This window comes from Alkaliphilus pronyensis, assembly GCF_009017275.1.
Taxonomy (GTDB): Bacteria; Bacillota; Clostridia; order Peptostreptococcales; family Natronincolaceae; genus Alkaliphilus_C; species Alkaliphilus_C pronyensis.
Genome location: NZ_WBZC01000001.1, coordinates 1 through 57,671 on the forward strand (window position 1 = coordinate 1; position 57,671 = coordinate 57,671).

At 34.5% G+C, this 57,671-nt stretch carries 51 protein-coding genes (1 of these 51 running past the window's edge); 6 read left to right on the forward strand and 45 right to left on the reverse strand.

Annotated features, from left to right (window positions below; genetic code table 11):
* Nucleotides 1-221 precede the first annotated feature (221 nt).
* From F8154_RS00005 to F8154_RS00055, 11 genes are all read right to left on the reverse strand, one after another.
* Nucleotides 222-401 (reverse strand): N-acetyltransferase, encoded by a 180-nt coding sequence (locus F8154_RS00005; protein WP_151859528.1) that lies wholly within the window; start codon nt 399-401, stop codon nt 222-224.
* On the reverse strand, nt 398-712 hold the full coding sequence (locus tag F8154_RS00010; RefSeq protein ID WP_151859529.1) for a GNAT family N-acetyltransferase: 315 nt from the start codon (nt 710-712) through the stop codon (nt 398-400). The genes F8154_RS00005 and F8154_RS00010 overlap by 4 nt, the downstream gene beginning before the upstream one ends.
* A gap of 351 nt (nt 713-1,063) precedes the next feature.
* Nucleotides 1,064-2,083, reverse strand: coding sequence for a site-specific tyrosine recombinase/integron integrase (xerA, locus tag F8154_RS00015; RefSeq protein WP_151859530.1), 1,020 nt, complete (start codon nt 2,081-2,083; stop codon nt 1,064-1,066).
* Between the two features lie 240 nt (nt 2,084-2,323).
* Nucleotides 2,324-3,079, reverse strand: coding sequence for a lysine 5,6-aminomutase subunit beta (kamE, locus tag F8154_RS00020; RefSeq protein ID WP_151859531.1), 756 nt, complete (start codon nt 3,077-3,079; stop codon nt 2,324-2,326).
* Nucleotides 3,070-4,635, reverse strand: a complete 1,566-nt coding sequence (gene kamD, locus F8154_RS00025; protein ID WP_151859532.1) for a lysine 5,6-aminomutase subunit alpha — start codon at nt 4,633-4,635, stop codon at nt 3,070-3,072. The genes kamE and kamD overlap by 10 nt, the downstream gene beginning before the upstream one ends.
* Before the next feature lie 158 nt (nt 4,636-4,793).
* The gene (kamC, locus tag F8154_RS00030; protein WP_151859533.1) at nt 4,794-6,434 is read right to left on the reverse strand and encodes a lysine 5,6-aminomutase reactivase ATPase KamC; all 1,641 of its coding nucleotides are present in this window, start codon (nt 6,432-6,434) and stop codon (nt 4,794-4,796) included.
* A complete protein-coding gene (gene kamB / locus F8154_RS00035) occupies nt 6,424-7,467 on the reverse strand; it encodes a lysine 5,6-aminomutase reactivase subunit KamB (RefSeq protein WP_243141107.1) in 1,044 nt (347 codons plus the stop codon). Before kamB ends, kamC begins: the two co-directional genes overlap by 11 nt.
* A gap of 61 nt (nt 7,468-7,528) precedes the next feature.
* Nucleotides 7,529-8,785 (reverse strand): lysine 2,3-aminomutase, encoded by a 1,257-nt coding sequence (gene kamA / locus F8154_RS00040; RefSeq protein ID WP_151859534.1) that lies wholly within the window; start codon nt 8,783-8,785, stop codon nt 7,529-7,531.
* A gap of 20 nt (nt 8,786-8,805) precedes the next feature.
* A complete protein-coding gene (gene kdd, locus F8154_RS00045; RefSeq protein WP_151859535.1) occupies nt 8,806-9,843 on the reverse strand; it encodes an L-erythro-3,5-diaminohexanoate dehydrogenase in 1,038 nt (345 codons plus the stop codon).
* 242 nt (nt 9,844-10,085) lie between these two features.
* A complete protein-coding gene (locus F8154_RS00050) occupies nt 10,086-11,483 on the reverse strand; it encodes a sigma-54 interaction domain-containing protein (protein ID WP_151859536.1) in 1,398 nt (465 codons plus the stop codon).
* A 106-nt stretch (nt 11,484-11,589) separates the two neighbouring features.
* Nucleotides 11,590-12,723 (reverse strand): THUMP domain-containing class I SAM-dependent RNA methyltransferase, encoded by a 1,134-nt coding sequence (locus tag F8154_RS00055; RefSeq protein ID WP_151859537.1) that lies wholly within the window; start codon nt 12,721-12,723, stop codon nt 11,590-11,592.
* Between the two features lie 605 nt (nt 12,724-13,328).
* On the opposite strand from F8154_RS00055, the gene F8154_RS00060 reads away from it, so the two are divergent.
* Nucleotides 13,329-14,129 (forward strand): DUF4097 family beta strand repeat-containing protein, encoded by an 801-nt coding sequence (locus tag F8154_RS00060; RefSeq protein ID WP_151859538.1) that lies wholly within the window; start codon nt 13,329-13,331, stop codon nt 14,127-14,129.
* Nucleotides 14,130-14,258: 129 nt separating this feature from the next.
* On the opposite strand, the gene F8154_RS00065 is transcribed toward F8154_RS00060, so the two are convergent.
* From F8154_RS00065 to F8154_RS00080, 4 genes are all read right to left on the reverse strand, one after another.
* Nucleotides 14,259-15,047 (reverse strand): XdhC family protein, encoded by a 789-nt coding sequence (locus F8154_RS00065; protein ID WP_151859539.1) that lies wholly within the window; start codon nt 15,045-15,047, stop codon nt 14,259-14,261.
* 83 nt (nt 15,048-15,130) lie between these two features.
* Complete coding sequence (locus tag F8154_RS00070) at nt 15,131-16,372, reverse strand: MFS transporter (RefSeq protein WP_151859540.1); 1,242 nt, start codon at nt 16,370-16,372, stop codon at nt 15,131-15,133.
* 205 nt (nt 16,373-16,577) lie between these two features.
* Complete coding sequence (locus F8154_RS00075) at nt 16,578-17,006, reverse strand: DUF1934 domain-containing protein (protein ID WP_151859541.1); 429 nt, start codon at nt 17,004-17,006, stop codon at nt 16,578-16,580.
* Nucleotides 17,007-17,026: 20 nt separating this feature from the next.
* Nucleotides 17,027-18,118 carry a D-alanine--D-alanine ligase gene (locus F8154_RS00080; protein ID WP_151859542.1) on the reverse strand — a complete coding sequence of 364 codons (1,092 nt, stop codon included), beginning with the start codon at nt 18,116-18,118 and terminating at the stop codon, nt 17,027-17,029.
* Nucleotides 18,119-18,285: 167 nt separating this feature from the next.
* On the opposite strand from F8154_RS00080, the gene F8154_RS00085 reads away from it, so the two are divergent.
* The gene (locus tag F8154_RS00085; protein WP_151859543.1) at nt 18,286-19,590 is read left to right on the forward strand and encodes a helix-turn-helix domain-containing protein; all 1,305 of its coding nucleotides are present in this window, start codon (nt 18,286-18,288) and stop codon (nt 19,588-19,590) included.
* A gap of 28 nt (nt 19,591-19,618) precedes the next feature.
* Here the strand turns inward: F8154_RS00085 and spoIIR are convergent, their stop codons facing one another.
* From spoIIR to F8154_RS00165, 16 genes are all read right to left on the reverse strand, one after another.
* Nucleotides 19,619-20,278, reverse strand: coding sequence for a stage II sporulation protein R (gene spoIIR, locus F8154_RS00090; protein ID WP_151859544.1), 660 nt, complete (start codon nt 20,276-20,278; stop codon nt 19,619-19,621).
* A 91-nt stretch (nt 20,279-20,369) separates the two neighbouring features.
* Nucleotides 20,370-21,536 carry a Ger(x)C family spore germination protein gene (locus F8154_RS00095; protein WP_151859545.1) on the reverse strand — a complete coding sequence of 389 codons (1,167 nt, stop codon included), beginning with the start codon at nt 21,534-21,536 and terminating at the stop codon, nt 20,370-20,372.
* Nucleotides 21,529-22,641, reverse strand: a complete 1,113-nt coding sequence (locus F8154_RS00100; RefSeq protein ID WP_151859546.1) for a GerAB/ArcD/ProY family transporter — start codon at nt 22,639-22,641, stop codon at nt 21,529-21,531. The genes F8154_RS00095 and F8154_RS00100 overlap by 8 nt, the downstream gene beginning before the upstream one ends.
* A complete protein-coding gene (locus tag F8154_RS00105; protein ID WP_151859547.1) occupies nt 22,641-24,221 on the reverse strand; it encodes a spore germination protein in 1,581 nt (526 codons plus the stop codon). Before F8154_RS00105 ends, F8154_RS00100 begins: the two co-directional genes overlap by 1 nt.
* 18 nt (nt 24,222-24,239) lie before the next feature.
* Entirely contained in the window at nt 24,240-24,458 is a 219-nt protein-coding gene (locus tag F8154_RS00110) for a CLC_0170 family protein (RefSeq protein ID WP_151859548.1), read from the reverse strand.
* 244 nt (nt 24,459-24,702) lie between these two features.
* Nucleotides 24,703-25,434: a nucleotidyltransferase family protein gene (locus F8154_RS00115; protein ID WP_151859549.1), complete on the reverse strand. Its 732-nt coding sequence runs from the start codon at nt 25,432-25,434 to the stop codon at nt 24,703-24,705.
* Between the two features lie 22 nt (nt 25,435-25,456).
* Nucleotides 25,457-26,146, reverse strand: a complete 690-nt coding sequence (locus tag F8154_RS00120; RefSeq protein ID WP_151859550.1) for a GntR family transcriptional regulator — start codon at nt 26,144-26,146, stop codon at nt 25,457-25,459.
* Nucleotides 26,139-27,017: a 4-(cytidine 5'-diphospho)-2-C-methyl-D-erythritol kinase gene (ispE, locus tag F8154_RS00125; protein WP_151859551.1), complete on the reverse strand. Its 879-nt coding sequence runs from the start codon at nt 27,015-27,017 to the stop codon at nt 26,139-26,141. Before ispE ends, F8154_RS00120 begins: the two co-directional genes overlap by 8 nt.
* A 172-nt stretch (nt 27,018-27,189) precedes the next feature.
* Nucleotides 27,190-28,764 carry a DUF3794 and LysM peptidoglycan-binding domain-containing protein gene (locus tag F8154_RS00130; protein WP_151859552.1) on the reverse strand — a complete coding sequence of 525 codons (1,575 nt, stop codon included), beginning with the start codon at nt 28,762-28,764 and terminating at the stop codon, nt 27,190-27,192.
* Between the two features lie 177 nt (nt 28,765-28,941).
* Nucleotides 28,942-31,248, reverse strand: coding sequence for a YcdB/YcdC domain-containing protein (locus F8154_RS00135; protein ID WP_151859553.1), 2,307 nt, complete (start codon nt 31,246-31,248; stop codon nt 28,942-28,944).
* Between the two features lie 249 nt (nt 31,249-31,497).
* Nucleotides 31,498-32,457, reverse strand: coding sequence for a carbamate kinase (gene arcC, locus F8154_RS00140; protein WP_151859554.1), 960 nt, complete (start codon nt 32,455-32,457; stop codon nt 31,498-31,500).
* A gap of 137 nt (nt 32,458-32,594) precedes the next feature.
* Nucleotides 32,595-33,587, reverse strand: a complete 993-nt coding sequence (gene argF, locus F8154_RS00145; protein ID WP_151859555.1) for an ornithine carbamoyltransferase — start codon at nt 33,585-33,587, stop codon at nt 32,595-32,597.
* 53 nt (nt 33,588-33,640) lie between these two features.
* The gene (arcA, locus tag F8154_RS00150; RefSeq protein WP_151859556.1) at nt 33,641-34,861 is read right to left on the reverse strand and encodes an arginine deiminase; all 1,221 of its coding nucleotides are present in this window, start codon (nt 34,859-34,861) and stop codon (nt 33,641-33,643) included.
* Between the two features lie 312 nt (nt 34,862-35,173).
* The gene (locus tag F8154_RS00155; protein ID WP_151859557.1) at nt 35,174-35,440 is read right to left on the reverse strand and encodes a Veg family protein; all 267 of its coding nucleotides are present in this window, start codon (nt 35,438-35,440) and stop codon (nt 35,174-35,176) included.
* 141 nt (nt 35,441-35,581) lie between these two features.
* Nucleotides 35,582-37,012 carry an N-acetylmuramoyl-L-alanine amidase gene (locus F8154_RS00160; RefSeq protein WP_243141108.1) on the reverse strand — a complete coding sequence of 477 codons (1,431 nt, stop codon included), beginning with the start codon at nt 37,010-37,012 and terminating at the stop codon, nt 35,582-35,584.
* Nucleotides 37,013-37,177: 165 nt separating this feature from the next.
* Entirely contained in the window at nt 37,178-37,621 is a 444-nt protein-coding gene (locus tag F8154_RS00165) for a MarR family winged helix-turn-helix transcriptional regulator (protein WP_151859558.1), read from the reverse strand.
* Nucleotides 37,622-37,850: 229 nt separating this feature from the next.
* On the opposite strand from F8154_RS00165, the gene F8154_RS14940 reads away from it, so the two are divergent.
* Entirely contained in the window at nt 37,851-38,018 is a 168-nt protein-coding gene (locus tag F8154_RS14940; RefSeq protein WP_192930088.1) for a hypothetical protein, read from the forward strand.
* A gap of 124 nt (nt 38,019-38,142) precedes the next feature.
* Here F8154_RS14940 and F8154_RS00170 read toward each other — a convergent pair whose 3' ends face one another.
* Entirely contained in the window at nt 38,143-38,994 is an 852-nt protein-coding gene (locus tag F8154_RS00170; RefSeq protein WP_151859559.1) for a universal stress protein, read from the reverse strand.
* A gap of 201 nt (nt 38,995-39,195) precedes the next feature.
* Nucleotides 39,196-39,375, reverse strand: coding sequence for a hypothetical protein (locus F8154_RS00175; protein WP_151859560.1), 180 nt, complete (start codon nt 39,373-39,375; stop codon nt 39,196-39,198).
* A gap of 606 nt (nt 39,376-39,981) precedes the next feature.
* On the opposite strand from F8154_RS00175, the gene nhaC reads away from it, so the two are divergent.
* Both nhaC and F8154_RS00185 read left to right on the forward strand, forming a co-directional pair.
* The gene (gene nhaC, locus F8154_RS00180) at nt 39,982-41,388 is read left to right on the forward strand and encodes a Na+/H+ antiporter NhaC (protein ID WP_330577812.1); all 1,407 of its coding nucleotides are present in this window, start codon (nt 39,982-39,984) and stop codon (nt 41,386-41,388) included.
* Between the two features lie 171 nt (nt 41,389-41,559).
* Nucleotides 41,560-42,726: an FMN-binding protein gene (locus F8154_RS00185; RefSeq protein ID WP_151859561.1), complete on the forward strand. Its 1,167-nt coding sequence runs from the start codon at nt 41,560-41,562 to the stop codon at nt 42,724-42,726.
* A gap of 52 nt (nt 42,727-42,778) precedes the next feature.
* Here F8154_RS00185 and phoU read toward each other — a convergent pair whose 3' ends face one another.
* The 8 genes from phoU to splB all read right to left on the reverse strand — a co-directional run bounded on the left by phoU (nt 42,779) and on the right by splB (nt 51,649).
* On the reverse strand, nt 42,779-43,429 hold the full coding sequence (gene phoU / locus F8154_RS00190; RefSeq protein ID WP_151859562.1) for a phosphate signaling complex protein PhoU: 651 nt from the start codon (nt 43,427-43,429) through the stop codon (nt 42,779-42,781).
* Nucleotides 43,430-43,441: 12 nt separating this feature from the next.
* Nucleotides 43,442-44,221 (reverse strand): phosphate ABC transporter ATP-binding protein PstB, encoded by a 780-nt coding sequence (gene pstB, locus F8154_RS00195; RefSeq protein WP_151859563.1) that lies wholly within the window; start codon nt 44,219-44,221, stop codon nt 43,442-43,444.
* Nucleotides 44,222-44,238: 17 nt separating this feature from the next.
* The gene (pstA, locus tag F8154_RS00200) at nt 44,239-45,156 is read right to left on the reverse strand and encodes a phosphate ABC transporter permease PstA (RefSeq protein WP_151859564.1); all 918 of its coding nucleotides are present in this window, start codon (nt 45,154-45,156) and stop codon (nt 44,239-44,241) included.
* Between the two features lie 3 nt (nt 45,157-45,159).
* A complete protein-coding gene (pstC, locus tag F8154_RS00205; protein WP_151859565.1) occupies nt 45,160-46,086 on the reverse strand; it encodes a phosphate ABC transporter permease subunit PstC in 927 nt (308 codons plus the stop codon).
* A 140-nt stretch (nt 46,087-46,226) separates the two neighbouring features.
* A complete protein-coding gene (locus F8154_RS00210; RefSeq protein ID WP_151859566.1) occupies nt 46,227-47,252 on the reverse strand; it encodes a PstS family phosphate ABC transporter substrate-binding protein in 1,026 nt (341 codons plus the stop codon).
* A gap of 123 nt (nt 47,253-47,375) precedes the next feature.
* On the reverse strand, nt 47,376-49,670 hold the full coding sequence (locus F8154_RS00215; RefSeq protein WP_243141109.1) for a methyl-accepting chemotaxis protein: 2,295 nt from the start codon (nt 49,668-49,670) through the stop codon (nt 47,376-47,378).
* Nucleotides 49,671-49,872: 202 nt separating this feature from the next.
* Nucleotides 49,873-50,439 (reverse strand): HD domain-containing protein, encoded by a 567-nt coding sequence (locus F8154_RS00220; protein WP_151859567.1) that lies wholly within the window; start codon nt 50,437-50,439, stop codon nt 49,873-49,875.
* Between the two features lie 184 nt (nt 50,440-50,623).
* Nucleotides 50,624-51,649, reverse strand: coding sequence for a spore photoproduct lyase (gene splB, locus F8154_RS00225; RefSeq protein WP_151859568.1), 1,026 nt, complete (start codon nt 51,647-51,649; stop codon nt 50,624-50,626).
* A gap of 169 nt (nt 51,650-51,818) precedes the next feature.
* Here splB and F8154_RS00230 point away from each other — a divergent pair, with 169 nt between their 5' ends.
* Nucleotides 51,819-52,673 carry a DMT family transporter gene (locus F8154_RS00230; RefSeq protein ID WP_151859569.1) on the forward strand — a complete coding sequence of 285 codons (855 nt, stop codon included), beginning with the start codon at nt 51,819-51,821 and terminating at the stop codon, nt 52,671-52,673.
* Nucleotides 52,674-52,691: 18 nt separating this feature from the next.
* On the opposite strand, the gene F8154_RS00235 is transcribed toward F8154_RS00230, so the two are convergent.
* From F8154_RS00235 to F8154_RS00250, 4 genes are all read right to left on the reverse strand, one after another.
* On the reverse strand, nt 52,692-53,885 hold the full coding sequence (locus tag F8154_RS00235; RefSeq protein ID WP_151859570.1) for an AI-2E family transporter: 1,194 nt from the start codon (nt 53,883-53,885) through the stop codon (nt 52,692-52,694).
* A gap of 200 nt (nt 53,886-54,085) precedes the next feature.
* Complete coding sequence (locus F8154_RS00240; RefSeq protein WP_151859571.1) at nt 54,086-55,408, reverse strand: glutathionylspermidine synthase family protein; 1,323 nt, start codon at nt 55,406-55,408, stop codon at nt 54,086-54,088.
* Entirely contained in the window at nt 55,386-56,711 is a 1,326-nt protein-coding gene (locus tag F8154_RS00245) for a glutamate--cysteine ligase (protein WP_151859572.1), read from the reverse strand. Before F8154_RS00245 ends, F8154_RS00240 begins: the two co-directional genes overlap by 23 nt.
* A gap of 201 nt (nt 56,712-56,912) precedes the next feature.
* Nucleotides 56,913-57,671, reverse strand: partial view of a hypothetical protein gene (locus F8154_RS00250; protein ID WP_151859573.1) — the 3' portion only. The gene runs 546 nt beyond the window's last position; the window shows 759 of its 1,305 coding nt (coding positions 547-1,305); its start codon lies off the right edge, out of view — the gene reads right to left on this strand; the stop codon is at nt 56,913-56,915.

The following is a 57,671-nucleotide window of genomic DNA, read 5'->3' on the forward strand; positions in this document are numbered from 1 at the left end:
TTTGCACAAAATTTCATATAACGTTCCAGTGTTTACGACGTACCTGAGCCGGACCCTCTTGACACTCCCCCCTGGCGGAGCTTCGCTCCCGGTGAAGGGATGTGGTGCGCTGACCTTTCCCTAGAAACGTGCACTCCAGCACCTCCCGTAAACACATTGTTATAGGAAGTAGCGACATCTTATAAGAATAAGACTACCAAAACATTCCTACATATACTCTTCTAATTAAAGCTTTTTTCAAACTGTGCTATTCTTATACCGTCTGGCATAGTCTTTACTTCTACTAAGTTAAATCCACAACCTGTATATAGTTGGATCAAATACTCTCTATCTTCATAGCAATCTAGCCTTAATTTTTCTTTCCCAACTGTTCTAGCATATTCTTCTATCCAATTTATCATTTTTCCGCATTACCTTGTCCTGTGTATTCCTTCTTGACAACAATTTTATTAATATAATAAGCTCCTAAGTGACTATTAGGTCCCCAAAAAAAATCATTACTTTTTACTAAAATAAATCCACCTATCGGAATGTTATTTATATATCCAATAAAACAATCTGGATCATTATATTTTTTAATAAATTCCTTCTTTTCAAGAAACTTCGTGTTCCACATAGGCTGCCCAATTTTAATTAACCATTCAGCTTTTTCCCTATACATACTTAAAAGAATTTCCAATTTGTCATAACCAATCTTCTCAATTTGAAACATTGTGGTCTTATCCTCCTATTGATATCATTACATTGTAAAATATTACTACCTTGCATATGAATACTTAATTAAAGTTAAAAAAGCTTGCACAATTATATTTTGTAGTTTCTCTAAGTCTTGGAAATGCTAATTTTTTTTAGTAAATAATTTGAATCTATTAGTTCTTACAAAATTTAAAATCCAAACATATACTTTGGTTGTTATTACCTATTTTTCAATAAACCCTAATAAGCATCTCTGATATAGCTATTTCCTATAACTACTTCATCTGCGACTGTCGTATATACCTCCCTATAGTAGTTATATCTGACGTAGTGTCGTATATATAGCCTATATAGGTAAGCTTAAATTTTATAGTCTATCTATTGGGCTAATTATTTTCTTCAGCGATTTTTTAGTAACGTGGGTATATATTTCTGTTGTCTTTGAGCTATTGTGACCCAGTAGCTCTTGGATGTATCTTAGATCTGTACCTCTTTCCAGTAGATGAGTTGCAAATGAATGTCTTAGTGAATGGATGCCCACCTCTCGTTTTATACCAGCCTTCTCTAAAGCATTCTTAAAAATTCTTTGGGCACTTCTTTCAGTTAGGTTAGTGCTATCAGTGCCCTCGAATATATATTGCTGGGGCCTGTATTTTTTATAGTACTCTCTTAACTCCTGTAAAACAACCTCTGATAGTATTGTATATCGATCTTTTCTACCTTTACCTTGATGAACTTTTAGAAGCATTCTGTTGCTATCAATGTCACTTAACTTTAGATTAACAGCTTCACTAACCCTTAGTCCAGCAGAATAGGTTAATCTCAACAAAAGCCTATGCTTGTGATTAGTTACTGCATCAAATATTTTCTTTACTTCTGTTTCACTGAGAACTTGGGGTAATTTTTTTTGTTTTTTAGGCCTTATAATTCTTTCAACAGTTTCTATATCATTAGCTACATATTCCACATAGAATTTGATTGAGTTTATAGCCTGATTAATATAAGAGTGGGAAAGGGATTCTTTGTCCAAAAGATATAACAAGTATTGTTTTATTGACTGACTATTTATATTACAGGTGTCATACTCAATATACTCTAGGAATCTTACAAAGTGACCCTTATAGGCCTTTATTGTATTTTGGCTATAGCCCTTAAGCTTTAAAGAATTAAGGAACTCCGATACAACAACTTGTACTCTTTGATTATTATACATTCTTTTTATTTCTTCTAGTTTGCTATAAACCTCATCTGAATACTGAAATTCCCAACGTTTTTCTGTGGAATTCCATCTTCCGCCTCCAATCTGTCGGAGCTTTTCAACATATTTTTTTGAATAGGGGAATGTCACATATATTTCATTTAATAACACATTTATTTTAAAATCCATGACTTCCACCATCCCCTATTATTAATATTTTCTATGTTATGTTTTCAACAAAAGCTACTACTTTCCTGTGTAAATTTTTCTAAATTTGTAATAATATATCGTCAAAAATCGACAAATTAGTGTTTTAGTATACTTGTTCACTATATCTTTTGGGGGTTGAGAATCTTGAGCATAAGCTATATCTCTAATTAATCTTTTCAACAAAAAAAGCATAGCTATATAAACCATGCTTCTACTAACCTATTTTAAGTTTCTTTTCACCATTTCATTTACTACGAAGGAAGCAACATCCTCTGCATAGCTACCACTTCCAAAGCCTGCATCATAGCCCAGCTCCTTTGCTAGCTCATGACTAAGTCTTGGTCCTCCGCAGGCCAATACTATCTTGTCACGTATACCTTCAGCCTCTAGTAGTTCTACTAATTGGGTTAGGTTAGGTATATGAACATCTTTTTGAGTCACAACTTGAGAAATTAATATTGCATCTGCCTTCAGCTCTATGGCCTTAGCAACAAGCTCTTCATTTGGCACCTGACTCCCCAGATTATATGCTTCAATGCCCTTGTATCTCTCTAATCCATAGTGGCCATCAAAGCCCTTCATATTCATAATAGCATCTATTCCTACCGTATGGGCATCTGTTCCTGTACAGGCTCCTATAACCACTATATCTCTGGTGAAGTTCTTTCCAATAAACTCTTCTACCTCCTCCATAGAAAGGGTATCTACCTCCATTTTTACCACTTCAATAGAGGAGTAATCAACAGTATGCTGACATTTCCCATACATTATATAATAACTAAAGCCACCACCCATATCCTTTGAATAAACAACATTAGGCTCATCTAATCCCATACTATGGGCTAAGCGACGGGCAGCCTCCTTCCCCTCCTCTCCATAGGGCACTGGTAGAGTAAAGCTTAATTGAACCATTCCATCATTTAATGTATCACCATAGGGTTTCACTCTTCTAAAATCAATGTTTTCTATTGACATCTTCTCTCCTCCCTTAGCATTAAATCGATAAATGGGTTGAAGTAACCTTCTTCAATAGGTATTACTCCCTTTAGTCCTTTGCCGCCAGTTCTTGAACGTTTTACTCCACCAAATTTTCCTTCCTCTATAGTTTTAAATAGACCATCCTCTTTAATTTGATTTAGAAGCTCACTGGCTTCAACTAAAACCTCCTGGGCCCTTTTCTGTATAATACCATTTTCCTTAAATACTATTTCCTCACCTAAATCCTTACAGTTATTAAAGATGTACTGTGCATTTTCAATTGCTAAGTACCTATCCTGCATATGGGGTGTATGAATAGCTTCCGTTAACATTCCCAACAGCTGTATTCCTTGCCCTGTCCATATTGATATTAGGTTAAATAGTGCATCTTGAACATGTCCCTTGAATATATTACCCGTCATAAATTTAGTCGGGGGCATATACTTTAGTGGTGCTTTGGGAAATATTTCTCTAGCCATTTGGGCCTGTGCCAGTTCTAGCAAAAATCCATTTTGTAAATCTGGATTCATTTCAAAGGCGTGCCCTAACCCCATTTGTTCTTCTGGAATACCTGCTTGTAGGGCAAATTGTTCATTAATGAATTGTGATGCCAGTACTGTATGGGCTTCTTCAACAGCATCTGCCGTTGTAAGATAATTATCTTCTCCTGTATTTATTATAATGCCTGCATAGCCATTAATAACCCTAGAGAAATATTGATCTACGAATGTTCTTTGCATGTTGATATCTCTAAATAGTATTCCATATAGGGCATCATTAAGCATAACATCTAGCCCTTCCATAGCCCCCATAGCTGCAATCTCTGGCATACATAGACCTGAGCAGTAGTTGCATAATCTAATATATCTTCCAACCTCTTCACCTACTTCATCTAATGCTTTACGCATTATTCTAAAGTTTTCTTGAGTGGCAAAGGTACCTCCAAACCCCTCCGTTGTAGCTCCGTATGGTACGTAATCCAATAGACTTTGAGCAGTTGAACGGATAACAGCTATAATATCAGCCCCTTGTCTGGCTGCAGCCTGTGCTTGAAGTGCATCCTCATATATATTTCCAGTTGCAACAATAACGTAAAGATATGGTTTGTTGCCTTCACCAATGGTGTTTATACGCTCTTGTCGTTTTTGTCTATTACTCCATATTTTACTTGCTGCCTTCTGGGCAATTTCATGTATTGCATTTTTAACCCTCGTTATATCCTGTGGTGGAATCTTCGTTAATTCTAACTGATTACTGGCCACAGCCTCTGCTATTTCCTGCGGATTATTACCTGTATAAACCATTGTATTTCCTAACCAATATGCAACACCTAGTCCAAGTCCTCCTCCCTTAATGATGTGATCTACTATTGTATTTGGTAGAGGATATTCTCCGTCAACCACACCATCAATTCCCAGCAAACGAGCAATAGTTCTCTCAACTGCAACTGTTGTATGCTGGTCTATAAAATTTTGAACATCTTCAGCTATACTTCCTGCAGCATTTCTAGCCATTTCAATAGCTTTTGCATCAAGCTTTAACTTGCTAATCATCCCTTTTCCTCCTACCAATAAATTATTGTAGCTTAACTTCTAATCAATTTATCTCAGCGGCGTGACTAACCCTCACGCTTCTTAAGCGGGTGATAAGTGCCGCCAAGCTTCGAAATAAGTACAACTAGAGTTCAGGTGGAGTAAAAACTTCATCTGAACTAAGTTTTCTTTATAGCCTTTTCAGCCTCTAAAATTATATCTTCATTTAGTCCCATTAGCTTAGCGATGAATATTGCATCCTTAGGTACTGTTTGATTTCCTTCAACTTCTATTAAACTGTAATCCATGTGGTTTTCTAGTAATCCTTCATCATATTTACCATCCCTAAGCTTTACCATTTCTAAATCTATTTCTTCTCTTTTCAAGCCCTTTACCTGTAAGTGTTTAACCTCTTTTATTTCTGACAGGCCATCGAAATGGCTAGTTATAACTGATATAGTGGTTTTAGCCTTTAGATATTGAATTATTCCCTTGGAGATGGCATAGCCTTCCTTTGGGTTTGTTCCTCTGGCTAGCTCATCCATTAATATTAGACCTGTTTCATTGACCCTTTCAATAGCTTGTTGCAAGCTTTTTATTTCTGCTCCAAAGGTAGATAAGCCAGCTTCTATCGATTGCTGATCACCTATTGATAGGTGAATAAAGTCTACTGCCCCTAATTCCACCTCTTTGGCTGGTACATATAAGCCTAATTGTGCCATAACCATTATTAAGGCTATTAGCTTTAGTGTAACTGTTTTCCCACCCATATTTGCCCCTGTTATTAGGGTGACCCCAGTATTTAATTGAAGGTCTATAGGTGTATATTTTTTTCCCTTATCAATTAATAGCTTTTCAACAAGGATATGTCTTCCTTCCTTTATTTTTATGACGGGCTTATTTACTAAGTGGGGCTTTACTCCATTTATCTTTATATTAAGCACATATTTACCTATTAATAGATCTAAATCGCCAATTATTGTTGTATTATATATAGCATCCTCCAGCCATTCCTTTATTTTGCGGGACAGTTCCACTCTAACTTGAAGTTCAAGCTCTTCCTCCTTTAGCCTTGTATCCTCAATCTCTAGTGTTAAATCATTTAGGGCTTTAGGGCTTTTAACCTTATAGCTAAAGCTATTTAGTCCCTCAAAGGCTAAATAGACCTTTGGGCTATTGGCCAAGGCATGAAGGGTTTTGCTGTCATTTTTAAATACTGTAATTTCACCATTTGGTCTAATTCTAACTCCAAACTCCTTTGTTATATCTTCTCTTGCTTTTTTACTTTCCTTAAGGATTGTTGACTCTAACATTTTTATGGTCTGTCTTATATTCCTTAACTCTGTATTGTAGCTATCATAAATATAAAAGCTTTTAATTCCTTTATTATCTGGGTCTAGTAGTTTAAAAAGCTTTGACATAGGCTTTAGACTAATTATTTTAAGCTTTTTAAGCTGACAATTATTTAAAATCTCCTCCAGCTTTATTAAGCTATAGGCAAGTGCCTTAATCTCATATATCTCAACTTCATCTAAGACCTCACCAGCCTTTAATCTTTCAAAGGTTCCCTGTAAATCTTTATATTGCTGTAAATTATCCTTAAGCTGTGGCAAAAGTCCTTTTTCAGCTTCTAGTGTATTTTTAAAAAACTCAAAGTTATTTAGTATTTCCTTTAGCTCACCTATGTCCTTAGCAAAATATGGAGCTAAGGCCTCCTTTGCCCTTTTACCATAGGGTGTGATTATAGATAACATATTTAATACCTTGTCTAAGCCTATAGCCTTTAATGTCTCTGGAACCATATAACTATTACTTATCATAAATATCCTCCATCATTACATCCATAACTGGCAAGGGAAGGAGTGCCTGCTTCATTTTATTTAAAAAATCCTCTGGTGGAAACCCATATCCGTAGGGAGATAGTGGGTTTACTGTTACTGCAATAACATTTATTTTATTAACCACGTTAATTTTTACTCCTCTTTTTGCCAGTAGGTACCAATCCCTTTGTGATATAAAAATCTTAGTTGCATCCTCCACCACAAAAACCACCCTTTTATAATTTGGTGTGGCAGAAATTATATCATCTATTGTTTTTGAAACTAATGATCCACTGAGTATAACGTAGTTGGTGTTTTCATTAATATAGCCTGCAATTGTTTTACCATTATTTAAAGAGGTGGATATAGCTATAAATGTAATATTAAAGTTCTTATCGATAGTGGCATATTTTTTGTCATTTATAATTTTAGTGGCGATTTCCATTTTGTCTTGAGGAGCTATTGCCTCTATAGAGTACAAGTGGACTTGATGCTGTGTTTCTGATATAACCTTGTTTATATCTCTACTAACAGCTGCTCCGGTTGCTAATATGGTTGCATCTGTAATTGAAGGTGCAGCTGAGGTTTTTCGGTTTATAGCACCATCTACTATAACCAGCTTAGCACCAAAACTCCTCATTTTTTCAGCTACCTTTTTAATCTGGCTATTTGTATCGGGTCCTGCTATTTCTACTAATCCGTTAGTCAATGCCCTTGCTATAACTACAGTACCCAATGGTGTATTGTAGTCTGTCACCTCAAGAATTTCTAGCTTTGCTTCACTTTTAAGTAGTGTAGCTTTTGCGGTTGCAACAATAGTACCCTCATAAATATATATAGTGGGTTTTTCAGTTAAAGTGACAATATCTATTCTTTCGCCGTCTCTTCCTGTTGAGGTTAGTCCTATAGGAGTATTAAGCTCTGCTGCTTCTTCAATTAATCTATTTAATACAACTGTTTTTCCAGCATTTTTTGCCATACCAACCACTGAAATTGTTTGGTAATCCTTCTTTACATTTCTAAGCAGTAGCAACCTGCACTCCTCCTATTCAAATACAGGAGGACCTTTGCTTTGTCCCCCTGTGTTCTAACCATTATCCTCTATTTTTACTTCTATTATGTCGTTCTAAATTAGCTGGTTCCATTGCTATTGTATGCCCCTGTAAAAGCCCAGCAACCCCTTGTAGCTTATGGGGCTTTTTACCTGTACATACGTCACATTGACAGCTTTCTTTATAATATTCTGGTTCTGTGTAGGTGGTTATTACACCTTCATAGTTTCTTAGAACAACTCTATTGGCCGATTGAGAAATAAGATAGTTTGGCATTACTGGAATTTTTCCACCGCCACCTGGTGCATCAACAACAAAGGTTGGAATTCCATAGCCAGAAGTATGACCTCTTAGTCCTTCAATTATTTCTATTCCCTTTGCTACAGGAGTTCTAAAATGCTCAATACCCATAGACAAATCACATTGATATATATAATAGGGCCTTACTCTGTTTTTAACCAGTAGGTGAATCAAATCCCTCATAATATGCACACAATCATTTATTCCCCTTAGAAGCACCGATTGATTTCCTAAGGGTATACCAGCATCCGCCAATAATTTTAAAGCTCCTATAGCCTCTTCAGTAATTTCCTTTGGATGATTAAAATGAGTATTTAACCAAATAGGATGATACTTCTTTAGCATATTTACGAATTTTTCTGTTATACGTTGAGGCATAACCACTGGAGTTCTTGAGCCCAGTCTAATAATATCCACATGTTGAATAGCCCTTAATTTACTTATGATATATTCTAGCTTTTCATCTGATATTAATAGGCAATCTCCTCCTGAAAGAAGTACATCCCTTACCTGTGGGGTTTTTGCAATATATTCGATGGCTGCATCTATTCTATCCATAGGCAATCCACTATCCTGTTGCCCTGCAAATCTTCTTCTTGTACAATGTCTACAATACATAGAACACATATCAGTAACCAACAGCAGCACTCTGTCGGGATAACGATGTGTTAGTCCAGGGACAGGAGAATCGGCATCTTCGTGTAGAGGGTCCTCCATGTCTGCATCACTTTGATTAATTTCATTTGTAAGGGGAATAGCCTGTTTTCTAACGGGACAGGCTGGGTCCTTTTTATCCATAATAGAGATATAATATGGAGTTATAGCCATTCTCAATGACTTTAAGCATTCATTTATTCCCTCTTCCTCTTCGGAAGTAAGATGAATAACCTTTTTAAGATCCTCAACATTTGTTATACGATTTTTTACCTGCCAATGCCAATCCTTCCATTGTTCCTCTGTTACATCCTTCCATAAGTCTATTTCTTTGTAGCTTACCATTAAATCTCTCCCTCCTATTTTTATGCATATAGCTCTTCATATGCCTTCCTTAATTCTGCACTTTCCCTCATAATTTGAAGTGCTATTTCAGCATGACCCTTCGTATACCCATTTCCAATAATCATAGTATTATCTCTTCCTACTCCCTCTGCACCTAATGCAGCCTTCGTAAAGCTTGTAGCCATACTAAAGAAGTAAATTAACCCATCATTTTTAGCCGCCAATATACTGGCCATTTCTGTGTTTTCAACATTTACACAATTTATAACAACATCTGCCATTTCACCATTTGTAGCTTCCTTTACCTTTTCCATTACCTCTACAGCATTAGTAGCGTCTGCTACTATATAAGTATCTGCTAGATCGAGTTTTATTGGCAGTTCAATGGATTTTTCCTTTGGCCCAATACAAATCACTTGTCCCGTAATACCTGCTCTCTTTTTTGCTTCATAAAGACAGAGCATTCCTGATTTACCACCTCCACCTATAACAACCACCCTGTGTCCAGGTGCAACTAGCTTGGCAGTTTGAGCTGGGGCACCTGCCACATCAAGTACAGACAGGGCTAAGTTTTCAGGTAAATCCTGTGGTATAACACTATAGATTCCGCTTTCAAATAAAATTGCTTTTCCCTTTATATCCACTTGATCAATGTCTTTTCTCATCCTTAAAATTTCATATATCTTAAGGGGTGTTAATGATAAGGATACAAGAGTAGCTATTTTATCTCCTACCTTTAGTTTGGTTTTCCCTTCAAGGGACGGCCCAATTTTTTCTACCCTTCCAATAAGCATTCCACCTGATCCAGTAACTGGGTTTTGATGCTTACCCCTTGTTTCAACTATCTTCAGCATTATTTCTTTAATCTTTTCCTCGTCGCCTTCTGCCTCTTGTTTTATCTGTGTAAAGCTGGCGGAATCAATATTTAATGTGATAACATCAATCAGTATTTCATTGTCATATATTTCCATGTCATTGTCAATTTTTAATGCTGGCTGTGGTAATACTCCCTTTGGCTCAATAACTCTATGTGTTCCGTATGGACATCCTTTTTTCACCTTACTTCCCCCTATTCTTTTTATACTTTATTATTGTTTGTTCTAAACTTAATTTCATGAATGAAATTTTGCAATAACTGTGCCACTTTTAAGCTTCCCCACATCTTATAATAATTAAGCTATATTGAAGCCAGTAGTAGGTATTACAAAGCATAAAAACCCACATAATATCTAAGCTATTATAAGGTAGAGTTCTCTGGATATAAAAAAATTGCCGAGTTTTAGGCAATTTATTAATATCTCTACTGATTTAGCTTATATTTTTTAATTTTATATTGCAGAGTTTGTCTAGGTATTTGAAGTATTTTAGCTGCACTAGTTACATTACCCCTAACCTCTGAAAGGGTATTTTTTATGGAGTTACGTTCTGCTATTTCAAGACTTTTCCTTAGTGAAGGTTGATCCTCTTTTTTGTTTAAGCCAATTAATTGACTTCTTTGTAAATGGTAGGGTAAATCCACTTCTTCTATAATATCTCCTTCTAATACATTCATTGCTCCTTCTATCACATGCTTTAGCTCCCTAACATTTCCAGGCCAGCAGTATGAATAAAAGACATCCAAAACCCTACTATTAATACCCTTTACTTTTTTTTCTAACCTTTCATTAAATAGCTTTATGAAAAAGTCAACTAATAAAGGTATATCTCCCTTTCTTTCTTTTAAATCTGGTACACGTAGGGAAACGACATTTAATCTGTAAAAAAGGTCACTCCTTATATAATTCTTATCTAATGCTTCTAGGGGATTTATGTTCATTGCAGCAACAATTCTAACATCTACTTGACGGGTTTTAATATCTCCTACTCTTCTTATATGGCCCTCTTCTAGTACCCTTAATAGCTTTGCCTGTAGATCTATTGGCATTGAGTTTATTTCATCTAAAAACAAGCTTCCTCCATCTGCCAATTCAAATAAACCCGGTCTGTTATCTGCACCAGTAAAGGTTCCCTTAACAGTACCAAACAATATGCTTTCCAATAGGGTAGCTGGTATGGCGGCACAATTTTGAGCAATAAAAGGCTTATTTCGTCTGCTGCTGGCATTATGAATTGACTGAACTACTAATTCTTTTCCTGTACCAGTATTTCCATAAATCATAATGGATGACAAGCTGTCGGCAGCCTTAAGGGCCTTAGCTTTTAGTTTTTGTATCTCTTGACTCTGACCGATTATGTCCATAAAGTTGTATTTTGCATTACCCTTAGACATTAGTTTTTTTGAGTCTTCATCCTTATAAAGCTGCTTTTGTAAATCTAAAACCCTCTCTGATAATTCTCTAACAGCAGTAATGTCCTTTGATATTTCTATTGCACCCAATATTTTGCTTCCTTCAATTATTGGAATAGAGGAATTAACTGTTGTAATTTTAAAGCCATTGTAATTTACAAAGGTTTGTTGAAGGTCTAAAATCGGTTTGCCAGTTTTAATAACTTGAAGTAAGGTGCTTGTTTCTTCTGTTAAGGAGGGATATACCTCTAATATATGCCTTCCTGTAGCTATGTTTTTGCTTACATTATCTAATCTTGCTGCTGCAGGATTGCAATATATAATGCTGCCTTTTCTGTCTATTATTTGTATACCCTCTCCTATGTGGTCCAGCAGCGTTTCTAAATGGTTTTGGGTAAAAATTTTATTCATTGACCATCGCCCACTTTCCAGCTTAAAATAGCCGATTTTTCGGCATCATTAATTATATTTTACCTTATTTATCTAAATTAATCAAATAAGCTGTTGGTCTTCTTTACTATTTTGGAGGTCTAGGTCCATAATACTGGTAGTAGGTACATTGTATCCTTCCATTGTATAGCTTTCTTTTTCTATCGGCTTTTTTGCCATATAAGCCTTCAAAGCTTGGGTGTGAGGTGATTATGTAATGGGACCAAGTATCCATTGAGGTGAAAACCTTACCCATGTTTATGTAAAGATTATCTACCTCCTTAGAATCTCCTATTCGTTCACCATAGGGAGGATTGCAAATAGTACACCCATACTGGAATCTTGATGCTAAGTCCTCTACACCTAGCCTTTGTACATGGATATCGTCTTCTAATCCTGCCTCACCTATATGATATCTTGCAAGCTTTAAGACTTCACCGTCAATATCCGAGCCATATATCCTTAAGGGTCTATCATATTGGGCAAGATCGTGGGCCTCTTTTCTTGCCTCCCACCATAAACTTTTAGGTATAACATTCCATTCCTCTGATACAAAGTTTCTATTTATTCCTGGGGCTATATTCTTGCCTATTAAGCCAGCTTCTATAGGGATGGTTCCTGACCCACAAAGGGGATCAATTAAAACCCTATCAGGATTCCAATAGCTTAACAGCACAAGCCCTGCAGCTAAGGTTTCTTTAATAGGTGCTTTGTTTGATAGGGTACGGTAGCCTCTTTTATGAAGTCCTGCTCCACTGGTGTCTATTGTCAGTGTAGCTATATCCTTTAATAGGGCTACTTCAATTTTATATTTACCAGCCCCTTCACTAAACCAATCTATTTTATATTTTTCCTTCATGCTTTCTACAACAGCCTTTTTTACTATTGCTTGACAATCTGAAACACTGAAGAGCTTTGAACCAATAGATTTACCCTCTACAGGAAATTGTCCATCCTCTGGTATCCATTGATGCCAGGGCAATGCTTTTGTATTTTCAAATAATTCTTCAAAGGTTGTAGCTTTAAACTCTCCAACCTTTAAAAGGACTCTATCTGCAGATCTAAGCCAAAGATTACTTCTGCATATTCCTGATAAATCTGTAGTAAATGTAACTTTGCCATTCTCCACAGCAACTTCATCATAGCCTAAAGCCTTTACTTCTCTAGCAACCACTGCTTCTAATCCAAAGGCAGCTGTTGCAATTAGTTGTATTTTTTCCATTTTAAGATTAACCTCTTTTCTTTTTCTAAAGTATTTAAGTATATATACTAATAAAGAAAACTCAGTTAAGATGGAGTTTTAACTCCACCTGAACTCTAGTTGCCCTTATTTCGAAGCTTGGCGGCACTTATCTCCCCCTTAAGAAGCGGCAGTATTAGTAATGCCGCTGAGATAAATTAGCACCTTGTTATGTTGTTTAAGGATGATTACTTAGCTTTCTTAATATTATTAATAATTATTCTACATAGTATTTATTTGAATATAGGTAATTTTTTTAATTGCTAATAACAATATTATTATATTACTGAACTTTATTATATCAGACAATATTAGAATACTAAAATCCCCATTTAATAATAAAGAAAACTTAGTTCAGATGGAGTTTTTACTCCACCTGAACTCTAGCTGCACTTATTTCGAAGCTTGGCGGCACTTATCTCCCGCTTAAGAAGCGGGAGTATTAGTAACGCCGCTGAGATATGCTATTATATTGTAGGTATTTTTTACTATGTTTTTGAAAAAAACTAGGAGGATTTACCTATTTTTATGGTAATATATAAGTAGGTTTATATTTTAATTATAAAAGTATACAGGAGGCTATTAAAATGGCATATGATATTGTTGGTCAACTGAAGGATTCTTCTATTCCATTTCCTTTAAGCTTTAAAGACACAATGCCAAAGCATAAAAATAGAGTTTTAAAGAAATTGCATCATTACATTATTGATGATGTTGAAGAAAGCCCTATGGATAATATTAAAGCAATAACTCTTAATTGCAGGAGAGGAAATATACGTGTGGTTACCTCTGAGGAGGATGTTATCAGATTACATTTACATGGTAGAATTACTACATCAAATCCATTCGTTACACCTAGTTTGCTTGTTAATAGTAATAAATCAGTGTTATCAGGTGAAATTAAGGATTATCATAACTCATATGAGGTTGTTGATTCTAATCTTGCATTAGATATTTCTATACCAGCCAATTATCAAGAAGTCTTATCCATAAAAAGCCATTGTGGTAGCTTAACAATAGAAGCACCAAACAATATTAATGAGATAAATTATGAATCTTTAGGAGGAAGCTTTAAGGCAAAATCTTTATCCTGTAACAAAGCAGTTATAAAAACTATTACGGGAAATATTAGAATAGAGGACTTATCATCAGATGTCTCTTTGGATACTGTAACTGGAAGTATTGATGTTAATAGATTGGATGCAAAAAAAACATTGGTAATAAAATCTGTTGTTGGTGATATTAATATTGGTGATGCTAGTTTGCAAGGTCTGCCAGTGCTTACCACTGTAACTGGTAAGCTTATAGATAAAAGAAGCCAATTGACAGACTTAACATATAATAATATAAAGGTTGAAACAGTTACATCTACCCTTGAAATTGGTTAAAGCAAAGCTTATAGCAGCCTGTATATGTGTAATGCTTGAATTATATGAATTATAGTTAAGTAAATACAACAAACCCCGTCTCTAACAGTAAAACAGAGTCGGGGTTTATTTATATGCTGATCGATTATTTCACTTTAAAAAGCCGCCTTTACCTTTATTTTTTACTGCAATTACCTCTGCTATAATTGAAAGAGCTATTTCTTCAGGGGTATCAGCATTTAAATCTAAGCCAATGGGACAGTGGACTCCTTCAAGAATACTATCTGAGTAGCCCCTACTCTTCATATATTTCATAACCTCTTCTTTTTTTCTTCTGCTTCCCATTAGTCCTACATAGGCAGCTGGCTTATCAATTATCTCCTCTAAAACTACTTGGTCAGTTAAATGCCCCTTGGTTACAATTACTACATAGGTATACTCATCTACCTTTACTTCCTTTAAAGCATCCCTATAGTCCTCTTTTACTATCCTTTTAATATTAGGAAATCTGTCTTCGGTGGCGAAGCTGCTTCTTTCCTCCAGCAATATAGTTTCTAGCTTTAAAATTTCTGCTATTTTTGCAATTTCATATCCCACATGACCACCACCACAAAGTAGTAGCCTTGCTTTAGGAAGAAACACTTCTAAAAAAACCTTCATAGTGCCTCCACATTGCATTCCAATACCCTTATTCCCTGGTGATAAATCATATTCAAGTGTAGTGCTTTTATTGGTCTCTAAGGCATTTTGAGCCTCTTCTATTATCTTAGCCTCCACCAAGCCTCCACCAACAGTGCCATATAATTCTTGGTCCTTTGTATAAATCATTTTAAAGCCTATTTTTCCTGGTGAAGATCCCTTTGCTTCTATTACAGTTGCCAGCACAAAGGGCTTTCTTATCTTTATTAGCTCCAATAGCTTTTCCATAATCATTAACATTGCTCCCTCCCATTAGTGTACATTCTTTATTGTTAATTCCATATAAGGAGCTTAAAATCCTTTATAGCAGTGTAGGTGGTATATTATACTGTTTTAGAGGAGGTTGACATTTCGTTGCTTGCCAATTGGTTACTGGTTAATTCCTTATACGACCTTATGTTAAAGGTTATTAAGGTCTGAATTATTATTATTGTTCCACAGCCAATCATTAATAAATATGCACCTACTCTGTCGGCCAAGAATCCAGTCAGCAGCATAGACGCCAGAAGTATAACATTACCTATTGCAATGTCAATACTGAATACTCTTCCTAGCTTAGAAGCCTCTACATTTTTTTGTAGATATACCCCATAAGCTATATTCACCATAGACATAAATATACCACATATAAACACAAAGATAACCATAAGGAACAGATACTTAAACACAGCAAATAGTATATAGCTTATTCCAAAGCCACCTATTCCAAAAACAATCATATTTATTTCCTTCATTTTGTTATCTAATGAGCCAATTAACAGGGCTCCTGTCAATAGTCCTGCACTGAAAATTGCAGTAACTAACCCATAGGCCTCAGCTGAAAAACCTAAGCTATTTATATGGGCAACATTTAAAACAGGTACTGCTCCAAAGGGTAAAGAGGCGATGGCAAAAAAGACAATTATAAACTTGATAGATTTACTTTTGGATATGTAGCTAAAGCCCTCAATTAAATCTTCTTTAAATGTATTCTCTTTTACACCTTCTACCTTTTCTGCCTTAGGAATTTTTATAAACATTTCAAATATAGCAGAAATTAGAAATGATACTCCATTTATAATAAATACTATATAGGATCCAAACAGCCCAACTAATACCCCACCAATAGCTGGACCTATCAGGGTAGCCAATTGATTTACAGAGGTTGTCATTGAGTTTGCCGTCATAAGCTCTTCTTTATCTACTATTCTAGGTACTATACTTCTTATTGCAGGAGAGAAGAAGGCATCGAATATCCCTTGTGTTAATACAATTAAAAAAATAAAATTTATGTTGCCTGTAAAAACAAGCAGAATAGACAGCACTCCACGTATAATATCAGAAGTTATTATAATAGCTTTTTTATTCCACCTATCTACCCATACCCCTGCCAAAGGTCCAATTATTATTGAAGGCAGCTTTAAAAATACCATAAGCATACTGAGCTTTAATATTTCACCAGTTGCATTTAGCACTAACCAGGTTAATCCAATATAATTTATATAGGAACCTATCTCTGATACTGTTTGTCCCCAAAATAGAAGACTAAAATTTTTGTTCTTTAGCATTTTGATATATTTTTCCATTAATCAAAATTACCCTCCCCCATATTTGTTGTTTGAAAGTTTATGGTAATAATTTCTATATGCATCATAAACATTATATCAAATCTTTTTCTTTTGTATGTCGTTATTTGTCTATAATATAAAATTTTTTTAAAAAATTTTTAATATAATATTTAAAAAATAGCCCACACCAATGCTAGCTTTTGGTATAGACTAATAATTGCTACTATGCTTTAAAGCTAATATTTAAGCTGTTGCTTGTTTCAACTAATCCTAAAATCCTTAAATTATAACTAATATCTATATCTCCATGCCTAAAGTCCTCACATATATTGACTTCCAGATTATTTGTGTAGACCTCCATTTGAAAGTTACCAAATAAAGTATTGTATGGGCTTTTGCATCTCTTGCCCTTTTCGAATACCATAAATGCTTGATTACTACCATATCTTTTTAATGAAACCCTATTGTCACCTTCTATTTTTAAGGTGGTGGTAGTTCCCTCCATGCCTGATATCTCTGACTCCCTATATACTATAAAAATACTGTTACTCTTTTTATATATTACTCCCTCTGTTGTTAGCTGTATTTTGTTTTCTTCACCCTTATCATCTTTTTGTACTCCTGAAACTCTAATCAATAACTCATTCTTCATAATATCAACCTTTTCCTATATTAATTTCTTTCGTTAAATCTTTCTATGGCCAAATCAATTAATCTGTTAATTAGCTCTTCATATTTTATGCCACTTGCCTCCCACATTTTAGGGTACATGCTTATTTTAGTGAAACCAGGCATTGTGTTTATTTCATTTATTAGTATTCTATTTGTGCTCTTCTCTATAAAAAAGTCAACCCTAGCTAATCCACTGCAATCTATTAGCCTATATACCTTAATGGCTAAGCTCCTAATTTTTTCTATTGTTTCCTTTGGTAAATCAGCTGGAATAATAAACTGGGTCTTACCGTCAAAATACTTGTCTTGATAATCATAAAATTCATGGGAGGGAATTATTTCTGCTGGTAATGAAGCTATTGGTTCATCATTTCCTAATACTGAGCATTCTATTTCTCTTGCATTTATGTTTTCTTCTATAACAATTTTTCTGTCATACCTTGACGCCTCTTCAATTGCAGCCATTAGTTGCTGTCTATTTCTAGCTTTGCTTATTCCAACACTAGAACCAAGATTTGCAGGTTTTACAAAGACAGGATACTTTAGCCTTTCTTCTATTGCTTCTAATTCTCTAATTGGGCTTTCTTCATACTTTTTTCTGTAAACTACAGTATAGTCTGCTTGAGGTATATCCTCTGCCTTAAACAAAGCTTTTACAACAGCCTTATCCATAGCAACAGCAGATGCCAATACACCAGCACCCACATAGGGTACATTAATAGTCTCTAGTAAACCTTGTATAGTTCCATCTTCGCCAAAGGGGCCATGTAATACTGGAAAAACCACATCAATATCCTCTACAGTGCCACCAAGAGCTATAGAGCCACTGTTTGATTTTTGGGGAATTAAAGATACTGAAGAAGTTTTCTCATCATTTAGTAGCATATTCTTAATTCCTTCCCATTCCCCCGATTCTATTTCCTTAACAGTAGAGTTATACCTTTGCCAGTTACCCTCCTTAGTTATAACAACGGGAATAATATTGTACTTTTCTTTATTAATTGCCCTTAATATTGAAGCTGCTGACATCAAGGAAACCTCATGTTCATGGGATTTACCTCCAAATAATACCATTACATTTGTTTTTTTCATTCCTTCACCTACTTTCATTACTATTAATATTCTACCCCTGTTTAAACTATTATTCAACTAATAGATAATTTAAGCCTTCTTCAATAATAGTTAACAAAAAGATTGATTTATAGTTAAACTTTTAGTATATTAAGGGTAATAATTAAAATTTTGGGAGTGGATGAGTCTTGGAATTATTAAGTGTAGGTGAAAAGATTAAAAAGCTTCGTAGGGACATAGGACTTAAACAGGATGAATTGACGGGAGACCAGATTACCAGAAGTTTAATTAGTATGATAGAAAGTGGTAAAAGGTCTTTGAGTCCACAAACGGCAACAATAATTGCAAAAAAGCTTAACTATTACTACAAAAACCTAGGAAAAACCATTACACCTGAGTATCTGCTGGAATCTAAAGAGGAGCAGGTTCAAAAAATAATTCAAGAGCAGTTAGATAGCATTAATCTTCTATTAAAAAGCAAAAAGAATTTAGAGCATAATCATATATACGATATTTTTAATAGGATGACAGAATTAGCTAAAATCTGGTTTTTAAAGAAGGATATATCGAAAATATTATTCCATAAGGGGAATTTTCATTATCACATTAAAAAATATAACCTTGCTTTAATGGACTATTTTAGTGCTTTAGAATACATACTTCAGGCAAAGGACTATGAAGATGGGGCTAAAATATATATGGGTATTGGTAAATGCTATTTGAAAAAAATATTCTTAGAGGAGGCTAAGCTATACTTTAATAAGGCCCAAAGAATTGCTATTGAAAATAACACCAGTAATGCTGATGAGATTCAGCTGGAGGCTATAATAAATCTTATAATTTGTTATAAAAGCTCCAAGCAATACGATTTAGCCCTTCAACAGCTATATTCCTTTAAGGAGTTAAAAAATGTTGAGGATGAATATGTAGATGAGGTTTCCTTAATGGAGGCTGATATTTATAGGGATATTGGTAATTTTGAAAAGGCTTTTAAGCTATACGACAGGCTTAATAATAAGATTTATGAGCTGTCTCCAGAAAAGAGAGCATATTTATATAGTAGCATGTCAGCTGCATACCGCTTATTAGAAAAAAAAGACCTAGCCATTGAATATATAAATAAGGCCTATAGTCTTAAGGATGAGATTGAGAATTCACCCCATTTATTCCTATTGGAAATGGCACAGGGCTATAGAAAGCTTAATATAACAGAAAAAGCAATTGATATATTAAAGGAGGCCCATTATATAACTAAGCAGCTGTCAGAGGTAGATACAGAGCTTGAGATTTTTCTATGCTATGCTGATATTTATTATTATCATAAGGAGTATAGGTTAATGGAGGAAAGCTTAGTAAAGGCAGAGGCAATTGTTGATATGGCAGCTGATAAGTCAAGTTATTATAGAATATATTCTAGGCTTGCCGCATTATACTGTAGCTTAGATAATAATGATAAAAGCCTATGGTACCTAAATAAGCTATGTAATATGTAAAAACTCAGGTTCTTTAGCCTGAGTTTCTTTACAGCTTTGCCCACTCAAATATCTGGTTTTTAGAGGCCTTAAGCCAATCCCATATCTTAGATCTTAATTGAAGGGGTAATTGATTTTCACCCACATCAGACATTACCAACTCATATTCTTCCTCTGTTAAAACCTCTTTAAGCTGACTTTTTGTATCTTCATCAATTAATCCACTTTTAACATCTATAAAGCATAGGGGTGGAAACATAACGCACCACCAGTTTTGTCCTTTGCCTTCTCCTATTTCCACCCTTAATGCTTCATAGGTTCCAGCCGCTAAAACTATATCTCCATACCTTCTTGTTGGAAATTGATGTTTATCAAGACTTACCCTAACCTGGTGCTCTACTTTATTTCTTTTTAGTTCCTTAACTGCTGTTTCTCTTATGTTTTCAAGATTTTTTGTTATAATACCTCTACTCTCATGAATTGTAGTTGCCCCTTCTAATTCCTCTGCCATTTCCTTAATAATCTGCTCTTTAACCTTCAGCTTTAATAGTTGATCCTGTGGTGAGTCACTATTGGCAATTACATGGAATCTTATAAGCTTGGTGTTGGCATAATTGGTATTATGGGTTAGGGTATCTTTTGGGGCGACAAAGTAACCAGTAACCCCTAATACACCAATAATAACCAATATTATTAATTTCTTGAGCATTTAAATTCCCCCTGCTTCTCCATTAGTTTGTTATATTTTCATTATGTACAAGCAGGGGAAAAAATATACAGTATATTGTGGCTAAGTTTCTTTATCTTGATAAGCCTACCCTTCTCATAAATATATCAGTTTCAACCACAACCTCAAGCTCTGTAAATATTTCCTCCCAATCCTTTTCAATATCTCTCCAAACATCAGGCTTATACTTTCTAAAATAATCGCCAAATTGAAATATATCTATCTGGTAATCCTTCTGAAAAACCTTAATTGCCTCTATAATTAATTTCTGTATATCTTTGCAAATTCCATCTTGAACCTTTTTTACAAAGCTAGGGTCTAGTACATCCTCCTCTGGATTAAAATATAAGCCGTCTATATCTCCTTCACCTATTACAGATAACACCACCTTAATATTATCCCCCTCTTTCTCAGCCTCTATATTAGTTTTTATTTCTGTTAAGGTATAGGGAATAATAAGGTCATCCATATTATGATTTAAAGCTGTGGTCATTAGATTATTTGTAATAATCATATAGGCTAATGACTCCATTTCTCCTATCCAGCCCTCCATCTTATAATCTTTAATAACTGCTGCTCCACCTATTTTAATCTCTTTATCCGAATAGACTAATCGAGGAATTAATACATTGCCATTTTTATGGAGTGTAGTAAGTATATCTCCTGCATCTGCTACAGGGGCTCTATTGCTACGTTCCTGTCTTATAAACAAGCTACTGATAAATTTTCCAATGTTTTTTTCCAGCTCTGTTTCTATTTCCAGTGCTTCCTTCGCTGTGCCATCTGCAACCGCCATAGAAATTCTACGGCTTATTAAGGGGTCCTTTTCTATTCTATCCATGGTTTCCCTAAAAAGCATGGGATTTTTTACAAGCTCATCTCCTAAGACCACAGCCTTTAGATGTCCTAAAAAAAGCTCATTATCTGATCTTGATATCATTTGTCTTTTGGCAGTGAAGCTACTATGGGAAACACTGCTCATGGTGATGTTTGCAATCTCCACCTCACCACCAGCAGAAATAGGCTTTGATGCCACATAGGTTAGTGAAACAGGTGGTCTAGTGTGTTGTGGCAAATATTTTTTTTCATCCTCAATGTTTTTTTCCTCCTCCGTTGGCTTGTAAACATCTATGCCTAATGCCATTATAAAGGTTCTATCATCTATTTCTATGCTATCCCAGCACCCAGTTATGGCTATAGAAGTAATTAATATACATAATAAAAATAGCTTTTTATTCACTGGTACTGCCCTCCCTTTTCAATTTCTTTTTTACAAGCATAGCAATTAGAATTAAGGTAGGAAATATAAAGGCTACTATGGTTGCAGCATATAATGTAAACATATCCAACAGCATATATGCCTCTGCTAAATTATCTCCAACCAAGGAGACAAAGTAAATTAGTGGTATTAAAGGGAGTGCCAAGTAGTTAAACTCCTTACCTTTAATTAGATCTGTTAATAATACTACCTTAGCTAATAAAACCGGTGCAATAGACATAAATACAATAATTACCCATAATGCCATTACTAGAGCCTCTACATTTTCTATAAATAGCCCAGGAAATTCTATTGTTTTAAATAGGGATAGGGTTGGCCAAATCAAATGTGTAATTTGTACTGTGCCAAAGGTTAATATTGTGGCTAAATTTAATATTATGTATAGGAAAAGGATAACTAACACTGCCCCACCTGTATATTTAGTTAGCTCATTGGTTTTATTTACATAGGTTCCAAATATTAAAACAAACTCGAAGCCTAAGAAGCTAAATAAAACCACAGGTAATGCCTTCACTACATCGGTAAAGGATATTTGAAAAACTGGTAGTAAATTAGTATAATCACTATTTCCGATTGTTAATGCAACTAAAACTAATGATAAAACTAATATTATAGGTAGTAGCAGCTCTGCCAGCCTACCTAAGGCTTCTATCCCTTGACGTACAAGATATACAATCACCAGTAATAAGCTTAGTATAATAACCTCCAGTGGGGTTGCAAGTAAGAGAAACATTTTTACAACCTCTGCTAAAATCCTTACTAAAAAACCATTTAAAATGATAAGAAAAAGCACTAGAAATATAATGTATATATAGGCTACTGGCTTCGAAAGTGTTGCACTTATTATCTCCATATAGCTTTTACCTGGAAAGGATTTTACTATATAGGCCTGGGCAATTGCAATTAAGGTTATACCTAAACCTCCAATGATAAGTACAATCCACCAATCGGTGGCAGCCGCTTCAGTTAAGGTTCTAGGTAATGTTAAAATACCCGTCCCAAGCATCATCAAGACTAAAACGTTAGCAATTTGTGAAGGGGATATTTTGTCGTTGTTGGAAAACATTACTCCTCCTCCTCCTTATATTTTTCTTCTTCCTGTTTATCATCAAGCCGATTTCTTTCATTTTTGTTTGCAATCGACTCTCTATTATTCATACTGGGCATTGGGGCTCTAATAACAGTATCCTTAATGTCTCCTATATCCTCAACAAAGGTTACGAAGGGGTGTAGGTAGGGCATTCCAAAGCTCTTTAAGCCACATAAATGACTTAGTAAAAGTAGCTTAGCTAAAGAAATACCATATAGGCCAAAGGAGCCTGCAGCAAATATAAAGCCGAACCTTAGCAGCCGAAAACCTATTGCTACATTGTAGCTGGGTATTGCAAAGGATGAAATAGCGGTAACGGCAACAACTATCACCATTAGAGGTGAAACTATACCTGCTTCTACAGCCGCCTGACCTATTACCAAGCCTCCAACTATACCTATGGTGGCCCCTATGGGACCAGGTAGTCTTACCCCTGCTTCCCTTAATAGCTCTATTGTAGTTTCCATAATAAGGGCTTCTACAATAGCTGGAAAGGGTACCCCTTGTCGTGTTGTTGCTATGGATAGGGCAAGCTTGGTTGGTATCATTTGTGGATGAAAGGAGGTTATTGCCACATATAATGATGGCAATAATAATGAGATTATTGCTGCTAAGTACCTTAGTAATCTTACTGCAGTAGCTATATTCCAACGCTCATAGTAATCCTCAGCAGACTGTAGCATTGCATTTAGTGTGGTTGGTGCTATTAAGGCAAAGGGACTATTATCTACAAGTATAACTATTCTTCCCTCATATAAGGCTGCAACAGCAACATCTGGTCTTTCGGTATTTTGAATTTGAGGAAAGGGTGAAAGCCAATTGTCTTCAATCAATTGCTCAATATAGCCACTATCTAATATGGCGTCCATATCTATTGTCTTAATTCGCTCTTCTACTTCCTTTAGTATTTTTTTATTGACAATATCCTCTATATATATAATGGCCATATCAGTTTTTGATCTGACTCCAACCTGTTGTGCCTTGAGCTTTAGCTTTGGGTCCCGTACTCTTCTTCTTATTAGTGCGGTATTTACCCTAAAGGTTTCTACAAACCCATCACGAGGTCCACGAATTACTATTTCTGTAACTGGCTCAGAAACACCTCTAGCCTGCCAGCCCTTTGATGCAACTATAATAAGCTTGTCATAATTATCTATAAGTAATACTGTATCTCCACTTAAAATACTGGTTACACCTTCATCGATTGTTTCAACTTCCTTCATTTCACTTACTGCTAGGCTATGATCCTTCAAATGGCTTGCTATCTGCTTTTTAATATCCTCTGGACTAGGTGGTGTCATTCTAACCGTTAGCATTATATTATTGAGTATATAATTGTTTAATAGGTTCCTATCTATCATTCCATCGGTGTATATTATGGCGGCCTTTACATTATTCTCTACTCCCACCTCTACCTCTCGATAAACAATATCGTCACAGTCCTTAAGTATTTCTTTAATGGTTTTTATGTTCATTTCAATGCTCTTATGGGGGGCTTGACCTTCCTCTTGCTTTTTCTCTCCTTTATTGCCTAAGAGTTTTTTCCATAAACCCATTTTGGTCACTCCTTATTATTAAAAAATTGCTAAAACTATATAAACTCCAATACCAACAATAATATAAAAATAACCTAAGACATTTGCTATTTTCGCTTCCTTCATAAGCTTTAGCTTTTTTAGCTGCTTGCCATCAAATAGTATTAAAAACAGACCAATTAACACAACAACCCACATCATATAGGAGTCATAGGTGCTTTTAAATTCTTCATAAATCATCATTAGGCTTCCATTCAATTTCATCACCCTCTTTAATCTAATCCTATATAATTTTCGCAAATTCTAGTAATTATATACAAGCAATGAGAAAGATGTAAAAAATAAAAATTCGAGGTAGCACCCTCGAATCTATATTCTTTACATCTTTAATTTTTAGTTTTTAATTCTTCATTTTTAACTTTTAATTTTCTTTTATGGTTTTAATCTTTTCCATTCAACATTCAACATTTACTTTGTTTTTAACTTTTTATTTTCAATTTGCCTATAGATATTCTTCAAATAAAGCTACCTCTTCATAATGGTCTAGGTCACTGCATATTTCTGGATAGGTGCAGATATAAGCAAGTCCATTTATTCTAAAACGCTTTTTTATTGTTTTTTCTATATCTAAAAGCTTTAGCTGTTTAAATATAAGCTTAATAAGAAAAGCTATGCCTAGTATTCTACACATCTTAAAGGGATTCTTACGATTTTTTATTAATGACTCTGTGGTTTTTTCAATGGACTTCATTACAGAGGGCTTAATCATAATGATATTGCCTCCTGTGAAGGCTCCATCCTTTAAATATACATAGGTTCTTTTCATTTTTGGATAAATTGATTCATATAGACCTTTGTCTACAATGGGATAAAATACATCGATGTTTTTTTCTAAGCCAGCTTCTATAAATTTGTTTATAATATCAACATTTATTAATGGAAGATCGCAGGTTACGACTAAGACCCTTTCCTCCCCTAAGGAGTTCTTCATTCCATTGTTAATATTCTTAATTATGGAATCACTGTGGTGAATTATGTTATCCACATCCTTAGCAATTATTGGCTTTAGCTTATCCACCTCTCCCACAACAAATATCTTATTAATATGCTCAGATTCCTTTAATGCTTCAATTACAAATTTTATCATCGGTATTCCCTTTAGTGGTAAAAGGGCTTTGTCCTTCATTAAATCATCAGCTTCAACATCAGTTCCAGCCAATACTATGGCATGCATTAACCTTCCTCCCTACCATTTGTTAGATGCCTTGATGTCCTTTACCCTTAAGTACAGATTCCATCATATGACCACCTGCATTTTCAATGTGCTTAGCAGCTACTTCATATGCCTTTTCTGCATCTCTTTGTGATATTGTCTCTAGTATTGCCTGATGTTCTTCAACTAATTCCTTTGCTTTATTATATTCTGAAATGTAGGTAACTCTAAAACGGTAAATCTGCTCCCTTAAGCTTTGGGCTATTTGAACTAGCTTTTCATTTCTGGCGGAGTTAAAAATTCTATCATGAAACTCTATATCTTTTTCTATCATACCCTCTATATCATCAAGCTGATAGCTTCTTTTAAATTTATATGATATCATTTCTAGCTGGTCTAACTCTTCGTCTGTCATCCTTTCAGCAGCTAAAGAAGCAGCAAGTCCCTCTAAAACTGCTCTTATCTCAAGTACCTCCATTATATCCTTTATTGAAACATCAGCAACATATGCACCCTTTCTAGGTACCATAATAACTAATCCTTCTAGCTCTAGCTTTCTTATTGCCTCCCTAACGGGGGTTCTACTTACACCTAGCTGTTCTGCCAATTGTATTTCCATCATTCTTTGACCAGGCTCAAGCTTGCCTTCTAGTATTGCTTCCCTTAGATTTTCAAACACAATTTCTCTTAAGGGCTTAAAACCTTCAATTTTTAAATTTTGTAAATTACTCATCATCATTCCTCCTGTGAAAGCTTTGCACAATATAGGTTTGCTTATATAATAATGAAAGATGCTCATAGGCAGACTTTGCCCTATGGTAGTTCTTAAATATACCAAATACAGTTGGTCCGCTGCCTGTCATTATACTACCTAATGCGTTATACTCCATCATTTTTCTTTTTATTTTGGTAATTACGGGATATTTTTCTTCTGTTACTGTTTCTAAAACATTTTTCATGTTTGAGGCAAGTAAATTAATATCTCCACATTCTACAGCCCTTAATAGCATCTGTGTATCGGGTCTTTTATCCTGTATATTGGGTAAGCTTAGGCTTTTATATACATCGGCGGTAGAAACAGATATAGATGGTTTTGATATAACCAGCCAAAGGTTTTTTAAGCCCTTTATTGGAGTAAGCCTCTCGCCTATTCCTTCTGCTAATGCTGCGCCTCCAGCAATACAAAAGGGTACATCAGCTCCAATTTTTACTCCTAGCTCCATTTGCTCCTTTACGGTTAGCTTTAGGTTCCACAGCCTGTTTAAGCCAATAATTACAGCAGCAGCATTAGAGCTCCCCCCTGCTAAGCCTGCAGCGACGGGTATTTTCTTTTCAATATGTATATCTAATCCTTTATTGATATTAAAGGTATTACCGATTAAACTGGCTGCTTTATAGGCAATGTTATCCGAATCCTTTGGAATATAGCCACAATTTGTGTTTATAACTATTTTGTTATCTTCTCTTTCATTTATTTGTACCCTATCAAAAAGATCTATTTGATGCATTATCATTTCAACTTCGTGGTATCCATCTGGTCTTCTTCTTAATACATCAAGGGATAGGTTTATTTTAGCTCTAGCTTTAAGTTGAATCCTTTTCATACCTGCCCTCTCCTTCATTATACCCAAGCTATATATATTATATGTTTATCGGGTATTATCCTTCATTAGGTTAAAAGCTTATTGTTTTCTAAAACAATACTATCAGAATAACTATTGCTTTGTCTACTATATATATTGCAAAAAAAAACCGCCTTTTCCGGCGGGAAATATGCTAAAACTTGAAGTTATGAAGCTTTTCTATTAATATGTAATCCCCAGGTTTTAATGCTGAAGCATCTTGTATTTCATTTGTTTCCATTATCTGCTTTACAGTTGTATTATATTTTTTTGCAACCTCCCAAAGTGTATCCTTTGGCTGCATAAAATATACAGTAACACTAGGTCTATGGGTGGTATCTACATCCTCATTTTCTTCAATAGCCTCCTTTACAACAGCTACCTTTTTAGTTAGGTATCCCTCACAGGTGGCACCAACATTTACCTTTATATCTACCTGCTGCCCATTTACCTGCTCATAGGTTAGCTCCTCAATAAATAGCTCAACCTTTGCCTCCATATCTTCCTTTAATCCCTCAATATCTACATAATGCCTAAAGGGGATTTCCTGCATAAAGCTGTAAATTGGTTGACTTCCACCATCAGATAAATATATTACTGTAACCTCCATTATACCCTCAATTACAGTTTTATCCTCCGTAAGCTGATAATCTGTTAATACTGGCTTTGAGACAACCGAGAACAGCTTTGCAATTTCTGGATGACTTCCAGGTAAATCAATGGTTTCCCTTAGCATAAGATGGGATCTATTCATTCCTATGTTTTCTTTAAACTCAACAGTTTCCTTATTAATCTTTAATTTTTTTGATGGTGAAAAGGCATCAACTACAATATCTATTTTACTAGTATCTATCACCTTAGCACCTATTCTTGTAATTGCCTCTATCTCTATAATCTTGGCTTCTCCCTGAAGATTTTCTTTAATCTCTGTATAAAGCTCTGGGACATCAAATTTTAATTTATATTTCATATCAGGATTTGCATCTGGCATTTCAACAAAGTGTGTAAAGGGAATCTCTTGTCTAAAGATGTTTAAGCTTAAATTGTCGTCATGGGTGGTGTATAAAAGCTCCACCTTTACTGTTCCTCCAACTATAACCTTCCCTTCTGTAACCTTAGCTTCTCTTTCTATGGCTGCTGCATTCCATTTAATTATTTCCTTGATTTCTGGCATATCTTCAGCCATTTCATAGGTGTCCTTAACCAATGCTTCTGAGGAGTAATCCCCTTTAATTTCCGAAAACCTTATTGTATCCCTTAGTACTTGAATATCATTAATCCCAGATATATCATTAGTTATTTCCCGTTGAATCTTTACTTTAGCTGTAGCCATTAGATTAATAACAACCTTAACTCCTATTTTTCTTTCGTTATTAACGGAGAAGTCGATATGCTCTATGTCTGCTTCAACATCTGGTATAGCTTTAGCTGTAATTCCTTCCATAGCAATAGTCTGTTTAAAACCAGTACTACTATCTATACTATATAGCGGTTCTTCTCCCTTTTCTGCAACGTATAATATTTTAAATTTTATATTTCCGTCAACTAGAATTTTTCCATCGGTTGCTTCAACCTTAGATACTTGAATAACCCCATCTACCGATATAATTCTAGTAATATCTGGCTTTATATCTGGGACCAGTATATCGCCTTCAATTATTGCCTGAGCAGTGTCGTGACCTATTACCTGGTCAGTAGTCAATGATTCCTTTAACAACTCTACTGGCATTTTCCTTCCTCCCTCCAAATAAGTTTAATTTAATTAATATATATTATTAATTTTTTAAAATATGAGCTACTTTCCTTTAGTTCGTCCAGTTTAATTTCTATATATATATATGTACAGTAAATAAAAAAAAGAAGTGAAAATCTAAAAGATTTTCACTTCTTTATAAGTTATTAAAGCCTAGTAGTAATAATTGTGTACATTAAAATTCTTGTAGGTTCTATATATTCCTATAGCAACGTCTATAAGGGTTACTGGGGCATTGGGATTATAGTTGTTTTCCTGTGCCTCTACAATATCTAAGCCATAGACAATGGCAACAAAGCCTTTTTTATCTGGTTGGATTTCGTCTGCATCCTCCACTGGTACAACAAAAATATCCTTAGCCTTAGCTACATTCTCCATACCTACCATTTTCATAAGCATTTCTGCAAATTCTTCCCTTGTAACTGTTTCATCTAGCTTTAGGTCTTTTTCTTCGTTTTCTAGTAGATCATACATTACAGCACCCTGTAGGTATTGATAATAATCATCTTCCTTGTCTATATTGGTGATTTTAAGGTCTTCAGCATCTTCAACCATATATGGACTGAAGCCCATTGCATTTACCAACATCTTAATAATCTCTTTTCTAGGAACAGTACTGTCTAATTGGAAGTTCTCTAGGTCTACTATTCCTGTGTCAATAATAATCTTTAATTCTTTTTCCGCCTCGTGACCTTCTAATATACTGCTTATGTTTTCTTCCTTAGATTTCTTCTCCTTAATAGACTCTCCATTCCAATCTAGGTATTCACCTGTTACGGCATCAATATTTCTGAAATGCCAGTAATTATCTTTTCCTTTATTCATATAAACTAGCTTTATAGTTGGAGCCTTATATCTTATGTGATGACTATAAATTTGTGTGAACATTAATTCTAGCGTTGAGTCATCCATATACTTGCTTAAAACCTCATCCTTTGATAATAGACCCTCTGCCTTTGGAAACTCAGCATCATGCCAGTTCATATATATACCTTGTAGCTGTCCTGTCATTTTATTAAAGGATACTGAAATGCTATTATAAGGATACTCGATATCATTAACTACTCTGCTAAAGTTAAAGTGGTATTCAGGAGCATGTTCAAAGTCATACAGGGTCATTTCAGTTTGTAAATCCTTCAATTTATCAGGATATAACTCCACCATAACATCAATTGCCTTTTTATATGCATCCTCCTGTGATATTACTGGTATGATTTCTTCCCCTGATTCACTATCCATTCTATACTTATCGTACATCATATGGTCATAATAGTGGAATCTAAGAATATTTCCAGTTTCTGCATCAACAGATACGTATCCATGCATGTAATCATTATCTTCTAATGTAAAGTCTATGTTCCATAGCTTACGCTGATTTGATGAGGTATAACGGGTGCTTCGAACCTTTCCCTCTTGTTGGAGTAATTCCTTAACTAAGGACTCCACCAGCTCCGTCACTTGGTTTTTATCCAGTTCCTTAGTAAGTTCTTTCTTTTCTAGGGCTTTAAACTCTTCCTTTTGCTTAGGTGTAACATCAATTGTGACTTTATTCTTTGCTGCTTCACCTGTATAGGTTATAATTTCACCAGTTAGTGCATCTATCATTTGTCCGCCTTCTAGGTTTGGAGTATACACTAGTTTTATTTCCTGTGGTTGACTGTCATGGTAATAGTGTTTTAACCTTACTGGTAAATAAGATAACTTAAGGTCTAGTTCCTTTTTGTATATTTCCTTAGCTTCTTCCACAGAAATTACATCATCTAGCTGAGGAAAATCTACATCAGACCAATTATAGCTATAGTGTGCTATTTTTCCAGTTCCACTATCTACAGCTATATTTATACCATCATTGGAAACAACTATACCATTTTCTTTTCTTACATAATTATAATGGTAATTTCTCGGCCTTAAGCCATTTCCATGATAGTAATGTCTAAAAAATGGCTCCTCTTGTAACTCAACCTTATCTAGTAATTCACCATTAACCTTCTTTAAGAACTCATATGCAACCTCTTGTAATTCTTCCTTTGTATATTGTGTAACACTATTATCACTATCTCTACTATGCTCCCATTTATAAATAGAAGTAAGCTTTCCCGTTTCGTCATCTATAGACACTTCAATGCTCATGCTGGAGACTCTGTCATATTTGTGTCCGTGCATACTCCATACATGTTTTTCTGGATTTCTCCAGTCTTGACGGTATTCTACATTTACCTGATACCCATCATCAACCACAATATCAAACAGGTTTTTGATGTAAAATTTCATGATACCTTCAGCATTTTCTTGAGTAAGATTTGTGTTGGTAGGATTTGTCATTTCGGAATCCTTTACATCAACATTCTTTACTTCAACTGCTTCCTCAACAACAATAGTCTCGCCAGCCGATACAAAGCTAAAGCTTGAGAGTATCAGCCCAAGTGCTAGTAAAAAACTAAGGGTTTTTCTAAATTTCATACATTTCACTCCTTATTATAATATAAACAATGTTATATATTCCTTTTTACTACCTATAATTACTTATTGGTTGCATTGTAACCATATTGTAAAATAGGAAATATACCCCTTCATAATATAGACGTATTTTTTTCATAAAAGTTTCCTTTGTAATGAAACTGTAATATATCTCAGCGGCGTTACTAATACTCCCGCTTCTTAAGCGGGAGATAAGTGACACCAAGCTAGAAAGTAAATTAATCCATCTAATTATCCAATTATCATTGTTCCAGTTTTTCCCTGTATGCCGTCCATTGCCTTTTCAAGTGATGTTATTAAAGCAGCCCTACCAGGCTTTGACTCGACAAACTTTAAGGCTGCATTAACCTTTGGTAGCATTGATCCTGGAGCAAAATGTCCCTCCTCAATATATTGCTTTGCTTCTGCAGCTGTAATTTTATCTAATTCCTTTTGGTTAGGTTTATTAAAGTTAATAGCCACCTTTTCAACTGCCGTTAGAATTATTAAATAATCTGCATTAAGTATTTCAGCAATTTTTTCCGAAGCAAAGTCTTTATCAATAACAGCTGGAACCCCTATAAGCTCACCATTACGATTCACAACTGGAACACCACCACCACCTACAGTAATAACAATATGACCTGCATCTACTATTGTTTTTATAATTGGCGCTTCAACAACATCAATAGGTATAGGTGAAGCTACAACACGTCTCCAGCCTCTACCTGCATCCTCCTTCATTACATAACCCTTTTCTTTTATTAGTACCTCAGCTTCTTCTTTAGTAAAAAAGGAACCAACTGGCTTTGTTGGATTTTTAAACCCTTCATCTTTTTCATCTACTACTACCTGAGTAATTATGGCTGCAACAGACCTATCAACCTTTCTTTTTGCCAGCTCATCTCTAATAGCCTGTTGAAGGTGATAACCGATATAGCCTTGACTCATTGCTCCACACTCTGGAAAAGGCATTATAGGCAACGAAGGGTTTTCTTGGGCTGCTGCTTCATATGTAGCAACAAGTTGTCCCACCTGTGGACCATTGCCATGGGCTAAAATAACCTCGTGGCCTGCCTCAATTAAGTCTGCTATTGACTTTGCTGTTTCTTTTGCTGTTTCTATTTGTGCCTCTGCACTAATTTCTTTAGGATTTGCCTGTAGGGCATTACCACCTAATGCCAGAACAATTCTACTTTTTTCTTTAATCATTAAAAGCTCTCCCTTATATTTATTATTTTATGTTTTTTCTTCATACTAAAAAGATATGGAGCATTATATAATTGTAGCTATTTTTCCATATCTTTTACAGTATATCTTATACAGTCTTAGAACTCATATTTAATGGTTTAAATAGTGGCCACCATTACCGCTTTAATTGTATGCATTCTGTTTTCAGCTTCATCAAATACTACTGAATGCCTACTACGAAATACTTCATCAGTAACCTCCATTTCTTTTATTCCATATTTATTAAATATTTCTTTTCCTATTTTTGTTTCTAAATCATGGAAAGCAGGTAAGCAATGCATAAATATTACATTTGAATTGCCCGTTAGCTTTATCATATCCATATTAACCTGGTATGGCATTAGCTGATTAATTCTTGCCTCAAATTGGTCCTCTTCTCCCATTGATACCCATACATCAGTATAGATTACATCAACGTCCTTTACCCCCTCAGCAACCTTATCTGTTAATGTAATTTTAGCACCTGTTTCATTTGCAACCTCTTGCATTTCTTTAACTAGCTCTTCAGCTGGGAATAATTCCTTTGGTGCAACAGCTCTAAAGTCCATTCCCATTTTAGCTGCTCCTATTAGAAGAGAATTACCCATATTGTTTCTTGCATCCCCTATATAAGCAAATTTAACTTTGTTTAGGGGCTTATCAACATGCTCTGTTATAGTAAGTAGATCAGCTAAAATTTGTGTTGGATGATATAAATCAGTTAAACCGTTCCAAACTGGCACACCTGAATGCTTGGCCAATATCTCTACAGTTTCTTGCTTAAAACCACGGAATTCAATTCCATCATAATATCTACCTAACACCTTTGCTGTATCCTCTAAAGATTCTTTTTTACCCATTTGTGAGTCATTGGCTCCTAAAAATGTAACATGTCCACCTTCATCAAGGACAGCAACCTCAAAGGCACATCTTGTTCTTGTTGATGCTTTCTCGAATAAAAGAACTATATTTTTACCCTCTAATAGACTTCCTTTAACACCCATACGTTTTTTAGCCTTTAGATCCTTCGATAAATTAAGTAAATAATTAATTTCTTGTGATGTGAAATCCTTTAAAGTTAAGAAGCTCCTACCTTTTAAATTCACTGGCATAGATAAATCCTCCTTTATTATTAATGGTTTTTAAGTCCTTATAACTTCTTATATTATAATTCTTCCCTAATTAGGGGCATAGACATACACCTTGGGCCTCCTCTGCCTCTTACCAGCTCTGATCCTTCAATTTCAATTACCTCTATTCCATGCTTCCGAAGGGTTTCATTTGATGCTTCATTCCTATTATAGGTTATGACACTTCCTGGTGACAGGGCTAAGGTGTTGGTACTGTCATTCCATTGTTCTCTTGCAGCTGTAATATCATCCCCACCCCCACTTTGAATTAGCTGTACATTAGGTAGATTTAAAGCAGCTTTTAATGCTTCCTTTAGGCTAACCATTGGCTTAACCCTCGGGGTGGTTTTTCCCTCTGTTAGCTCATAGGCCTGTAGTAGATCTTCAACCCCTGGATATATGGTGAACTTGTCGTGGTCAACCATAGTAAAGACTGTGTCTAAATGCATATATGCCCTTGTAAAAGGTATTTGTACAGCCAATACCTTTTTAATACTGGACTCCTTAAACAATCTTTGTGATAAAATTTCTATTCCTCTGGCTGAGGTTCTTTCACTACATCCAATTGCCACTACTGAATCACTTAATACCAGTACATCTCCCCCTTCTATACTATAGGTTTCTTTGTAGTCATACCATTGAGGAGTTATTGGCTTTTTAAACAGTGGATGATGTTGATATATGTATTCCAAAAACATCGTTTCCCTATTTCTAGCTGGAGTTTTCATTTTATTAATGGCAAGACCATTACCTATAACAACTCCAGGATCCCTTGTGAAATAAAGGTTAGGTAAAGGATTAATGTAAAAGGGATATTCTTGCCTAATATAATCCACTAAATTATACTCTTCAATTAAATTAGGTGCATCCTTTTTTTCTAAACCAGCTATTGCTACTTCTACAATTTCTTTTGGTGTTAAGGTTAACAGGAATTCTTCTATTAAAACCTCCAGCTCAGTGCTATCTATATGGGAGTTTTTTATTAGGTCATTTATAAACAGTTTTTTTACATGCTCTACCTTTATTAGCTCCTCCAATAGATCCTCATAGTAGTATACCCTACAGCCTCTGTCCTCCATAACCTTTGCAAATTCGTCATGCTCCCATTGCATTCTTTTTAGCCATGGAATATCATCAAACAATAATTCATGAAGATAATCGGGTGTTAATCGCTCTAACTCTCGCCCTGGCCTATGGAGCAGTACTGCTCTTAAATCACCTATCTCGGATGTAACATTTAAGAATCCGTCTCTCATCTTGCTAGTAACCCCCTTCCTTCTTATAAGCTATCTCATTAACAGAATATACATAATAATGTAGCTTTTCTCTATTATTAGTATATAGAGAGAATATACATAAATCAAGTGGCTATATTTCTTGATTTTTTTGGGGTTTATACATTGTTTGTATATTTATTAATTAAATTAATTATTGTTTTAATGGCTCCCCTATGGGATTATCCATTTTTCATTACATGGTTAAACTAATGGTTAGCTTTCTATTGAATAATCATAATCTCCCACTAATAAAAAAAAACCACCTATATGGTGGATTTATTTTTAAGACTATTAACTTACTTTAATTCGTTGATCATCTTTACATATTGTTATTTCAACTGTTTCTGTTAGAATATCTGAATAACTATATGAAACTCTTCTAACGGTATCATAACCTCCATCTATTCTTACAACAAAAATATTAGGGTAGGTGTTTTCTAGTACGCCTTCTCTTATAGTAGTCTTTTTTCTTCCTTTATTTGCTTTAAGTGTAACCTTTTGCCCTACAAACCCTTCGATATTGCTTCTGATTTCATTCAGCGTAGTCCTAGTTGCCAAAAAATCACCTTCTTTCACTTATTAACATACTTATAATAACATATACTACAACGTTTGTCAAATTCATAAATTTTTATTATACAATTAATATACTATTAGTGTCAAATATTTTTTTGCAAAAAATTATTCTACCTGAATTATTTATATAGATATTTCATAATAGGATAAAATCCCTTCTGTAATAGCAGCTACAATTTTATCCTTAAAGCCCTCATCTATAAGCTTTTTTTCCTCTATGGGACTAGACAGATATCCTATTTCAATATGAATTCCACTTACATTTGTATCCCTCAGTAAATAAAAGTCAGCTGTTTTCAGGCCCCTATCTATGGTTTCTAAGGCTTGTGCAACCCTTTTTAATATAATGTTACCTAGCCTTTTTGCTTCTGTATCCCCTCTAAAGTAGTAGATCTCTGTACCAGATATAGATGGATTCTTAATATAGTTCTGATGTATAGTTAAAAAAAGATTAGGTTTTACATTGTTTATAAGTTCCGCCCTTTCACTTAATGGTAGATATATATCCTCTAAACGGGTCATATATACTTCTGCACCTTTATTTTTCAACTCTATTTCAAGCTTTTTACTAATTGATAAATTAACATCCTTTTCTCTTACACCATTGAAGCTTACATTATCCTGGCTGTTTTCACCACCATGAGCCGCATCAATCACTATTACTTTACCCTTTAAAGGAAATTTTATACATGGCATTTCAATTTTTTTAATTTCAACACCAGTATAGTAGTAATTTATAATGTCATTTGCATTTTTCCCCTCTAGTGCAAGTCTATTTGCCCCCTGCTGACATAAGCCAACTCCATCTCCCTTTCCCATTGTGAAAAAGCGAATAATTTTAGGCCTCCAGCTAAACCTAGTGGATTCCAAGCCCAGTAGCTTTACAATTTCCTTTCCTTGAAATTCTTTACCTGCCACCCTTAACCTTACTACTCTACCCTCTTCATCTCTTTCTATTTCATCAAATAGATCTTCTATTGACATATTTTTAGTAGGATTATTTTTATTGAGCTTAATTTTAAGCTTCGATTCTATATCCTCTATAGATAAATCCTTATAGCCATAAAGAGAGGAGCTTTCCTTGCAATAACAGCAAAGTACCTTTCTTAAATATTGAACAACATTACCGTCAACATTTTCGCTATTCTCAGTGGCACCACCACATATTAAATGATACCTTGCATCTATTGGCTTATCATTAAAGGTTATTATAATTCCCCTTGTTTCGCCTACTGCTTCATCTATTAACTGTATATTTTTTGCATAGTCCTTACCCCAAACTTGCTTATACTCCGTTAATGGAATAACCTCCTTTAAATAGTCTATAGCTATATCTCCTTTTTTGTTTTTTTCTTGATTACAGCCGTAGCCCTTTAGCTGTCGAAACAGTATGGTTCTCATTATTATGCTTTGACATTTAAGGGCTTCTATATGAAATGGCATGGGAATACTCCAAGCCACTAATTCCTTAACAATATCCTCAATATACCTAGTGATAATTTTATCTTCAGTTGGGACATATATTTTAATAGCTAAATCCATATTATATTCCAATTGTTTTACCTCCCTTGTTCTTTTGATAATGGTTTCTAAAATAGTGGTAAGCTATATTTTGGCGTATTATATCATATGAAAATTTTAAGACTCCTGTGCATAATACCATTCATTGATGCATATAATGAACAATTAAAAAAGTAGCCAACAAGAGTTTGCTTTCTCCTATTGACTACCTTTAGACTTAAATAAATTATTTAGAGCTATTATTCCTTGTAGTAGCTTTTCCTTTTCTTCCTTACTGGTGCTTTCAATTATTTCAATCATTGAAAGCATAAATTTACTATGCATCTCTTCAACCTTTTTTTCCCCTTTATCCGTTAGTGAAACATATATACTTCTACGATCCTTAAAAGAGGAGGTTCTTTTTACATACTCCTCTTCAACTAATTTGTTTAACATAGTTGTCATGGTGCCTTTGCTGACTTCAGCAATATCGCTCAATAAAGACATATTGCTTACCCTTAAGTCTTTAATTATGAATAACACCTTATATTGGGCTAGGGTAAAGTCTTGATTACTGCTATGCTTTTTATATTGATGTCGCATCCAGCTATTAAAATATATAAAAAAATCTTGAATCATATGGGCTATTTCTCGTTCTGCCAAACATATCAACCTACCTTTCCTAAATATATTATATATATTTTTGTTAAAATTTCAAATAAACAAGTAAAAAACATAATAATAATGATTTGAAATTCAAATTACTCTTGATTTTCTATTGTAGCTTGATATATAATATATTTAACATATTCTGTTATTTTTTTAGGTTAGATATTTTGATAGTCTAAAGGTTTGAAATTGCAATGCATTTATTTACAGGGAGGCGATAACAATGCAATGTCCCATCTGTGGTAATGTAGATATAGGTCGTTTAAGTAAATCTAGATATTTTTGCAGTGATTGCTTTATAGAAATATTTCTGTCTAGGAAATCTGAAATGCAGATTTTTAAGATTTTAGAAGATGGTACAGCCTGTGCAATTGCTGTTGAATGCAATTAATTAAGTATCCTATTAAGTTTCATGATGCTTTATTTATATTAAGACACAAAAAAACTCCACATTTGCAGCCTATAGGCTACCTAATATTGCAGAGTTTTTAAACTTCAAATGGGGTTTTGTTATGCTATTTTTTATTACAGGGTATTAAGATAACAGGTCTAGTTGCTGTTCTTGCTACGGCATCTGAAGTGCTACCTAAAAGCAATGATTTTATTAATCCTCTCCCTCTAGTACCCATTATTATTGAGGTTACTAATTCTTTTTCTGCGGTTTTTGTAATGGCTTTAGAGGGAATGCCATGTAAGACTTCAGTCTTTGCACTTATCCCTTTCTTTTCAAAACCTTCAGCAAACTCTTGAAGCTTTTCCCTATATTGAGCCTTTTTAATATCTAACTCTTTTTTGCTTTCTCCCTCCTCAACCACTGATAATAAAATTATTTCTTTAATTAATAATGACGACTCTAAAATCTCATTTATAATAAATGACGAACAATTGGAAAAATCTATTGGTAGTAATATCTTTTCAAATTTATTAATGCAAACATTTATTAGTTGATTCTCTTTATCCTTTTTATACTTTTCTATTAAAACAGGTACATCCGACAATCTAATTACATCAAAGGTAGTACTACCAATAAATATTTCCTTTATAACGCTTCTACCCCTAGAGCCTATCAAAATTATGGATACTTCTTCTATTTTAGCAATTTGAACAATTTCGGTTGCAGCAAATCCCAGAGGTGTATATACTTTGCAGTTAATGCTATGGGCTTCTAACCTATCTGTTATATCCTTCAGCTTCTTATCATTACTCATTTGCAAGGAGGGTGATGACTCTTCGCCTAACCTTATGTCAATTACGTGTACAATAACAGCCTCCTCTAACCCCATTTCTTTAAGCTCATCTATACAATTCAATAATCTATCGGCAGCAGGTGAAAAATCTGTAGCTATAAGTACTTTTTTCATCAACATACATATCACTCTCCCATAACACTATTTATAATATATATTTTACTTACTTATTCCCAATTACAATGGAAATTATCAATTTTTTATTGATGGATTAAAAGTTATATTATCAAAACAAAGCTCGACACCCCCTGTGTATAATGATTATTTCAACATATCAACCATAGGCTACATTGGGATGCCGAGTTTTTAAGCTCTTAACTTTTAGTTGCCACAACCACCGCTATTACCCTTTAATGTTATTGCAAAGCCTTTGCTAAACATGTTCTTTCTGTAGTCTACTTCAATAGCAGGAAATTGCTCATCTAAGTCCTTTTCTATAACAAACTCTAATCCATCGACTTTTTTTATAATATCAGTTGTTTTTGCCTCATCCAGAGACAAGCCGAATCTTGGACCACCTCAGCCAATACCGCTCACATATACTCTTATAGACTTTTCCTCAGGATTTTCTGCTATAAGTATTTCCTTAGCTGCTTCAGTAACTTGTATATTCATATAAACTCCTCCTTTTATGCCCCCCGTGTAGGGGGTATGTGTATAATATTATACATATTATTGGATTAAAAAACAATTATTATCTACTAAATATTTTTATTTTTAATGATTGTTTTCTATTTCTATATTTATTGTTTCTTCTAATGTCTTTGAATACCCAAGAATAATTATAAGAAAAAACATGCTATTTTTAGCCATTTATAGAGGTTTTACATATATAGTTATTTGTATTTTTATGCAATTTCCTTTATAATATATTTTATTATGTTTTTTATATCTAGCTTTTTATATTAAATACCCCTAATGAGGAATATACAAATTATTTATGCATAAATAAAATGTATAATTAATTGCAATTCTTCAAATTAATTTGAATTTTCTGATTGACTATGGTATTATTATCTATATATGTTAAGAAATAATTAAAAGGGGTGATGATTAAGGAAAGGGTTAGTTTTTTGACAAGTAATTTATTAAAGGGGAGGAGAATTTATGAGTATTAAGCCTAAGAAGGAGGCAAAAGTATTACACGCTTTAATTCCTATTTTATTCTTATTAGTAGTTTTATCAATCTCTATTATTGTTTTTGAAGCTTCACCACACATTCCACTTATTATGGCAACTGTAGTAGCAGGTATAGTTGCTATAACTATGCTAGGCTTTTCTTGGACAGAGCTTGAAGAAGGAATTATTGACACTATTAAACTGGGGATGCAGGCAATACTAATTTTAATGGTTATCGGAACAATTATTGGTACATGGATTTTAAGTGGTACAGTACCAACAATGATTTATTACGGACTACAAATATTATCTCCAGGAATTTTCTTAGTTGCAACCACTTTAATCTGTTGTATAGTATCTCTAGCAACAGGTAGCTCATGGACAACTGCTGGTACAGTCGGTATCGCCTTGCTGGGTATTGGTACAGGTCTTGGAATGCCTATCGGAATGGTTGCAGGTGCAATCGTATCGGGTGCTTATTTCGGAGATAAAATGTCACCATTATCAGATACTACTAATCTTGCTCCAGCCATGGCGGGTGCCACCTTATTTGAGCATATTAAGCACATGATCTACACAACAGCACCGGCTCTAGTTATATCATTAATAATTTATGGAGTTCTTGGCTTAAGATATGCCGATAAAGCCTTAGATACAGCTCAAATTGATTTATTATTAAACACAATGGCTGAAAACTTTACTATATCACCATTACTATTAATTCCACCTATAGTAGTAATCTTGATTGTTGTTATGAAGATTCCAGCATTACCAGGACTAATTTCAGGTACTGTTTTAGGTGCTTTATTTGCAGTTCTATTCCAGGGCGCAGACTTTGGAGCTATTATAGATGCAGCCCATTATGGAATGTCTATTGAAACTGGTGTGCCTATTATAGATGATTTATTAAGCCGTGGTGGCTTAGACGGCATGATGTGGACAGTTTCTCTGATATTAATTGCTTTAGCCTTTGGTGGTGTTATGGAAAGAACAGGTATGCTACACGCCGTTGCAAGGGGTATATTAGCACTAGCCTCTGGTACAGGTTCATTAATTTTATCTACGGTAGTGACTTGTATATTTGTAAACCTTGTAACAGGTGAGCAGTACTTGTCTCTTGTTATACCAGGTAGAATGTATAAGGATGCCTATATTGAAAGGGGTATTCATCCTAAGGTGCTTTCTAGAGCTTTAGAAGGCTCTGGTACCGTTACTTCGGCACTTATTCCTTGGAACACATGTGGTGCCTTTATGATAGGTACATTAGGTGTATCGCCTATTGTATATGGACCATATGCCTTCTTAAATCTATTACTACCATTGATTAATATTCTTTATGGTTTTCTTGGTATTACAATTGCACCTGTTGAAAAGTCTGAAAAAGCAACAGCATAACAATAAAAACTACAGGGCAGCTTCTATAGGAAGCTGCTTTTATTTTTAGTAAATCTTTATTATTACTAAGGATAAGTTTTCTTTATATTATGAATATTAATCAATAATGTTTTAAACTTAGCAACAGTGTGGTATTATATAAATGTTATACTTATTTAGGAGGTGTTTTTATTGGATAAACATCAAAAAATAGCAATTGTTTTATTACCACTTTTAACCATAGCTATATTAGCAGGTGGAATGCTTTTAATTGAAAGAAGCACAGATGCAGCCGTTTACTCAGATGGCACCTATACAGGTACAGGTGAAGGCTACAATGATAAAATTACTGTTGAGGTGAAAATTGATGGAGGAAAGATTTCTTCAATTGAACTGCTGGAGATTAACGACACTCCAGGATTAGGTGATACTGCTGCTATGGAAATTATTGAAAGGATAATAGCTAGTCAATCTACTGATGTTGATGTGGTTTCAGGAGCAACAAAAACCAGTAATGGTACTATACAGGCGGTTAAGGTTGCTTTAGGGCTTCAGGAAGCTACTGATGAGGAAGCTACTGAAGAGGAAGCTACAGCTCCGCCTGAGCCAATGATATTTGAAGATGGCATTTACGAAGGCTCTGCTGCTGGATACAGCGAAGATGGAGACATCAAGGTAAGGGTTGAGGTGGTTGAAGGCAAGATTGTTTCAATAGAAATATTAGAAATAAGCGATACTCCTACTATTGGAGACACTGCTGCTGAGGCTACCATAGAAAGCATAATGGAGTATCAATCTACCGATATTGATACCGTTACAGGTGCTACTGTTTCAAGCCAGGGAACAATTAATGCTGTAATTAACGCCTTTTCTAATGGTGCCATAAGCCTAGAGGAATTAGAAGAAATGGAAGAAGGAACTACAGAAGAGGTTGAAGAAGAAGTGGAAGTAGTGGAAGAGGAAACTAGTGAGGAACCCAACCAAAGTCAAAGCTCGGAGGAAGAAACCGAAGCTGTAGAAGAGCCTCAAGAGCAAAAGCCCACTTTAAAGGACGGTACCTATGTTGGTGAGGCTAAGGGCTATTCTGAAGGCTATGAGGGTAGTATTATTAGAGTTGCTGTAACTGTTAAGGACGGTAAGGTTTCAAGGGTAGAGCTTGATAGGGAGCTGGCAGAAAAAACCCAGACTAAGGGCTTTGGTGATGTAGCAGCACAAGAGGTTGTAGATGCTGTAAACAGCTTAAATATTACACTAGAAAACATATCGGCTATTGATGGCATAGATGGTATGACTGGTGCTACAGAATCGACAGATGGAGCCAAAAAAGCTATTAAAAATGCTTTAGATAAAGCAAAATAAAGGTTTTATGTATATTATAAGGACCCTCCTAATGGATGGTCCTTATAATATTTTAGTTAATCTCTACATTTTCCCCAGTTACTATATATATAGTTCTTTCTCCAATATTAGTTGCATGGTCAGCAATTCTTTCTAGGTAACGGCTTATGAAAATAAGATTAGTTGCTTGCTTTACTATTTTTTGGTTTTTAATCATCATATCCATTAGCTCTGTGTAGATATATTCATGAAGCTGATCCACCTCTTCATCATCATGGGCCACCTCTTCTGCAAGCTTTACGTCTAGCTTCATAAAGGCGTTTAAGCTTTTATTCACCATGTTTTGAGCTAATTTTGCCATCTTAGGTATGTCTATCAAGGGCTTAATTAATGGTTCATTACCTATCTCTAAGGTCACTCTTGCAATATTAACTGCATGATCCCCCATTCTTTCTAAATCAGTTATCATTTTAAGGATTGTAGCAATAACTCTTAAATCCTTAGCCATAGGCTGCTGTAAAGCTATTAAATTCATACATTCCAGCTCAATCTCAAGCTCAATTTTGTCTATTTCGTCGTCCATCTCATATATTTTTTTTGCCAGCGTTAAATCCTGCTTTGCTAAAGCTTCTACAGAAGCTTCAATGATTTCTTGAACCATAGCCCCCATTTTTAAAAGCTTAATGTTCAATTCATTTAATTGAGTGTTAAAATTCCTTCTCATTACTTTCCCCCCTTAACCAAATCTCCCTGTAATATAGTCTTCTGTTCTTTTATCTTTAGGTGTTGTAAATATCCCCTTAGTATCACCCTTTTCAATTAACTCACCCATAAGGAAGAAGGCAGTTTCATCTGAGATTCTAGCAGCCTGTTGCATGGAATGGGTAACTATAACTATAGTGTATTCCTTCTTTAACTCAATTATTAGTTCTTCAATTTTTGCTGTTGCAATTGGGTCTAGTGCAGAGGTGGGCTCATCCATTAGTAATACCTCTGGCTGTATTGCTATGGATCTTGCTATACAGAGCCTTTGCTGTTGGCCGCCTGATAAGCCATAGGCATTGTCATTTAACCTATCCTTTACCTCATCCCACAAAGCAGCGCTCCTTAAGCTGGCTTCTGCTATCTCCATTAAATGAGATTTTCTAGTAATTCCGTGGATTTTTGCACCATATACTACATTTTCAAATATTGATTTAGGAAAGGGATTAGGCTTTTGAAATACCATGCCTACCCTAGTACGTAGCTCTTCTACTCTAAATGAGTTATCGAATATGTTTTTACCATTAAAAAGTATCTCCCCTGAAGTTCTTACACTTGGAATAAGCTCAACCATTCTATTAAGGGTTTTAATAAAGGTGGACTTACCACAGCCTGAAGGTCCAATTATGGCACTGACATTGTTTTCCTTCATTTCAAAATCAAGATCCTTTAGTGCGTGGTCATCACCATACCAAAGATTTAATTTATTAACCTTAAATATGCTCCTCTTATTAGCTAATTCTTTATTCACCATAGAAAATCCTCCTATTTCTAGTATCTCTTTTGAAATTTATTTCGAATAATAATTGCTATTGAATTCATCATAGCCAGCATAACCATTAAAGCCACAATAGTGGCTGCCGCTAGGTTAGCATACTCCCTAGTTAAAACTGCATCTAATGTCCAATAGTATATTTGAATAGGTAGTGCAGTAAAGTTATCCATAAAGCCTGTTGGTATTCTCAAGATTAGGGCTGGTATACCTAGAACAACTAGGGGAGCTGTTTCTCCTATGGCTCTTGAAAGAGCAAGAATAGAACCCGTTAATATTCCTGGTAATGCCACTGGTAAAACAACCTTTCTAATTGTTGTCCACCTCGATGCCCCCATTGCATATGAAGCATCTCGCAAAAACCCTGGAACAGCACGAACAGCCTCTTGAGCTGCTACTACAACAATAGGCAGAACTAATAATGACATAGTTAACCCACCAGCTAGTATACTAGAGCCTAGATTTAAAAGCCTTCCAAAAACTGTTAATCCTAATAGTCCAAAAATTACAGACGGTACCCCTGCAAGATTAGATATATTCATTTTAACAAAGCTTTGAAATTTGCTTTTACTGGCATACTCCTCTAAATAAATGGCTGTAGCTACCCCTAAAACTATAGTTACTGGAGCCACAATAATCATTAATAGAAAGCTTCCTATAATGGCTCCCAAAATTCCTGCCTTTTCAGGAAATATAGACAGGGTGCTTGTAAGAAATTGAAGGTCTAACCACCCTATGCTCTGTGTAAATATTCTATATATTAGTATTCCTAAAACCAGTAATGCAAATAATGTGGAGCCAAAGAAAATCATTGTAGCAATTTTATCTATCATTATTCTTCTAGTTAGATTTTTTTTGATCTTGTTTATATTTAAAAGGGTATTGAAGGTCCCTTTATGTTCTATTTCACAACTCATTTTTTAGTACTCCTCTCTAAATCTTTTTAATATATACTGTGCTATTAAATTCATGAAAAGAGTAAAGGAAAATAGCAACAATCCAACTGCATATAAGCTATAGTAGCCAAGTGTACCACTTCCAGCATCTCCACTGGTAAACTCAACAATATAGGCAGTCATGGTTTGCATCGATTGGGTTATATCAAAGGTGAAGTTTTTAGAGCTTCCACTGGCTATTGCAACAATCATTGTTTCTCCAATAGCACGTGATATTCCCAGTATAAAGGAAGCTAGTATACCAGAAAAGCCAGCAGGCACAATTACCTTTAAGGCTACTTCTAGCTTTGTAGCACCCAGAGCTAATGCTCCCTCCCTCAAGGCGTTTGGTACAGAATTCATGGCGTCCTCCGATAGGGATGCCACAAGGGGAATAATCATAATACCCATCACAATTCCTGGACTTAATGCATTTTTAGCTTCAAGGTTTGGAATTAATAGTAGCAGTAAAGGAGTAACAAAGGAATAAGCAAAAAAACCATAAACAATTGTTGGTATTCCAGCCAAAACCTCCATTATAGGCTTGACAATTCTTCTAACTTTATCTGAGGCAAATTCACTTAAATATATGGCTGCTGTTAGTCCAACTGGAATAGCTACACACATTGCAATGAAGGAGGTTATTATTGTTCCATTTATTATTGGTAATATTCCAAAGGATGGATTGGCAGACAGTGGTGCTAGCTTTGTACTGAAGATTTCCCTTAGGGGAACTTGACTAAAGAACTTGTAGGCATCTAATATTAATGTTAGTACAATCCCAATGGTTGTTAAAATTGAAATAGAGGCTGCAACTAGAAAAACTCTAGGCATTAGGTTTTCTACGAACCTACCTTTATCATTGGCAAGATTCTTTTTTATAATTCCTCTTACATTAGTTTGATTTTCCATTTTAAATTATCCTTTCTAGCATGTTGAATTAATTACATTAACTCATGTACAGATTGTTTCAATTATAAACAGCATTAAGATGAGATAGAAATTATCTCATCTTAAGCTTTACTTGTCTAATATTAACTAATGATTTAGTTTTATTTAATTTGCTCTAGTTGCTTTAGGTATTCGTTATATTGAGCAGCAGGTAGTGGAGCAAATCCATTCTCTCCAGCTAATCTTGCAGCTCCTTCTGGAGATACAACATACTTTGCAAAATCAAGTACTTGTGGCTTTTCACTTGCATAGTTAGCATTTAAATAAGTAAATACTGGTCTTGTAAATCCTGCATATGCTAAGTCTTCACCAATTGTATCTAGGTTTGGTTCAACTGGTCCATTTCCAAAGTCAACCTTTACAGCAACAAGCTTATCTGTATTGCTAGCATAGTAGCCATATCCAAAGAAAGCAATAGCATTTTTGTCCTTTGATACTAAATCTACTAGAGTTGAATACTCTTGTTGTAGGTTAGCTGTTTTAACCATGTCTTGCTCGTCAAGAATTTTTTCATAGAAGAACTCGAATGTTCCGTGGTTTTCGTTTGGTCCATAGAACTTAACTTCTTCTTGTGGCCATTCTGATCTTACGTCTGACCATAGTACCTTGTCATCTGCTTTGTATGCTCCTGATAAGTACATATTTACAATTTCTTCTCTAGTCATTTCTGTTGCCCAGTCATTATCTTTATTAATTACAATTGCTAATCCGTCTAGGGCAAGTTTGAACTCTAATACATCTTTACCTAACTCTAGTCCTTTTTCTTCAAGCTGTGCTAACTCTTCTTGCTTAATAGGTCTTGAAGCATCCGCAAAGTCTAACTCACCTGGTATAAACTTCTTGAATCCTGCACTTGATCCTGCACGTCCTACTTGTACACTTACATTTGGTTCTTCTTTTGTCATGTATTCTTCAGCTATATGTGCCATTAGGGGATACACTGTTCCTGATCCATCAACTATAACAGCACCCTCAAGCTTTTCTTCTTGCTCTTCATTTTCGTTTGAACCTTGTTGCTCTTGGTTTTCGCCGCCAGCTGCTGAGTCGTCTTCAGCTCCGCCACCACAAGCTACAGCAGTTATTGCCAATGTGCAAACTAATAGAATTAGAAATATTTTCTTTAACATCAAATACAACCTCCTATTGACTTATGTTTTATTTCTTACAGTTAATAATATACAGTAATTCATATTCGGTTTTGTTATGCGATAGTTAACCGTATGTTAAGAGAATGTTATGTATTATTGCTATCATATCTTAAATTTGCTTACCAGCTCCTTAAGATTAAAGGCTAAGGTAGCAAGAGATTGGCTGGAGCTATTAATCTCCTCCATAAAGGCAGTTTGCTCCTCCATTGAGGCTGAAACCTCCTCGGTGCTTGCAGAATTAACCTCTGATACAGCAGCTAATTCTTGAATCTTATCTTCAACCTCTACCCTTAATTCATCAATTTTTTTACTAGAGTCATTTAAGGTATTAACCTTCGTTTCAAGCATTGCAACTGCTTCTGCAATTTCGAAGTACTTATCCTTAGTTAAGGTGACACTATCCTCTTGATGCTTTGCTATGCCAACTAGATTTTTCATTTCTTCTGTTACTTCTTCTGTTTCCTTTCTTAAATCACTTACTATTCTATCTATTACCTTAGCTGATTCCTTAGACTGCTCAGCCAGCTTTCTAATTTCATCTGCTACAACAGTAAAGCCTCTACCATATTCTCCTGCCCGTGCAGCTTCTATAGCTGCGTTTAGTGCCAGTAGGTTGGTTTTATCGGCTATATTTTCTATAAGCTTACTTGCCTCTTCTATCTTCTTAGATCCTTCACTTGCCTTAATCATTTTAGTCTGTACTTCTTTATTTACACTATTGGACTCCTGTGTGTTTTTAGATAAAACCTCTATTACCTGTAGACCTGACTCTGCTAATTTAGCAACCTTATCTGTAGCCTCTGTCATTTGCGATAGGTTTTTAAAATCCTCTAATATAATAAAGCTTAATTCTTTACTCTTATCTGAGCTCTCTTTTGCACTTTGGGATTGCTGCCAGGAGCCCTGTGAAATTTCACTTATTTTTACTGCAACCTCATTTGAAGACATAGTGGACTGCATTGAGTTGTTTTTCAATTCTTGTGAAGAGTTAGCAACCAATGTTGCTGAATCCTCTACTCTTTTAATAAGCTCTCTGAAATTATACTTAATCTTGGTAATCGCTGCTTCTAAGCTTCCAATTTCATCTTTTCTGTTGGTTTTTAAAGAATTTCCTCCATCCGACAAATTATAATCAGCTATTTCATCTGTAATATTTATTAATCCAGCTATAGGCTTACTTATCGTTTGAGCTAATAAAATGGCTATAATGGTGCTTATTAAAATAATTACTATGGAAATAAATAGTATGTTTTCGCTTAAGGAAGCTACCTCCCTGTATGCATCCTCCTCAGCAACTTCTATTATTAGTCCTGCTGGTGTATTACCTATTTCTATTACTGATAGTGTTCCTATTACCTTTTTTCCGTCATAGCCAGTATATGTATGGGTTTCATTAAATTCATAGTTACCTGTGGTTAATGGCTCAGAAAGTAATTTAGACCCATTAGTTTCAATTGTCTCTTTTAGGGCTGCACCGTTGCTATAAATATCCTTCAAGGTATCTGTTAATAATAAGCCCTCTGCATTTATTAAGTATGAATCGGCATTTGGACCAAGTCTTGTAATTCCACTTTGAACAATATTATTTATTCTCCCTTGATTTAAAACAACATTTAATGTACCAATAGGAACTTCACTATTTGTATTGGAGTACACAGGTGTTGTTAATACTATTAGATTATCCTTTATAAAGCTATTCCAAAATATGTTAGACCAATTCTGTTGACCACTCATTCCCTTGTCTACAAAATCACCTGAGAAGGCCAGTGGGGCAATATCATTCCTTTGATAGGTGTTACTATATACCACCTCATTATACATATTGGTAATAAATATATCTGTGTATTTATGCTTTTCTATTATTGGACTTGAATACTTACTAAAGCTTTTTAATAGCTCCTCTTCCTCTGCTCTACTTAAGCTATACTGATTAAGTGCTTCTAAGCCTTCGCTTATTAGCTTTGACCCTGCTAATACTTTTCCCTCTCCTTCTCTATTGTAGAAGTAATCATTAATACGTTCTGTTGTTAAGTTTGTATAGAGCTGATTACCCTTTAAAATTTCATTTTCTATACTTGTACTGGAGGATTGTATACTTAAGCTGCTTAATATAATAATTGGAATCAGACCTGTAACTACTATCATTAAAAGTAGTTTATATCTAATTTTTAAATTATCTAATAGGGAGGCCCTTTGGTTTATAGTTTTCTTTCTCCCATTAGCAATGGGCTTCTTTTTCATTTTATTAATTGTATTAATAGGCTTTATTCTTCCCCTATTAAGTTTAAGTTTATTAAATAGTAGCTTCACTGGTGTAAAAATCCTTACAGATAAGCCCTTCATTCTATACTTAAGTTGAACGATTCTTTTCTTCATAAGTCCTATCATCTTCTTCATCTCTGTTCCCCCTATATAGTCTGTTACTTCCGAAAGCTACCGACAAATAAATATTAACCGTAGTAATTAATCCCGCTAATAACAAGTATAACCTTGATTCTTTTTACAGGAATTAATTTTATGTTAAATTTCCGTTAAATTAGAAACAAGGGTATATGTCACCATGACATTCCCTTGTTTACTTAACAGCTATATTTTTTTCTTAATCTAACAGACTATAGCCTTGCTCCTTTAATTGTGCTTCTCTTTTTCTCAAAAAGCCTATCATATTTTCAATGTGAGTAGATAACTCTATACCAAACTCCTCTGCTGCTTTTTTTATAATATCTCTATTGACTGCCTTTGCAAAGGCTTTATCTTTAATTTTTTTCTTTACAGATTTAACCTCTAAGTCATCAAAGCTTCTTGAGGGTCTTACAAGGGCACATGCAACTATAAAGCTTCCCAGCTCGTCTACAGCATATAGGGCCTTATCTAAGTTAGAAACCCTTTCTGTTCCAGTAAAATCAGCATGTCCTTTTACTGCATATATTATATCCTCTTGAAAACCTTCATTTCTCAATATTTCTTCTCCTTTAAAGGGATGTTCATTTGGATACATTTCAAAATCTATATCATGAGTTAAGCCTGTAATCCCCCATTTTTCAACGTCCTCCTTAAGTAGCTCTCCGTAACCAAGCATGCCAGCTTCAACAGCTAATGAATGCTTTATTAAGCTATCGGACTTAACATACTTCTTAAGTATTTCAAAGGCATCTTTTCTATTCATTGCTTACCTCCAATTAATAATTATTGTATTTTTCATCTATTATAATCCTTATCTAGCTTTTTTTCAAATAGTTTGAAAATACTTAATATATTTGGTTGCACCTTTGAAAACACAGCTACTGTATGATTGGTAATTACAATTTATCTATAATAAAAGTATCCTCTGCTTAAGGCTGCTGTCAAGCTTAAGTAAAATATTGAATGTGTCCATTTGGAAAATACTGTTTTATTAAGCCGGTTAAATAATCCTTTGCTTCTTGTGCTTGATTTTTTTCATACACATACTTAACCCTACCATATTTCCCCCACTTTTTTAAACGTTTTTCGGGATCCATCTCCAGCTTTGTGTTTGGAAATCGCTCTTCTATTATGTTCTTTGCATTCATTGTAAAGCGATGCTGTATTAGCTCAAAGGTAATAAAGCTATTTTGCTGCTGCCCTATATGATTGTGTAGGGCCTCTAGCATTTCCTTATACTGGCCTTTCCAGTTTTCATGTAATATAATTGGCGCTATTAAAAACCCTAATGGATAGCCAGCTAATGCCATCTTTTCTGCTGCCTTTAGCCTATCCCAAAGATTATCTACGTTATGCTCAAAGTTCTTAATTACATAATTAGTGTTTATACTGAACCTAAATCGAGTATTCTTATTATGGTTTATGTCTAACAACGGATCAACAGCAGCGTATTTTGTTACAACCCTAAGCTTACCCTGCTTAAGTCTTCCAAAATGCTCAATGGTTTCCTTAAGGGCACCAGTTATATGCTCAACCCCCAATGGGTCACCTGTACTTGCAGCTTCAAACATAGTTGTATGGGGTAGCTTTTTTTCTATATACTTATCAATTGTATCATACAGTTCTTCTAGGTTACCATATACTCTAACGTATGGTTTTTTGCCTTGAGTTGTAAATAGATAGCAGTACTCACAGCTTCCTGGACAATTTGTCATTAAAGAAAACTGATAGTCTGCCGAAGGCTTACAAACTTCAAGCTTCATGCTACGCTTTATCCCCACTATTAGGGTTTTTTTTGCTGCTGCATATTTGGCCTTTTCATTTTCCCCTGGTAAGTTTCTCACTTGGTTGTGGGATGTTGTTTCTAGCATTTCTACATTATTTTTTATGCAATAATCCCTAACCCTTCTTCCTATTACTGTATTTCTTGCATCAGCCTCAAAATATACACGATCAGGCCTCCATAGCTCCATGTAATCAACCTCCTTAATGAGGTTATTTTTCCACATACTATTCATTCCATACACAACTTTATTAACTCTTTTATCAATGTAGAATATATATAAATAGTATATAATTAACTATTTTTTATTAAGCTATTGGGGTATAATTATTTTTAGTGCTTATTACTGGAGGTTTATTATGAAGAGTCAAAATAAAGGTATTACATTAATGATTTTATCTTCACTTTTCTTTGCTTTAATGGCAACTGCCGTTAAATTTTCTGGAGATTTGCCTACAATGGAGAAGGTTTTCTTTAGAAATGTTGTGGGGTTCATTTATGCTAGCTATGTGCTAAGGAAGTCACAGGTTAGCTTTAAAGGTAATAATACCAAATACTTAATTTATCGTTCTCTATTGGGATTAACTGGTGTATTTCTTTACTTTTTTGCAATAGACCATTTACCTTTAGCCGACGCGGTAGTGTTAAATCAAACTAACCCATTTTTTGTTTTGCTTTTAGCTTCCTTTTTTCTTGGTGAAAAAATTAAAAAACAGCAATATGCTGCTTTTTTCCTTGCTATAGTTGGAATTTCCCTTATAGTAAAGCCCCAGTTTAACTATAGATTGATTCCTGCCGCTGCTGCACTTGCTTCAGCTGTTTTCGCTGCATCTGCTTATACAATTATCCGTTATTTACGTACTACTGATCATCCACATATTATAGTGTTTTACTTTACTGGGTTTTCAACAATTATTTCCATCCCATTTTTACTGTTTGGAGAATTTGTGATGCCTACATTCCCACAGCTAATTTCTTTATTGGCAGTTGGGGTTTTTGCAACCACAGCTCAGCTATTAATGACCTTTTCCTATAGATATGCTGAAGCAGGGGCCTTATCAATATATTCCTATGGCAAAACAATTTTTTCTACAATTATTGGTGTTGTTTTTTTCTTAGAGATACCAGATATATATAGCTTGTTTGGTATATTACTAATAATTGTTAGCGGATTTATAAATTATATGGTTAAAAGAAAGGAAAGCTCAGCATAGATATATGCTGAGCCAGACTTAAACTGTGGTATTGGAAGCTTTCCTTTTCTCTATCCTTTGATTCCTTTTTTCTAGCTGTCTATCGATTCCTCTATTTACTACTAATCTAATAATTGCTATAACGGGAACCCCCAAGAACATTCCTATAACACCAAATAGCTTGCCACCTACTACTATTGAAAAAATAATCCAGAAGGGGCTAACTCCAACACTATCTCCTAATATTTTTGGCCCTAAAATAAGCCCATCAAACTGCTGTAAAGCAAGAATAAATATTATTATCCATAGTGCATTTAAAGGACTATCAAAGAAGGTAATAATTACAGCTGGTACTGCACCAATAAAGGGTCCAAAGTATGGAATCATGTTTGTAACACCAATAATCACGCTTAATAACAGGGCGTAACGTATACCTATAATCTTTAGTCCAATAAAGCATAAGCATGCAATTATAAAGGAGTCTAATGATTTACCTACAATAAATTTTGCAAAGAGGTCGTCTACTTCCCTTGCAAAATCCTTAATTTTATCTACAGTCACATCACTAAACATTACTCTTAAGATTTTTACAAAGCCCTGTTTAAAGGATTCTCTGTCCATTAGCATATAAAAGGATAGTATTAGGCCTAAAACAAAGTTTAATAACCCCGAGGTAATAGATATAACACTTAAGGCAACATTATTTAAAATTACTTCTAATGATTGACTTATGTTATCAAAGGCTTCATTAATCTTTTGGTTTATATGGGTAGCTATATCTATTTGACTAAATGCCTCTATTTCATAAGACCATTTATTAATTAAGTTATCTGTGGCCGTAATATACTCTGGAACGCTGGTAATAATATCGCTTATATTATTGCCTATTTGTGGTGCAATAAAAACAGCTAATAGTGTTATAGAGGTAATTAAAACTATATACATTGTTAATATACTTAGAAGCCTGTGAAGCTTTTTTCGTTTACTAATAAAGTTTATCTTTATAAAGACCTTTTTTTCTAGCCATCGAACTCCTGGACTTAAGAGGTAGGCTATAGAAGCTCCTATTATGAAGGGACTGAGTATCTTTCTTGTAATGGCAAACCCAACTGAAAAGCTCTTTAAATAAAACCCCACATTATTTAGCAAAAGGTAAAATATTATTGACATTGCAACCGTCAAAAAACCATAAAAGGAGTATTTAAAATAATTATTATCTAGTTTAATCCTCATTAGCTATCATCCTTATTATTTTTTCTATCATTATACATCATTTATAGAAAATTAGCTATTATGTAAATGTTAAGATTTAGTATTTAATTAGCTTTTAATTGATGGTTTTACGTTTTTCTTGTTACAGCTTATTTAGAATATAACCAGCTAGCAACGAAAATAAACCTGTGGAAAGTAGTTAACTCATATGTTATTGCTTATTACTTTTCCTTTAGCCAATAATTAGGTACTGTATAGCATTCAACTATACTGCCGATAATGCTATGGGTCCCTACCCTAGTATATGGCCCTTGAAATCTTCCGTTATACATAAATAATCCTATTATATAATTAAAATCATAAAAATCTACATCATCATCACTAAACTTTGCCATAGGCATGGTGGGTACACTGCAAAACTCTTGTAATAGGTAATCCTCTGTTGCCTCTTCCATAATAATTCGTTTCCATTCATCATTATTAAAGTCTCTTCCAATTCTTACCCCTTTAGAGGCATACTTATCCATAGGCTTTAATACAAGCTTATCCTTGTTATCTATGGTATAGCTCACCATGTTATTGTCACTACTATTAAAAATAGTAGTATAGGGTATGTGGTTTTTAATAAAGCCTCTCTCTTCTTCTGTTAAAAAGGAGGTTTTTTCTGTATCATGTAGAATGGCAAATATAATTTTATTATGTATTATTTGTGACCTAATAGGTCCTACCACACAAATATCTCCTGCCATGTAGGCATCTAGGAAATCCTGTATCTCGTGGGCCCTTTCGATTATCTCCCAAGTTACCGCTCTCCTATAAATACAGTCGATTTTAAAATCCTCGTAATAAAGGGCTCCCTCCTTATATTTTAACCATCTAGGATCTACTATTACTGTAGGACATCCCTTCTCTTCAAAGGATTTTTTAAATTCTATAAATTCACTAGGTACCTCTGTGGAAATCCAATCCATAATTGCAACATTTGGTTTTCTGTCATCCTTGCTAAATTCCCTATAGTTCTCCAGTAAGGCATCAACCCAGGAATCAAATAGCTGAAACCCTTTTAGCTCATACTGTAGGTTTTTAATAGCCCTTGTGTTTAGAAATATCCTTTGAAGCTCCCTTTGTTCTATCATTCCAGAGGATCCATCAGCATTAAGCTCACAAAACTGAAAGCCTCCATCATAATGATAAAAAATATCGAATCTTCCCATAGGTATATTGTTCCTATAGCCGTGATCCTTTAGAATAAGCTTTTCTAATAGGGGAGAAAAATGAAAGCACTTTCGAAAATCAGGATTCATAAGGTAATTGTCTATAACCTTATTTAATATTGTCATAAGCTGCTGTGTTAGCTTATCAAATTGATTTAGATCTTCATCTGATAAAAGCATTGGTTGATAAAGAAACTCAACCGGCTTACCCTTATATCTTGCAGGTGATTCCTCAACAGCCTGCTTAACTATTTTGTATTCCTTTATGAAGTCCTCTTTATTCTTTAATAGTTCTTTTTTATAGTCATTAAATAACTCCTTTACTTCCATTGCTATTCCTCCCCACCCATTGGTTTAAACCACACCATTCTAAAGCCTGAATTCCATTTTCCTTTATTAGCTCCTTTGATATAATTGCAGGGTTTTTAAATTGCAGAACCATTTCCTCTATTGCATCTAAATAGGCCTTCTCCTCTTTCCCTAGCCCCTTCTTTGCTAAATCAACTATTAATGGTAATACTTCATTTATTCTTTTACCTCTAAACATTCCATTAAAGCCTTTATCAATAACGTTTCTTCTATAGGCACCTAGCTGTTGGTCATCAGTTTCTTCAGCAAGGCTATACAAATAGTTTAGTGAATCCTCATTATAAAACAGACCCTTTATCAAGGCTACATACCCAAGATTTAAAGGATAGGGTAAGCTGTCACCCATACGTAATTCAATGTATTTACGTGGTCTTACATCTGGAAAAACCATAGACATAATATGCTCTATTTCAGCGGTGGTTAAATCATACATATCCATAAGGTCTTCTGTTTTTAAGTCATTAGTCAATATTAGCTGATTATCCTTAATAATGAAAATTGGAGGTGTATTCAAGATATATTCTGCATACTTTTTGTATCCAAAATCCTTATCCATAGCTCCAGCCAATAGACCACCACGTTTGGAATCAGTATTATCCCATATAATGCTTCGTATGCTATTTTTGTTAAAGATTTCTCCTTCAAAAACTGGTGCATTATCTGAGGCTAAGGATAATAATGGAGATAATAGGTTTGCAACCTTATATTTTCTAATAAAATCCTCTTCATTCCTATAGTCTATTACAACCTGTAATGAAGCAGTCCCCTTCATCATGTTATGGGGATATTTACCCCTTCCCTCAAAATAATTTGACATGTATTGGTATCTTTTTTTGGGATTAAAGGGAATATCCTTTATCCTTGTTTTAGGATGATAGCCTATTGCCATCAGTAATTGCTTCTGCTCCTCCAGTATAGGTATTATATCCCCCAAAAACTTCATATAGTATTCTTCTATTTCTTTTATGTCCATACAAGACTTAACGCTAAGCTCCAGCTGTCCACCTGGCTCTAGGGTTATAGCCCCTATATGGTTTTCTAGCCCCAGTAAATTACTGTTTTCATATTTTGGCGTATATCCTTTAGGTAGCATTTTTTTTAGAATTGTCTCAATACCCTCATCTTGGTAATAATTAATAGACTTAAAGCTGTTTTTCTCCACTATTATATGCTCAAACTCTACACCTATTTTATGGTTTGTCGGTGGTTTTTCTCCCGACTTAAGTATGTCGCATATACTGTTAATTTTATCTTGATATTCCAAGCTTCTCCCACCTTTTTTTTAGCAAGTGTTATAATAAAAACTATAACCTTACCCAATTAATATTTTAATTATATATTAGATTAGCCATAGCAAAAAGAAATTAAATCAATTTTTACCCTTGACATCAATTCTACTTAGTAGTAATAAATATCTAATTAAATATACCCTCCTTGATATTACTTTAAACCTATAGATATTAAACTATATTTTTAACCAATATATTTTTTCATTATTATTGATTATAATAAGGCTGTTGTGCTTAGGGTCATAATAGACTTCTTTAACCTCCCAGGGGAAGGTGTATATCATCTTTTCTTTGCCTTTGCTATCTATTTCCATAAGATTATTATTATTGACTAAATAGCCCTTATTTTTTTGCGATATAACAAACATATCTCTACTATTTAACATTAAGGGGCCATTGAAGAGCTTGGTTTTAGATGTAGCTATGTTCATTACCAATAGTGGTTCTCTTTTGCCTAAACTATAGGCAGTAATATAATCATCAAAAATGAATTTGTAGAAGTTATAGTCCATATTATCTAATATTTTGGTTTTGTCCTGCTCTAAATCAAAAACTAGTATTTTTTTATAGTCGATACCCTCAAAGTGATTATCTATTTTTTTAATATTTCCTACAGCTATTGCTACCCTGTTACTACTATCATTCCATTGGATAACATCGTTGACATTCAAAAGACCCTCCCTTGTGGAAAACAAAGCTTTACTATTTAAATCCTTTAGGGAAAAGATACAAAAGTCTGATCCTATATTGGTTTTTGTTTCGGATACTATTATGCTGTTTTCCTCATTAGTTGCAGGTGTTTTTATGTAGGCAATTAATTCATCATTTGGTGCCCATTTCAATGAAAGTGCATCTATTTCTGCTATATAGCCTCCCTCTTTATTATATATTTCTTTATTATTAAGAACAAAATAGCCTCCATTTTCACTCCAATG

Coding starts and splice junctions, on each gene's coding strand:
- F8154_RS00005 (WP_151859528.1), bottom strand. CDS start 401: ATGATAAATTGGATAGAAGAATATGCTAGAACAGTTGGGAAAGAAAAA.
- F8154_RS00010 (WP_151859529.1), bottom strand. CDS start 712: ATGTTTCAAATTGAGAAGATTGGTTATGACAAATTGGAAATTCTTTTA.
- xerA (WP_151859530.1), bottom strand. CDS start 2,083: ATGGATTTTAAAATAAATGTGTTATTAAATGAAATATATGTGACATTC.
- kamE (WP_151859531.1), bottom strand. CDS start 3,079: ATGTCAATAGAAAACATTGATTTTAGAAGAGTGAAACCCTATGGTGAT.
- kamD (WP_151859532.1), bottom strand. CDS start 4,635: ATGATTAGCAAGTTAAAGCTTGATGCAAAAGCTATTGAAATGGCTAGA.
- kamC (WP_151859533.1), bottom strand. CDS start 6,434: ATGATAAGTAATAGTTATATGGTTCCAGAGACATTAAAGGCTATAGGC.
- kamA (WP_151859534.1), bottom strand. CDS start 8,785: ATGGTAAGCTACAAAGAAATAGACTTATGGAAGGATGTAACAGAGGAA.
- F8154_RS00050 (WP_151859536.1), bottom strand. CDS start 11,483: ATGAATAAAATTTTTACCCAAAACCATTTAGAAACGCTGCTGGACCAC.
- F8154_RS00055 (WP_151859537.1), bottom strand. CDS start 12,723: ATGGAAAAAATACAACTAATTGCAACAGCTGCCTTTGGATTAGAAGCA.
- F8154_RS00060 (WP_151859538.1), top strand. CDS start 13,329: ATGGCATATGATATTGTTGGTCAACTGAAGGATTCTTCTATTCCATTT.
- F8154_RS00065 (WP_151859539.1), bottom strand. CDS start 15,047: ATGTTAATGATTATGGAAAAGCTATTGGAGCTAATAAAGATAAGAAAG.
- F8154_RS00070 (WP_151859540.1), bottom strand. CDS start 16,372: ATGGAAAAATATATCAAAATGCTAAAGAACAAAAATTTTAGTCTTCTA.
- F8154_RS00075 (WP_151859541.1), bottom strand. CDS start 17,006: ATGAAGAATGAGTTATTGATTAGAGTTTCAGGAGTACAAAAAGATGAT.
- F8154_RS00080 (WP_151859542.1), bottom strand. CDS start 18,118: ATGAAAAAAACAAATGTAATGGTATTATTTGGAGGTAAATCCCATGAA.
- spoIIR (WP_151859544.1), bottom strand. CDS start 20,278: ATGCTCAAGAAATTAATAATATTGGTTATTATTGGTGTATTAGGGGTT.
- F8154_RS00100 (WP_151859546.1), bottom strand. CDS start 22,641: ATGTTTTCCAACAACGACAAAATATCCCCTTCACAAATTGCTAACGTT.
- F8154_RS00105 (WP_151859547.1), bottom strand. CDS start 24,221: ATGGGTTTATGGAAAAAACTCTTAGGCAATAAAGGAGAGAAAAAGCAA.
- F8154_RS00115 (WP_151859549.1), bottom strand. CDS start 25,434: ATGCATGCCATAGTATTGGCTGGAACTGATGTTGAAGCTGATGATTTA.
- F8154_RS00120 (WP_151859550.1), bottom strand. CDS start 26,146: ATGAGTAATTTACAAAATTTAAAAATTGAAGGTTTTAAGCCCTTAAGA.
- ispE (WP_151859551.1), bottom strand. CDS start 27,017: ATGAAAAGGATTCAACTTAAAGCTAGAGCTAAAATAAACCTATCCCTT.
- F8154_RS00130 (WP_151859552.1), bottom strand. CDS start 28,764: ATGCCAGTAGAGTTGTTAAAGGAATCATTGACTACTGACCAGGTAATA.
- F8154_RS00135 (WP_151859553.1), bottom strand. CDS start 31,248: ATGAAATTTAGAAAAACCCTTAGTTTTTTACTAGCACTTGGGCTGATA.
- arcC (WP_151859554.1), bottom strand. CDS start 32,457: ATGATTAAAGAAAAAAGTAGAATTGTTCTGGCATTAGGTGGTAATGCC.
- argF (WP_151859555.1), bottom strand. CDS start 33,587: ATGCCAGTGAATTTAAAAGGTAGGAGCTTCTTAACTTTAAAGGATTTC.
- arcA (WP_151859556.1), bottom strand. CDS start 34,861: ATGAGAGACGGATTCTTAAATGTTACATCCGAGATAGGTGATTTAAGA.
- F8154_RS14940 (WP_192930088.1), top strand. CDS start 37,851: ATGCAATGTCCCATCTGTGGTAATGTAGATATAGGTCGTTTAAGTAAA.
- F8154_RS00170 (WP_151859559.1), bottom strand. CDS start 38,994: ATGTTGATGAAAAAAGTACTTATAGCTACAGATTTTTCACCTGCTGCC.
- nhaC (WP_330577812.1), top strand. CDS start 39,982: ATGAGTATTAAGCCTAAGAAGGAGGCAAAAGTATTACACGCTTTAATT.
- phoU (WP_151859562.1), bottom strand. CDS start 43,429: ATGAGAAGGAATTTTAACACTCAATTAAATGAATTGAACATTAAGCTT.
- pstB (WP_151859563.1), bottom strand. CDS start 44,221: ATGGTGAATAAAGAATTAGCTAATAAGAGGAGCATATTTAAGGTTAAT.
- pstA (WP_151859564.1), bottom strand. CDS start 45,156: ATGAGTTGTGAAATAGAACATAAAGGGACCTTCAATACCCTTTTAAAT.
- pstC (WP_151859565.1), bottom strand. CDS start 46,086: ATGGAAAATCAAACTAATGTAAGAGGAATTATAAAAAAGAATCTTGCC.
- F8154_RS00210 (WP_151859566.1), bottom strand. CDS start 47,252: ATGTTAAAGAAAATATTTCTAATTCTATTAGTTTGCACATTGGCAATA.
- F8154_RS00215 (WP_243141109.1), bottom strand. CDS start 49,670: ATGAAGAAGATGATAGGACTTATGAAGAAAAGAATCGTTCAACTTAAG.
- F8154_RS00220 (WP_151859567.1), bottom strand. CDS start 50,439: ATGAATAGAAAAGATGCCTTTGAAATACTTAAGAAGTATGTTAAGTCC.
- splB (WP_151859568.1), bottom strand. CDS start 51,649: ATGGAGCTATGGAGGCCTGATCGTGTATATTTTGAGGCTGATGCAAGA.
- F8154_RS00230 (WP_151859569.1), top strand. CDS start 51,819: ATGAAGAGTCAAAATAAAGGTATTACATTAATGATTTTATCTTCACTT.
- F8154_RS00235 (WP_151859570.1), bottom strand. CDS start 53,885: ATGAGGATTAAACTAGATAATAATTATTTTAAATACTCCTTTTATGGT.
- F8154_RS00240 (WP_151859571.1), bottom strand. CDS start 55,408: ATGGAAGTAAAGGAGTTATTTAATGACTATAAAAAAGAACTATTAAAG.